The organism is Bacillus sp. 7705b, from assembly GCF_002289525.1.
Taxonomy (GTDB): Bacteria; Bacillota; Bacilli; order Bacillales; family Bacillaceae; genus Bacillus; species Bacillus halotolerans.
On record NZ_NSDH01000039.1, the window covers coordinates 1 to 57,671 of the forward strand.

54 protein-coding genes and 2 pseudogenes (1 of these 56 running past the window's edge) are annotated in these 57,671 nt (G+C 44.4%); 48 read left to right on the plus strand and 8 right to left on the minus strand.

Annotation, left to right across the window (positions count from 1 at the left end; all coding sequences use genetic code 11):
• Window positions 1-61: 61 nt before the first annotated feature.
• Entirely contained in the window at window positions 62-1,402 is a 1,341-nt protein-coding gene (brnQ, locus tag CJU60_RS15125) for a branched-chain amino acid transport system II carrier protein (RefSeq protein ID WP_095714206.1), read from the minus strand.
• Between the two features lie 192 nt (window positions 1,403-1,594).
• On the opposite strand from brnQ, the gene CJU60_RS15130 reads away from it, so the two are divergent.
• From CJU60_RS15130 to CJU60_RS15150, 5 genes are all read left to right on the plus strand, one after another.
• A complete protein-coding gene (locus tag CJU60_RS15130; protein ID WP_095714207.1) occupies window positions 1,595-2,740 on the plus strand; it encodes a cysteine desulfurase family protein in 1,146 nt (381 codons plus the stop codon).
• Between the two features lie 3 nt (window positions 2,741-2,743).
• The gene (gene thiI, locus CJU60_RS15135; RefSeq protein ID WP_024122498.1) at window positions 2,744-3,949 is read left to right on the plus strand and encodes a tRNA uracil 4-sulfurtransferase ThiI; all 1,206 of its coding nucleotides are present in this window, start codon (window positions 2,744-2,746) and stop codon (window positions 3,947-3,949) included.
• Window positions 3,950-4,041: 92 nt separating this feature from the next.
• Window positions 4,042-4,251 (plus strand): alpha type acid-soluble spore protein SspA, encoded by a 210-nt coding sequence (gene sspA / locus CJU60_RS15140; protein ID WP_014114778.1) that lies wholly within the window; start codon window positions 4,042-4,044, stop codon window positions 4,249-4,251.
• Between the two features lie 177 nt (window positions 4,252-4,428).
• The gene (gene mbcS, locus CJU60_RS15145) at window positions 4,429-6,018 is read left to right on the plus strand and encodes an acyl-CoA synthetase MbcS (RefSeq protein WP_095714208.1); all 1,590 of its coding nucleotides are present in this window, start codon (window positions 4,429-4,431) and stop codon (window positions 6,016-6,018) included.
• A gap of 19 nt (window positions 6,019-6,037) precedes the next feature.
• Complete coding sequence (locus CJU60_RS15150) at window positions 6,038-7,630, plus strand: amidohydrolase (protein ID WP_095714209.1); 1,593 nt, start codon at window positions 6,038-6,040, stop codon at window positions 7,628-7,630.
• A gap of 34 nt (window positions 7,631-7,664) precedes the next feature.
• On the opposite strand, the gene CJU60_RS15155 is transcribed toward CJU60_RS15150, so the two are convergent.
• A complete protein-coding gene (locus CJU60_RS15155; protein ID WP_024122495.1) occupies window positions 7,665-8,468 on the minus strand; it encodes an NAD kinase in 804 nt (267 codons plus the stop codon).
• Window positions 8,469-8,652: 184 nt separating this feature from the next.
• Between CJU60_RS15155 and sppA the strand changes: the two genes are divergently transcribed.
• The 13 genes from sppA (at window position 8,653) to CJU60_RS15220 (ending at window position 19,780) form a co-directional block, all read left to right on the plus strand.
• Window positions 8,653-9,660, plus strand: a complete 1,008-nt coding sequence (gene sppA, locus CJU60_RS15160; protein WP_095714210.1) for a signal peptide peptidase SppA — start codon at window positions 8,653-8,655, stop codon at window positions 9,658-9,660.
• A 12-nt stretch (window positions 9,661-9,672) separates the two neighbouring features.
• On the plus strand, window positions 9,673-10,167 hold the full coding sequence (locus tag CJU60_RS15165; protein WP_024122493.1) for an RDD family protein: 495 nt from the start codon (window positions 9,673-9,675) through the stop codon (window positions 10,165-10,167).
• 76 nt (window positions 10,168-10,243) lie between these two features.
• Window positions 10,244-10,924 carry a DUF2953 domain-containing protein gene (locus CJU60_RS15170; RefSeq protein WP_024122492.1) on the plus strand — a complete coding sequence of 227 codons (681 nt, stop codon included), beginning with the start codon at window positions 10,244-10,246 and terminating at the stop codon, window positions 10,922-10,924.
• Between the two features lie 13 nt (window positions 10,925-10,937).
• Window positions 10,938-11,393: a GerW family sporulation protein gene (ytfJ, locus tag CJU60_RS15175; protein WP_024122491.1), complete on the plus strand. Its 456-nt coding sequence runs from the start codon at window positions 10,938-10,940 to the stop codon at window positions 11,391-11,393.
• A 109-nt stretch (window positions 11,394-11,502) separates the two neighbouring features.
• A complete protein-coding gene (gene tpx, locus CJU60_RS15180) occupies window positions 11,503-12,006 on the plus strand; it encodes a thiol peroxidase (protein WP_095714211.1) in 504 nt (167 codons plus the stop codon).
• Between the two features lie 61 nt (window positions 12,007-12,067).
• A complete protein-coding gene (locus tag CJU60_RS15185) occupies window positions 12,068-13,054 on the plus strand; it encodes a class I SAM-dependent methyltransferase (protein WP_095714212.1) in 987 nt (328 codons plus the stop codon).
• 347 nt (window positions 13,055-13,401) lie between these two features.
• A complete protein-coding gene (locus CJU60_RS15190; RefSeq protein ID WP_024122488.1) occupies window positions 13,402-14,589 on the plus strand; it encodes an acetate kinase in 1,188 nt (395 codons plus the stop codon).
• 77 nt (window positions 14,590-14,666) lie between these two features.
• Window positions 14,667-15,179: a MogA/MoaB family molybdenum cofactor biosynthesis protein gene (locus CJU60_RS15195; RefSeq protein ID WP_095714213.1), complete on the plus strand. Its 513-nt coding sequence runs from the start codon at window positions 14,667-14,669 to the stop codon at window positions 15,177-15,179.
• Between the two features lie 168 nt (window positions 15,180-15,347).
• Window positions 15,348-16,559, plus strand: a complete 1,212-nt coding sequence (locus CJU60_RS15200) for an argininosuccinate synthase (protein ID WP_024122485.1) — start codon at window positions 15,348-15,350, stop codon at window positions 16,557-16,559.
• A complete protein-coding gene (gene argH, locus CJU60_RS15205; protein ID WP_095714214.1) occupies window positions 16,556-17,941 on the plus strand; it encodes an argininosuccinate lyase in 1,386 nt (461 codons plus the stop codon). The genes CJU60_RS15200 and argH overlap by 4 nt, the downstream gene beginning before the upstream one ends.
• A 64-nt stretch (window positions 17,942-18,005) precedes the next feature.
• Window positions 18,006-18,137: a hypothetical protein gene (locus CJU60_RS21900; RefSeq protein WP_010335290.1), complete on the plus strand. Its 132-nt coding sequence runs from the start codon at window positions 18,006-18,008 to the stop codon at window positions 18,135-18,137.
• A 128-nt stretch (window positions 18,138-18,265) separates the two neighbouring features.
• Complete coding sequence (locus CJU60_RS15215) at window positions 18,266-19,033, plus strand: SDR family oxidoreductase (RefSeq protein WP_024122483.1); 768 nt, start codon at window positions 18,266-18,268, stop codon at window positions 19,031-19,033.
• Window positions 19,034-19,096: 63 nt separating this feature from the next.
• Window positions 19,097-19,780, plus strand: a complete 684-nt coding sequence (locus CJU60_RS15220; protein WP_024122482.1) for a metal-dependent hydrolase — start codon at window positions 19,097-19,099, stop codon at window positions 19,778-19,780.
• A 76-nt stretch (window positions 19,781-19,856) separates the two neighbouring features.
• On the opposite strand, the gene CJU60_RS15225 is transcribed toward CJU60_RS15220, so the two are convergent.
• On the minus strand, window positions 19,857-20,777 hold the full coding sequence (locus CJU60_RS15225; protein WP_095714215.1) for a LysR family transcriptional regulator: 921 nt from the start codon (window positions 20,775-20,777) through the stop codon (window positions 19,857-19,859).
• Between the two features lie 155 nt (window positions 20,778-20,932).
• Between CJU60_RS15225 and CJU60_RS15230 the strand changes: the two genes are divergently transcribed.
• From CJU60_RS15230 to CJU60_RS15290, 13 genes and pseudogenes are all read left to right on the plus strand, one after another.
• Window positions 20,933-21,469, plus strand: coding sequence for a GNAT family N-acetyltransferase (locus tag CJU60_RS15230; protein WP_024122480.1), 537 nt, complete (start codon window positions 20,933-20,935; stop codon window positions 21,467-21,469).
• A 13-nt stretch (window positions 21,470-21,482) separates the two neighbouring features.
• Complete coding sequence (locus CJU60_RS15235) at window positions 21,483-22,295, plus strand: amino acid ABC transporter substrate-binding protein (protein ID WP_095714216.1); 813 nt, start codon at window positions 21,483-21,485, stop codon at window positions 22,293-22,295.
• Window positions 22,296-22,316: 21 nt separating this feature from the next.
• The gene (locus tag CJU60_RS15240) at window positions 22,317-23,126 is read left to right on the plus strand and encodes an amino acid ABC transporter substrate-binding protein (protein ID WP_024122478.1); all 810 of its coding nucleotides are present in this window, start codon (window positions 22,317-22,319) and stop codon (window positions 23,124-23,126) included.
• Window positions 23,127-23,147: 21 nt separating this feature from the next.
• On the plus strand, window positions 23,148-23,867 hold the full coding sequence (locus tag CJU60_RS15245; RefSeq protein WP_024122477.1) for an amino acid ABC transporter permease: 720 nt from the start codon (window positions 23,148-23,150) through the stop codon (window positions 23,865-23,867).
• A 30-nt stretch (window positions 23,868-23,897) separates the two neighbouring features.
• A complete protein-coding gene (locus CJU60_RS15250) occupies window positions 23,898-24,605 on the plus strand; it encodes an amino acid ABC transporter permease (RefSeq protein WP_095714217.1) in 708 nt (235 codons plus the stop codon).
• Entirely contained in the window at window positions 24,602-25,381 is a 780-nt protein-coding gene (locus tag CJU60_RS15255) for an amino acid ABC transporter ATP-binding protein (RefSeq protein WP_095714218.1), read from the plus strand. The genes CJU60_RS15250 and CJU60_RS15255 overlap by 4 nt, the downstream gene beginning before the upstream one ends.
• Window positions 25,378-26,383: pseudogene (locus tag CJU60_RS15260) on the plus strand (LLM class flavin-dependent oxidoreductase). Before CJU60_RS15255 ends, CJU60_RS15260 begins: the two are co-directional and overlap by 4 nt.
• A 12-nt stretch (window positions 26,384-26,395) precedes the next feature.
• On the plus strand, window positions 26,396-26,677 hold the full coding sequence (locus CJU60_RS15265) for a glutaredoxin family protein (RefSeq protein WP_095714219.1): 282 nt from the start codon (window positions 26,396-26,398) through the stop codon (window positions 26,675-26,677).
• Complete coding sequence (locus tag CJU60_RS15270) at window positions 26,674-28,002, plus strand: LLM class flavin-dependent oxidoreductase (RefSeq protein WP_095714220.1); 1,329 nt, start codon at window positions 26,674-26,676, stop codon at window positions 28,000-28,002. The genes CJU60_RS15265 and CJU60_RS15270 overlap by 4 nt, the downstream gene beginning before the upstream one ends.
• 28 nt (window positions 28,003-28,030) lie before the next feature.
• Window positions 28,031-28,732, plus strand: coding sequence for an RNA-binding riboflavin kinase RibR (gene ribR / locus CJU60_RS15275; RefSeq protein WP_095714221.1), 702 nt, complete (start codon window positions 28,031-28,033; stop codon window positions 28,730-28,732).
• A gap of 22 nt (window positions 28,733-28,754) precedes the next feature.
• Entirely contained in the window at window positions 28,755-29,972 is a 1,218-nt protein-coding gene (locus CJU60_RS15280; protein WP_095714222.1) for an amidohydrolase, read from the plus strand.
• 73 nt (window positions 29,973-30,045) lie between these two features.
• On the plus strand, window positions 30,046-30,948 hold the full coding sequence (locus CJU60_RS15285) for a sulfite exporter TauE/SafE family protein (protein ID WP_024122469.1): 903 nt from the start codon (window positions 30,046-30,048) through the stop codon (window positions 30,946-30,948).
• A gap of 207 nt (window positions 30,949-31,155) precedes the next feature.
• Complete coding sequence (locus tag CJU60_RS15290) at window positions 31,156-32,475, plus strand: CBS domain-containing protein (protein ID WP_024122468.1); 1,320 nt, start codon at window positions 31,156-31,158, stop codon at window positions 32,473-32,475.
• Between the two features lie 19 nt (window positions 32,476-32,494).
• Here the strand turns inward: CJU60_RS15290 and CJU60_RS15295 are convergent, their stop codons facing one another.
• Window positions 32,495-32,797 (minus strand): YtpI family protein, encoded by a 303-nt coding sequence (locus CJU60_RS15295; protein ID WP_095714223.1) that lies wholly within the window; start codon window positions 32,795-32,797, stop codon window positions 32,495-32,497.
• 130 nt (window positions 32,798-32,927) lie between these two features.
• On the opposite strand from CJU60_RS15295, the gene nrnA reads away from it, so the two are divergent.
• Window positions 32,928-33,869, plus strand: a complete 942-nt coding sequence (gene nrnA, locus CJU60_RS15300) for a bifunctional oligoribonuclease/PAP phosphatase NrnA (protein ID WP_024122466.1) — start codon at window positions 32,928-32,930, stop codon at window positions 33,867-33,869.
• A gap of 17 nt (window positions 33,870-33,886) precedes the next feature.
• On the opposite strand, the gene CJU60_RS15305 is transcribed toward nrnA, so the two are convergent.
• The 3 genes from CJU60_RS15305 to ytrH all read right to left on the minus strand — a co-directional run bounded on the left by CJU60_RS15305 (window position 33,887) and on the right by ytrH (window position 35,020).
• The gene (locus CJU60_RS15305; protein ID WP_010335284.1) at window positions 33,887-34,078 is read right to left on the minus strand and encodes a YtzJ family protein; all 192 of its coding nucleotides are present in this window, start codon (window positions 34,076-34,078) and stop codon (window positions 33,887-33,889) included.
• 100 nt (window positions 34,079-34,178) lie between these two features.
• Window positions 34,179-34,682 carry a sporulation membrane protein YtrI gene (ytrI, locus tag CJU60_RS15310; RefSeq protein WP_024122465.1) on the minus strand — a complete coding sequence of 168 codons (504 nt, stop codon included), beginning with the start codon at window positions 34,680-34,682 and terminating at the stop codon, window positions 34,179-34,181.
• The gene (gene ytrH / locus CJU60_RS15315; RefSeq protein WP_024122464.1) at window positions 34,679-35,020 is read right to left on the minus strand and encodes a sporulation membrane protein YtrH; all 342 of its coding nucleotides are present in this window, start codon (window positions 35,018-35,020) and stop codon (window positions 34,679-34,681) included. Before ytrH ends, ytrI begins: the two co-directional genes overlap by 4 nt.
• Window positions 35,021-35,160: 140 nt before the next feature.
• Between ytrH and dnaE the strand changes: the two genes are divergently transcribed.
• The 7 genes from dnaE to CJU60_RS15350 all read left to right on the plus strand — a co-directional run bounded on the left by dnaE (window position 35,161) and on the right by CJU60_RS15350 (window position 45,472).
• Window positions 35,161-38,508, plus strand: coding sequence for a DNA polymerase III subunit alpha (dnaE, locus tag CJU60_RS15320; RefSeq protein WP_095714224.1), 3,348 nt, complete (start codon window positions 35,161-35,163; stop codon window positions 38,506-38,508).
• A gap of 136 nt (window positions 38,509-38,644) precedes the next feature.
• Entirely contained in the window at window positions 38,645-39,877 is a 1,233-nt protein-coding gene (gene ystJ, locus CJU60_RS15325; protein WP_095714225.1) for an NADP-dependent malic enzyme, read from the plus strand.
• 334 nt (window positions 39,878-40,211) lie between these two features.
• Complete coding sequence (accD, locus tag CJU60_RS15330) at window positions 40,212-41,084, plus strand: acetyl-CoA carboxylase, carboxyltransferase subunit beta (RefSeq protein ID WP_044153863.1); 873 nt, start codon at window positions 40,212-40,214, stop codon at window positions 41,082-41,084.
• Window positions 41,069-42,046, plus strand: a complete 978-nt coding sequence (accA, locus tag CJU60_RS15335) for an acetyl-CoA carboxylase carboxyl transferase subunit alpha (RefSeq protein WP_095714226.1) — start codon at window positions 41,069-41,071, stop codon at window positions 42,044-42,046. Before accD ends, accA begins: the two co-directional genes overlap by 16 nt.
• A gap of 185 nt (window positions 42,047-42,231) precedes the next feature.
• Window positions 42,232-43,191: a 6-phosphofructokinase gene (pfkA, locus tag CJU60_RS15340; RefSeq protein WP_024122459.1), complete on the plus strand. Its 960-nt coding sequence runs from the start codon at window positions 42,232-42,234 to the stop codon at window positions 43,189-43,191.
• Window positions 43,192-43,234: 43 nt separating this feature from the next.
• The gene (gene pyk / locus CJU60_RS15345; protein WP_024122458.1) at window positions 43,235-44,992 is read left to right on the plus strand and encodes a pyruvate kinase; all 1,758 of its coding nucleotides are present in this window, start codon (window positions 43,235-43,237) and stop codon (window positions 44,990-44,992) included.
• A gap of 96 nt (window positions 44,993-45,088) precedes the next feature.
• Entirely contained in the window at window positions 45,089-45,472 is a 384-nt protein-coding gene (locus CJU60_RS15350) for an FxsA family protein (protein WP_024122457.1), read from the plus strand.
• 30 nt (window positions 45,473-45,502) lie between these two features.
• Here the strand turns inward: CJU60_RS15350 and ytvI are convergent, their stop codons facing one another.
• Window positions 45,503-46,618: a sporulation integral membrane protein YtvI gene (gene ytvI, locus CJU60_RS15355; RefSeq protein WP_095714227.1), complete on the minus strand. Its 1,116-nt coding sequence runs from the start codon at window positions 46,616-46,618 to the stop codon at window positions 45,503-45,505.
• A gap of 95 nt (window positions 46,619-46,713) precedes the next feature.
• Between ytvI and CJU60_RS15360 the strand changes: the two genes are divergently transcribed.
• The 9 genes and pseudogenes from CJU60_RS15360 to ytaF form a co-directional block, all read left to right on the plus strand.
• Window positions 46,714-47,178, plus strand: coding sequence for a DUF441 domain-containing protein (locus CJU60_RS15360; protein WP_010335274.1), 465 nt, complete (start codon window positions 46,714-46,716; stop codon window positions 47,176-47,178).
• A gap of 330 nt (window positions 47,179-47,508) precedes the next feature.
• Window positions 47,509-48,627 carry a citrate synthase gene (gene citZ, locus CJU60_RS15365; protein WP_010335272.1) on the plus strand — a complete coding sequence of 373 codons (1,119 nt, stop codon included), beginning with the start codon at window positions 47,509-47,511 and terminating at the stop codon, window positions 48,625-48,627.
• 160 nt (window positions 48,628-48,787) lie between these two features.
• Complete coding sequence (gene icd / locus CJU60_RS15370; RefSeq protein ID WP_024122455.1) at window positions 48,788-50,059, plus strand: NADP-dependent isocitrate dehydrogenase; 1,272 nt, start codon at window positions 48,788-48,790, stop codon at window positions 50,057-50,059.
• A 43-nt stretch (window positions 50,060-50,102) separates the two neighbouring features.
• The gene (gene mdh, locus CJU60_RS15375; RefSeq protein ID WP_010335270.1) at window positions 50,103-51,041 is read left to right on the plus strand and encodes a malate dehydrogenase; all 939 of its coding nucleotides are present in this window, start codon (window positions 50,103-50,105) and stop codon (window positions 51,039-51,041) included.
• 226 nt (window positions 51,042-51,267) lie between these two features.
• On the plus strand, window positions 51,268-51,990 hold the full coding sequence (gene phoP, locus CJU60_RS15380; RefSeq protein WP_010335269.1) for a two-component system response regulator PhoP: 723 nt from the start codon (window positions 51,268-51,270) through the stop codon (window positions 51,988-51,990).
• Window positions 51,983-53,722, plus strand: a complete 1,740-nt coding sequence (gene pnpS, locus CJU60_RS15385) for a two-component system histidine kinase PnpS (RefSeq protein WP_095714228.1) — start codon at window positions 51,983-51,985, stop codon at window positions 53,720-53,722. The genes phoP and pnpS overlap by 8 nt, the downstream gene beginning before the upstream one ends.
• Before the next feature lie 249 nt (window positions 53,723-53,971).
• Window positions 53,972-56,614, plus strand: coding sequence for a DNA polymerase I (gene polA, locus CJU60_RS15390; protein WP_095714229.1), 2,643 nt, complete (start codon window positions 53,972-53,974; stop codon window positions 56,612-56,614).
• Window positions 56,615-56,638: 24 nt separating this feature from the next.
• Complete coding sequence (mutM, locus tag CJU60_RS15395; RefSeq protein WP_095714230.1) at window positions 56,639-57,466, plus strand: DNA-formamidopyrimidine glycosylase; 828 nt, start codon at window positions 56,639-56,641, stop codon at window positions 57,464-57,466.
• Between the two features lie 153 nt (window positions 57,467-57,619).
• Window positions 57,620-57,671 (plus strand): annotated as a pseudogene (gene ytaF, locus CJU60_RS15400) (sporulation membrane protein YtaF) (its annotated part continues 599 nt past the right edge of the window); the annotation flags it as partial.

Below are 57,671 nucleotides of genomic sequence, written 5' to 3' on the forward strand. Positions count from 1 at the left end.
TTATGAGCGGGCTCTTTTTTATTAAAAAAACGCCTGCGCAGTAACGCAGGCGACCATAACATTAACTTATTTCTTTAAGCTGCTGTTTGGATGTACCGATGAAAAAGGTAAGAATATAGCCGATAATGGCGGCGATGATTCCAGGAATCACCCAGCCGATGCCAAGGCTGTATAGCGGCAGATTGTCATTTAAAAACGTATTTAAAGCTCCGAGCGAAAAGCCGGCTGCTTTTATTCCGTCTAAAATACTGAATAATCCTGTACCGATTAAGCATGCAATGTAAACTTCACGTCTTTCTTTAAAGAGCTTATCAATAAATGAAAGAACGATAATGACAATGGCAAGCGGATAAATAGCTGATAAAATAGGAACTGAAAAAGCGATAATTTGAGCAAGCCCGAAATTAGAAATCATCAAGCTGAATAAAGTGACGATGGTAACGACAACTTTATATGATAACGCAGGGATAAGCTTTGAAAAATATGTGCCGCAAGAAGTGACAAGCCCAACGCTTGTGGTTAAACATGCGACTGTAATAGCTGATCCAAGTACGATATTTCCTAATGAACCGAATAAATAATGGGACGATGCTGATAAAATTTTAGCTCCTTCACCAACAGGCCCGATTGCGTTTGTGCTTGTTGCACCTAGGTAGGCCAGAGAAACATAAATGAATGTCAGCCCTAATGCAGCAATTATTCCGGCTTTAATACAAGCTGCCGCAAGAGCTTTTGATTGTGTAACGCCTCTGCTTTTCACAGCATTTACAACGACAACACCAAATACGATTGAAGCAAGCGCGTCCATTGTTTTGTAGCCTTCCAAAAATCCTTTAAATACCGGTGTTCCTTTATATGCTTCCGTTACTGCACCTAAACCGCCCATTGGCGTGATAATCGCTTTGAGAACAATCACTAAAATAATTGTGAATTTAATTGGAGTGAGAATTTTTCCGATTCGATCCACGACTTTGGTTGGGTTTAGCGCTAAATAGTAAGTAATGCCGAAAAAGATGAGTGTAAAAATTAATAAAGACAGTCTTTCAGGAACGCCAGCCAGAAACGGAACTGCACCAATTTCATAAGAAACGGTTCCTGTTCTCGGGATGGCGAATAATGGTCCGATTGATAAATAAAGCACAACAGTAAATACTGTACCGAATGCAGGGTGAGCTTTATCAGCAAGTCCTTTAGCATCCTTGCCGGTTAATGCGATAGCGATAATTCCGAGAAGAGGCAGGCCAACCCCGGTCAGTAAAAATCCGCCGATGGCTTTCCAGACATTGTGTCCGGCTGCTTGTCCAAGTTCCGGCGGATAAATCATATTTCCTGCTCCAAAGAATAGCGCAAATAGCATGAAACCAATAATAATGGTATCTTTGACAGGCAGTGAGTGTTTCATGAAAATCCTCCTAATAATTATGTTAAAATATTCTGTCAATTAATTGTCAGATAATATGACGAAACGAACAAATCTTATTATATGGTAAAAAATTTAGAAGTCAATACTAGCTTTTTGTAATTTTCTATTAAATTTTGTTATGGTAACATAAATATCATACCTTGTACCGCTTTCATAAAGGAGTAAAAAAAGATGATATATTTAGATAATAGTTCAACGACCAAACCTTATCATGAAGTCTTGAACGTTTATGAACAGACTAGCAGCCGATATTTTGGCAATCCTTCATCTTTGCACCGATATGGAGCCGAAACGGAACAGCTGCTTCAGGCAGCCAAAAATCAAATAAAAAGAGCCTTGGGCCTAAAGAATTATGATATTGTATTTACGTCAGGTGCTACAGAAGCTAATAATGTGGCTTTAAAAGGAGCCGCTTTGTCAAAGATAAAAACAGGCAAACATATCATTGCCACTTCTATCGAACATCCGTCCGTTACTGAATCTTTGGAGCAGCTGACAGAGCTATTCGGGTTTGAAGTAACTTATCTTTCAGTAAATGAAGATGGATTTGTGTCCATTAAGGAACTGAAAGATGCGATTCGGCCGGATACCGTGCTTGTCAGCATGATGCATGTGAACAATGAAGTTGGCTCCGTGCAGCCGATTGAAGAGGCCGGAGAAGTGCTGAAGCAGTATCCGAACATTCTGTTTCACGTCGATTATGTGCAAGGCATCTTTAAAGTTCCCTTGGCGATCGAGAATGCCGGTATTGATCTTTGTTCCATATCCGGCCATAAATTCCACGGACTGAAGGGGACAGGTGCACTTTTAGTAAAGGAAGGAACGCGTCTTATCCCGCTGATAACAGGCGGCTCCCAGCAAAAAGGCATACGTGCAGGAACCGAGCATACAGCAGGTGCGGTTTCACTGGCCAAAGCCATCAATCTTGCGGCTGATGATTATCATCATCACCTTGAAAGAATGGCGGCCGCAAAGGAATTGTTTATGAAAAGGCTGAGTGATTCAGACGGTGTTGTTTTAAATACGCCTCAATTCAATAGCGCTCCGCATATCATTAATTTCTCTGTGCCGGGCATAAAAGCGGAGGTGCTTTTGCATATGCTGGAGGAAAAGGATATATTCGTCTCAACGACATCAGCCTGCTCGGCAAAGGAACATAAACCGAGCAAAGTCCTGTTACAGATGGGCAAGGGAGAGCAGATCGCCGGAAGCAGCATCAGAATCAGCTTAAACTACAGCCAGACAAGCGATGTGACAGAGCCATTTATGAACGCGCTTGTGCCTGGCATCAAAAAACTAAAAAAAATGATGAGGTAGAACATGAATTACGATCATATATTAATTCGTTTTGGGGAGATATCAACCAAAGGAAAAAACAGAAAAAGTTTTATTGAACGTTTAAAGCAAAACGTCAGGCTTGTCCTGAAAGACTATCCGACATTAAAATACTTTTCTAATCGGGATCGTATGACGATTACATTAAATGGAGTGGACCCTGAGGCTCTTTTTCCACATTTGAAACAGGTGTTTGGCATTCAAAGCTTCAGTCTGGCCATTAAGTGTGAGAGCCGCCTTGACGATATTAAGACAACTGCCCTGCAGGCGATCAAGGATCAATATCAGCCTGGTGATACGTTTAAAGTCGCGACAAAGAGAGCGTATAAACAGTTTGAATTAGATACGAATGAAATGAACGCTGAAATCGGCGGCCATATTTTGCGAAATACAGAAGGGCTGACAGTTGATGTCCGCAATCCAGACATACCGCTCAGAATTGAAATCAGGGAGGAAGCAACCTTTTTGACGATTCGCAATGAAAAAGGCGCCGGCGGACTTCCTGTCGGTTCAGCAGGGAAAGCGATGCTGATGCTCTCCGGCGGCTTTGACAGCCCGGTAGCCGGTTTTTACGCAATGAAAAGAGGACTCTCAGTAGAAGCTGTCCATTTCTTCAGCCCGCCATACACAAGCGAACGTGCGAAACAAAAAGTGATGGACTTAGCGAAGTGTCTGTCTCGCTTCGGAGGAAGCATGACGCTTCATATCGTCCCGTTTACAAAGACGCAAGAGCTGATCCAAAAACAAATTCCTGAAAACTATACGATGACGGCAACCCGCCGCTTAATGCTTCAAATTGCCGACAGAATCAGAGAAAAAAGAAACGGGCTCGCCATTATTACGGGGGAAAGCCTCGGACAGGTAGCGAGCCAGACGCTTGAAAGCATGTACGCGATTAATGCGGTTACGTCTACACCGATTCTGCGTCCGTTAATCGCTATGGATAAAACAGAAATCATCGAAATATCACGGGAAATCGGCACATACGAAACAAGCATCCAGCCATTTGAAGATTGCTGCACGATCTTTACGCCGCCAAGCCCGAAAACACGCCCGAAAAAAGAAAAAATCGAACACTTTGAGAGCTTTGTGGATTTTGAACCGCTGATTCAAGAGGCGGTTGATCACATTGAAACAATGACATTATATAGCGAACAAGAAGCTAACGACAAATTCGCAGAACTCTTTTAACTAAGAGCCGGCTCCTGTATACAATTACCAAAGATTTTCTGTATGAAGCCATGTGTTTTAACACATTCTATACTCACAAGGAGGTGAGACACATGGCTAACAATAACTCAGGTAACAGCAACAACCTTTTAGTACCGGGAGCTGCTCAAGCTATCGACCAAATGAAATTGGAAATCGCTTCTGAATTCGGTGTAAACCTTGGAGCAGAAACAACTTCTCGCGCTAACGGTTCTGTTGGAGGAGAGATCACAAAACGTCTTGTATCTTTTGCTCAACAAAACATGGGCGGAGGACAATTCTAATTTACAATTTCACATAATGGCTTAGGAGTGGGGTTTTTCCCCACTCTTTTTCGTTTTTTTATAAAAAAGGACCAGCGGCCTATAAAAACCGATGTTTATGGAGCTTGTTTTTAGGCATATCCTTACGGAAACGGCATGTATTTATGTATAATGGGTGGAGAAAGTGAGGAGTTGTTCGTGTTGAAACGAGAAGATTTAATTGCCCCAATGGAATACAATTTAGTTAATGAAATCGAAAAGTTCAGTGCAACTGGACAAAAAACCGCCCTATTATGGGAGGATGAATCGGGCAAACAAAAATCATGGTCGTATGAAAAGCTTATGGAAGAAACAAATAAAATCGGTGCGGCTCTTGCTGATCTTGGATTTAAAAAGGGAGATAAACTGATTGTAATGGTGCCGCGTGTGCTCGAAGCCTATGCCGTTTATCTGGCTATCCTGAAATCGGGAATGGTCGTTATTCCTTGTTCTGAAATGCTTCGTGCGAAAGATCTTGAATACCGGATTGAACATGCCGAAGTGAAAGGCGCCATTGTTTATTCTGCTTTTATTGGCGCTTTCCGTGATGTCAGTACTGCAGACCGCCTGATTAAACTGTCGATTGGTGAAAATGAAGCCGGATGGAAAAATCTATTAACGATTGATGCGGATGGAAGCCGTTTTCAAACTGCTGATACAACAAGAGAAGACATGGCGTTCTTGTCTTATACTTCCGGAACAACGGGACAGCCGAAAGGTGTTGTACATACACATGGATGGGCATTTGCTCATTTAAAAACATCTGCCGGTGCATGGCTTGATATTTCTGAACAGGATACCGTATGGGCGACTGCTGCGCCAGGCTGGCAAAAATGGGTGTGGAGTCCGCTATTGGCGGTACTCGGAAGCGGAGCAACAGGTTTTGTGTATCAAGGCAGATTCAAAGCTGAAAAATATTTAGAGCTTTTAAACCGCTACAAAATCAATGTTTTCTGCTGCACGCCGACGGAATACCGTTTAATGGCAAAGGTAGAAGGCTTAGATAGCTACGATCTTTCAGCCCTGCACAGCGCTGTTTCAGCCGGTGAGCCGCTCAACCGCGAAGTGATTGACGTGTTCCAAAAGCATTTCGGCGTCAAGGTCAGAGACGGATACGGCCAAACAGAAAGCACGCTTTTAGTCGGTGTCTTAAAGGATATGGACATTAAACCGGGAAGCATGGGAAAACCGACACCGGGAAATCAGGTGGAGATCATCAATGAAGCCGGTGAAATCTGCAAAACTGGTGAGGTTGGCGATATCGCTGTTCACCTCAGCACCCCGGCGCTCTTTAAAGAATATTTTAAAGATCCGGACAGAATGAAAACACAAATTCGCGGCGATTATTTCCTGACAGGAGACAGAGCAAGAAAAGATGAGGATGGTTACTTCTGGTTTGAAAGCCGGAATGACGATATCATTATCAGCTCCGGCTACACGATCGGGCCATTCGAAGTGGAAGATGCGCTCGTGAAGCACCCTGAAGTCAAAGAATGTGCTGTCGTCGCAAGCCCTGATGAAATAAGAGGCTCCATCGTTAAAGCATACGTTGTCCTGCAAGATCACAAAAAACGCAGTGATGAGCTTGTCAAAGTTCTGCAAAATCATGTGAAGACCATTACGGCTCCATACAAATATCCAAGAGAGATTGAATTTGTCGAAAGCCTGCCGAAAACGGCTTCTGCAAAAATCAGACGAGTGGAATTAAGAAAACGTGAAGAACAGCTCAAAGCCAATAAAAAAGCGTAAAGAAAGAGAGTGAACGTGAATGAAGGCGATATGGCACGGCGGTTTCATTTATACGATGCTCGAAGAAGGCCACCAAACGGAGGCTGTTTATGTTGAGGATGATGTCATAAAAGGCACCGGCAGCTATGAGAGTCTGAAGAAGAAATACAGTTCACCGGAAACAAAAGACATCAGTTTGAACGGAGCAGTCATGTTTCCAGGATTTGTGGACAGCCATTTGCATCTGATCGGGCACGGAGAAAAACAGCTCCAGCTTGATCTGTCTTCGTTTACATCTAAAGAAGCTGTGCTGCAGGCTGCGAAGGCAAGAGAAGAGAGCCTGTCTGAAGACGATTGGCTCATTGGAGAGGGCTGGAATGAAAATCAATTCCAGAAGCAGGCTTATTTGACGAAGCATGACCTTGATCCTTTATTCCCGAACAGGCCCGTCCTGCTCAAGCGGGTATGCAGGCATGCAATAGCGGTCAATTCTGCGGCGCTGCAAGCCGCGGGAATTTCAAAAGCCACTCCTGATCCCGATGGCGGAGTCATTGGCAGAGATGCAGACGGTGAGCCGACGGGGCTTCTGTTTGATAAGGCGCAGGATCTGGTCCTGCAAGCCGTTCCGCCTGTATCTCAGCACTATGTTGATCAGGCGCTTACAGCGGGCATTCAGGATTGCTGGACAAAAGGCCTGACAGGCGGCCATTCGGAAGATTTGTCTTATTACGGCGATGTGTCCGTTCCGATGAAAGCTTATGAGACGGCTGCGGCAAGCGGAAAGTATCCGTTTCGCTGTCATTTGCTCGTTCATCATGAAGCGGTTGATCGGTGGGAGCAAATGAAGAAGCCGTCTGGCCCGTACGTTGAATTCGGTGCGATGAAACTATTTTCTGATGGAGCGCTTGGCGGGAGAACAGCTTTGTTAAAAGAACCGTATCATGACGATCCTTCTACAAACGGTGTTCAAGTCCATGATGATGAAACACTCAGCCGCCTCGTTCAAAAAGCGAGAGAGAAAGGAATGGAGGTTGCCGTCCATGCCATTGGCGACCTTGCCTTTGAAAAAGTGCTGCAGGTTGTCGAGCAGCATCCGCCAAAAAGCGGCCGGCATGATCGTCTGATCCATGCTCAGGTGCTGAATGATGAACTGATTGAAAAAGCAGCACGCATGCCGATTGCTCTTGATCTTCAGCCTCATTTTGTCGCCAGTGATTTTCCGTGGGTGATTGACCGTCTTGGAGAAGACCGTATGAAAACAGCTTTTGCTTGGAAAACACTGATCTCTAAAGGCATTTTATGTGCAGGGGGTTCTGATGCTCCGATTGAGCCTGTTGAGCCGCTTCTCGGCATTCAGTCTGCGGTGCTCCGGACAAGCAGCCGCGAACAGAACGGTCCGAGCTATAACGAAAGCGAGTGTTTAACAGTATATGAAGCTATCAGGCTTTATACAGCAGGAAGTGCTGAGATCATTTACAAAGAGCAGACACGGGGGAAAATAGCCGAAGGGTATGACGCGGATTTTACCGTTCTCAGTGAAGATCCGTTTACAATTGACCCGAAACAGCTTCATCTTTTAAAGATAGAAAAAACCGTTATCAACGGTCAGATTGTATATGAGAATCAACAGTAAAAAGGACAGGCGAATAGCCTGTCCTTTTCTTTTTCTATAAAAATGTCCGTTTTACTTTCTCCCAAAATGAATTGTCCTTTAGTTTCACGGTTTTTATTTTTTTATCAGACAGCTTGATTTCAATCGTTTTCACGTTTCTTGTGCTGAGTGCTTCATTGTCCAAACCGATAATCGGGTGTTCATTTCCGGCTTGCACCACACGAAGCGTCAGCTTTCGTTCAGAGCTGAGGACAAACGGAGAGCCTAGCGTGCGGTAGGTATTATTGTTAAGCGAAGCAAGCTCCGTCACCTGCATGCAGGGAAGCAGCGGATCAACGACAGCTCCGGCCACAGACTTATTATAAGCTGTGCTGCCTGTAGGCGTGGAAATAATCATCCCGTCTCCTCTGAACGTTTCGAAGTGCAGATCGTCAATCAGCACATCCATCACAAAGGTTTTAATTATGCTCGAACGAATGGAAACTTCGTTTAAACAATGAAAAGGACTGGTCTGATCCACTGTCACTTCAATCAGCGGATATTTTCTGACCTCAATTTGTTCAAACGTCATCGCATCCACCATTTTTTCATGCTCATCACTATTAAAATCACAGTATAAATGAGCTTTCCCCTTTTTGGTGATGCCGACGTATAAGCAGTCGTCACGGAAATTCGTCTTTCTGACCGCCTGCAAAAATGTACCGTCTCCGCCTACACTGGCAATAATATTGGCGTCAGAAGGCTGATTGACAACAGTAAATCCGTTCTCTTCAGCCAATTGTGTTAAGGAGCTGACTTGTTTGTTTGTTTCCTGGTCCTGTTTGTGAAAAAAATAAACATTACGGCGATGATCGGTCATATCCCATTTCCCCTTTGCTGTCATATTTAAGTTTTTCTGCCATCCAGTATTTGTGATAAAATACCTTTGGTCATAAGTGTACCACGTTTGCCGGCAGCCCGTTAAGCCGGAGCTTTCTCATCAATGAAACATTTTTTCATTTGAATCGTATAATGAGAGAGTTTGGGAAAAAGGAGGAGAAAAAATGAATGCAAAAAGATGGATCGCATTAGTGATCGCCCTTGGGATTTTTGGCGTGTCCATCATCGTCAGTATCTCAATGAGTTTCTTTGAAAGTGTCAAGGGTGCCCAAACAGACCTTACGTCACTGACAGATGAATCCCAGGAAGTGACACTTGAAAACGGAAGCCTTTCCAGCAAAATCGCCGTTTTGGAGGTCAGCGGCACCATTCAGGATAATGGTGATTCAAGCAGTCTGCTCGGTTCAGACGGGTATAACCACCGAACATTCTTAAAAAATCTTGAGCAGGCAAAAGAGGATGATGCGGTTAAAGGGATCGTACTCAAGGTAAACTCTCCGGGAGGCGGAGTGTATGAAAGTGCCGAAATACATAAAAAACTGGAAGAAGTAAAAAAAGAATCAAAAAAACCAATCTATGTGTCAATGGGATCGATGGCAGCTTCCGGAGGTTATTATATCTCAACAGCTGCCGATAAAATTTTTGCGACACCGGAAACCCTGACAGGATCTCTTGGGGTTATCATGGAGAGCGTGAATTACTCAAAGCTGGCTGATAAGCTCGGCATCTCTTTTGAGACCATTAAAAGCGGGGCTCACAAGGACATTATGTCTCCTTCCCGTGAGATGACAAAAGAAGAAAAAAATATCATGCAATCTATGGTTGATAACTCCTATGAAGGCTTTGTCGATGTCATTTCGGAAGGCCGCGGCATATCGAAAGCGGAAGTAAAGAAAATCGCGGACGGACGCGTGTATGACGGGCGGCAGGCGAAAAAACTGAATCTTGTGGATGAACTTGGATTTTATGATGATACAATTGCGGCCATGAAAAAGGATCATAAAAACTTGAAAAACGCTTCTGTCGTCTCTTACGAGGAAAGCTTCGGATTAGGCTCTCTGTTTACTATGGGAGCGAACAAAATGTTTAAAAGTGAAATTGATTTTCTGAATATGAGAGAAGTTCTTTCACAATCCGGTTCGCCGAGAATGATGTATCTCTATGCGAAGTAGGAGGGATCAATAATGGATGCGACATATGAAGAGTTAGAGCGCAGCGACATCGCAGGCCCGGATCAAGCGGAACAGCTCACACACGCATATGCGGGCTTTTGGGTCCGTTTTTGGGCTTTCCTGCTTGATTGGCTCGTTGTGTGGGGGTTAAACCATTTAATCGTTTCTCCCATCTTTACTTTACTGGATCTGCCGAAAACATCCGGCATGTTCACCATCTCAGCGTACAGCATCACAACGCTTTTCGTTTATCTGGCATACTTTGCGCTGATGACCAAATACTTCAGACAAACGCTCGGAAAAATGGTGTTCGGCCTCAAAGTAATTTCTGTCAAGCAGGGCCATAAGCTGACATGGAGCACCGTGATTTTCCGTGAAGTGATCGGGCGGTATATTGATAAGATTTCGATTTTATATATCGTCATCGCTTTTTCTCCTAAAAAACAGGGGATTCATGATTACATTGCTGATACAACTGTGGTGCACGAAAAATTATATCGTAAATAACAGATAAACCCGGACCCCGTCCGGGTTTATTTTTTGCTGAATGGGCGATAATGCTTTCTAGAGGAAGTGAAAGAATATGGTATATGTGCTGTCAGCCATTCTTATTCTTATAGGTATCGTGCTGCTTCTCAGAATGAAAATTCATGTTGCCGCGGAGTATCTTCATGCTGAGGATAATGACAAAATAACTTTGAAAATTACAACGCTGTTTGGCCTGGTTCGGATTAAAAAAACAATTCCGGCGATTAAGGTGAACAAAGATGACGGAACAGTCGATATCAGACAGAACACAAAATCGAAAGTGAAAAAAAGCAGCAGCAAGAAAAAAATTACGTTTGATGATGTGCAGCAAAGCATCAATAAAATTGAAATGCTTCTGCATCATGTCACTAAGTTAAGGAAAATCAGCGCCTCTTTTATAGCGCATTTGCATATCACAAAACTCGAATGGATCACAGTTGTCGGGGTTCATGACGCAGCAGTGACAGGTGTGTTAACGGGTGCCGTATGGGGAGTCAAAGGCGGTATCGCAGCTATGCTTCATGACCATTTAGACTTTGTGAACAAGCCTGTTTATGAAGTGATTCCATCGTTTCAAGTCCCTGTTTCCAAGACCCATTTTCAGTGTATATTCTTTTTTCGCTTTGGACATGCTATGCTTGCAGCTTTCAAATTCGTCAAATACGGACGGGAGCTTTCTGTATTAAAGAAAAATCCGTCGGCTCGAATGACTTCAAAGAATGATTCATCAGTTTAAGGAGGAAGCGTATATGGCAGACCATCCCATCCAAGGTTTAATGAAAACCGCAATGGAAAACTTGAAGGAAATGATTGATGTTAACACAATCATCGGGGATCCGGTTGAAACACCGGATGGAAGCGTGATTTTAACCGTTTCTAAAGTCGGATTCGGATTCGCCGCAGGCGGCAGCGAGTTTGGCGGCAAGCCGGCTGAGAAAAAATCGGAAGACGATGAAACAAGAGAACAAAAACTGCCCTTCGGAGGCGGAAGCGGAGGCGGTGTGTCCATTACGCCGATCGCGTTTTTAATTGTCGGTTCGACTGGCATCAGAATGCTTCATTTAGATGAAAATACACATTTGATTGAGAAAATTCTAGACGCAGCCCCTCAAACACTGGAACGCATACAGCAAATGTTTAAGAAAAATAACAAGAATCAAAACCAAGGCCAAAATCAAAACCAAATGAACAATATGAATTATTAAAGAAGGGTTAACTGCGGCGGCCGCAGTTAACTTTTTTTTGGCATAAACTTTGCAGTTTGCAAGAAACTTTACTATGATAGAGACATACATACGAAAGGGAGGAATTATAATGGCTGAAATTACATTCAAAGGCGGTCCTGTTACGCTTGTCGGACAAGAAGTGAAAGTAGGGGATCAAGCTCCTGATTTCACAGTGCTGACAAACAGCCTTGAAGAAAAATCGTTAGCTGACATGAAAGGAAAAGTAACGATTATTTCTGTTATCCCTTCAATTGACACAGGCGTTTGCGATGCACAAACCCGCCGCTTTAATGAAGAGGCTGCAAAGCTTGGAGATGTCAACATTTACACAATCAGTGCGGACCTTCCATTTGCACAGGCGCGCTGGTGCGGAGCAAACGGAATTGACAAAGTAGAAACTCTGTCAGACCACAAAGACATGTCATTTGGCGAAGCGTTCGGTGTATACATAAAAGAACTTCGTCTGCTTGCGCGTTCCGTATTTGTGCTTGATGAGAACGGAAAAGTCGTTTACGCTGAATATGTAAGCGAAGCAACGAACCACCCGAATTATGAAGAGCCGATTGAGGCTGCCAAGGAATTATTGAAGTAAGCAGGTGAAAAAAGCTCCAGGCTGCCGCCGGAGCTTTTTTCATGGCAAGGAGGAACACATTATGCAAAACGATCATGTAGGTGCGGTATACGGGCTGCTGGATGATGCCGCGATCATCATAAAAAATGAATTGCAGATTTCATATATAGAAGCGCTTGCCGAAGCGGGAGAAATGTATTTTCTTGAAAAAACGGATCAGCTGAAGCTGCCGAATGAGAAGGCTGAAAAGCTTCAAGCATTGCTTGAAAAAGCCGAATTTGACACATATGAGCACGAGTGGGTGCGCAAAGCATTCCAGCTTGCCGTCCTAAAGGGATTAAAGGATATATCCCATCCAAACAGACAAATGACGCCGGACACAATCGGGCTTTTTATCAGTTATCTGGTAAATAAGTTTATGGCGGGAAAAAAGGAGTTAACGCTTCTTGATCCGGCTGTCGGAACGGGAAATCTTCTGTTCACCGTGTTAAACCAACTGTCTGAAAATACGGCGAAAAGCTATGGCATAGAGATAGATGACGTGCTCTTGAAAATCGCCTATGACCAGGCGAACCTTCTGAAAAAAGAGCTGGAACTGTTCCACCAGGACAGCCTCGAGCCGCTGTTTATCGATCCGGTTGACACAGTGATATGCGATCTGCCGGTTGGCTATTATCCGAATGACGAAGGGGCAAATGCCTTTGAACTGAAAGCGGATGAAGGCCATTCCTTCGCCCATCATTTGTTTATTGAGCAAAGCGTCAAGCATACGAAACCGGGCGGATACCTGTTCTTTATGATTCCGAATCATTTGTTTGAAAGCTCTCAAAGCGACAAGCTGAAGCAGTTTTTCAAGGACAAGGTTCATATCAATGCACTATTGCAGCTGCCGAAATCAATTTTTAAAGACGAAGCCCATGCCAAAAGTATCCTTGTGCTTCAGAAAACAGATGAAGAGACGAAAGCGCCGAACCAAATTCTGCTTGCGAATCTGCCTTCTTTCTCCAACCAGAAGGCGATGCTCGACATGATGGCGCAAATAGATGCGTGGTTTACTAAGGAAAAATAGAAAATGAAAAAACAGTTTGAGCGTCCGTCATATGAGGAAGCTTAAGCTGTTTTTTTGTATGAACATCTGGGGGCAGATAAACGAATTGAATAGGGTTTCAAAACACAAAATACGAAAGGAGAAACTGCAGAATGTAAGCGTTAATCAATGTTAAGCGCAAAGGTAATGTGTCTGAAAATAACGACTTCTTATTGTAAGCGTTATCAATACACAAGTTGACTTGAAAAGCCGACATGACAATGTTTAAATGGAAAAGTCAGATATTTTTCGGGAGAAAATGATGATTCACCCGGGAAAAAAGTACGAAAAACGAAGATGTTGATACAGAGTAAAAAGGAGCGTCAATCATGTCCAAAATTATTGCAATTAACGCAGGAAGCTCGTCTTTGAAATTTCAGCTTTTCGAAATGCCTTCAGAAACCGTTTTAACGAAGGGCTTAGTTGAACGAATCGGTATCGCCGACAGTGTGTTCACGATTTCTGTAAACGGCGAAAAAAATACAGAAGTAACTGATATACCTGATCATGCGGTAGCGGTTAAAATGCTGCTTAATAAGCTGACAGAATTCGGCATTATCAAAGATTTAAATGAAATTGACGGAATTGGACACCGCGTGGTACACGGCGGAGAAAAATTCAGCGATTCCGTTTTATTAACGGACGAAACAATTCAGGAGATTGAAGATATTTCTGAATTGGCGCCGCTGCACAACCCGGCAAATATCGTCGGAATTAAAGCCTTCAAAGAAGTGCTTCCAAATGTCCCTGCGGTTGCTGTTTTTGATACGGCATTCCATCAGACAATGCCTGAGCAGTCTTACCTGTACAGCCTGCCATACGAATACTATGAAAAATTCGGTATCCGTAAATACGGCTTCCACGGCACTTCTCATAAATATGTGACTGAGCGTGCGGCAGAGCTTCTCGGCCGTCCGTTAAAAGATTTACGCCTGATTTCCTGCCACCTTGGCAATGGCGCAAGTATTGCAGCTGTTGAAGGCGGAAAATCAATTGATACATCTATGGGCTTCACGCCGCTTGCCGGTGTTGCAATGGGTACACGCTCTGGAAACATCGACCCTGCCCTTATCCCATACATTATGGAGAAAACAGGCCAGACAGCTGACGAAGTACTGAATACATTAAACAAAAAAAGCGGACTGCTTGGCATCTCCGGTTTCTCAAGCGATCTTCGTGACATCGTTGAAGCAACGAAACAAGGAAATGAGCGCGCGGAAACTGCGCTTGAAGTCTTTGCGAGCCGCATCCACAAATACATCGGTTCTTACGCTGCCAGAATGAGCGGTGTGGATGCGATTATCTTTACTGCCGGTATCGGTGAAAACAGCGTAGAAGTCAGAGAACGCGTTCTTCGCGGCCTGGAATTTATGGGCGTATACTGGGATCCTGCGCTTAATAACGTACGCGGTGAGGAAGCGTTCATCAGCTACCCTCATTCTCCAGTAAAAGTTATGATCATTCCGACTGATGAGGAAGTCATGATTGCACGAGACGTTGTTCGTTTAGCTAAATAATGCAAAAAGCACATTCACTTGAATGTGCTTTTTTGTTGAAGCATGATAAAGGTAGAAAAAAACAAAGAGGTGAGCCAATGAGCGTTCAAGAGCATAAACAAGAAGCACCCGATATTGTCCGGTGCAAAGTGATTACTGTCAGTGATACGAGAACGGAAGAAACGGATAAAAGCGGCAGGCTGATGATCTCATTTTTAGAAGAAGCAGGCCATCAGATCGCTGCATATGAAATTGTAAAAGACGAAAAGGATGCCCTGCAGCGGTCTGTCTTAGCGGGATGCATGGATGATCAGACGGACGCGGTCCTCTTAAACGGCGGGACGGGTATTGCAAAGAGGGACGTCACCATTGAAGCCATTTCGCCGTTGTTTTCTAAAGAGCTGCCCGGCTTTGGAGAAATATTCAGGATGCTCAGTTATACAGAAGACATCGGCTCCAGTGCGATCATGTCGAGAGCCACAGCCGGCGTTATCCAACATACAGCCGTTTTTTCAACGCCAGGCTCCAGCGGTGCGGTAAAGCTGGCGATGAATAAGCTGATTATTCCGGAGATCGCCCATGTGGTCAGAGAAATCAGAAAAGACAAGTAAATGAATAAATACTACGAAACTTCACCTGGAAAAATGGGTGAAGTTTTTTTAATAAAAGGCTTGAAAAAAAGGAACTTACTTGTTAAAGTGTATACATACAAAATGTATTTTTATTAAATATAATTTATTTTTATACAAAAGAAACAGGGTTGAGAGGAGATTTTTATCATGGCAGAACAGAAAAAAGTCGTATTAGCATACTCAGGGGGTCTCGATACTTCCGTCGCGATAAAATGGCTTCAAGAGCAAGGGTATAATGTCATCGCCTGCTGTCTGGATGTCGGCGAAGGCAAGGACCTGGCGTTTGTTCAGCAAAAAGCGCTTGAAGTCGGCGCAACAAATTCTTACGTGATCGATGCAAAAGAAGAATTCGCCCAGGATTACGCGCTGTTATCTTTGCAGGCTCACACGATGTATGAAGGGAAATATCCGCTCGTGTCCGCATTGTCTCGACCGCTTATTGCAAAAAAATTAGTCGAGATCGCAGAAAAAGAAGAGGCGCAGGCAATTGCGCACGGATGCACAGGGAAAGGAAATGACCAGGTGCGTTTTGAGGTATCAATTAAATCATTGAATCCTGACCTTGAAGTCATCGCTCCGGTTCGGGAATGGCAATGGTCTCGTGAAGAAGAAATTGAATATGCGGCAAGCCGCGGCATTCCGATTCCGATTAATCTTGACAGCCCATATTCCATTGATCAAAACCTTTGGGGACGCGCAAATGAGTGCGGCATTTTAGAAGATCCGTGGGCTGCTCCGCCAGAAGGAGCATACGACCTTACAGCGCCGCTGGAAAAAACACCGGATACACCGGAAGTGATAGAAATCGCATTTGAACAAGGCGTGCCTGTATCCATCGACGGCGTCTCTTACTCACTTTCTGAATTAATTTTAAAACTGAACGAAATTGCAGGCGCGCATGGTGTCGGACGTATCGACCACGTGGAAAACCGCCTTGTCGGCATTAAATCCCGTGAAGTATACGAATGTCCGGGTGCGATGACGCTTATCAAAGCACACAAAGAACTGGAAGATTTGACATTAGTGAAAGAGGTCGCGCACTTTAAACCGGCCATCGAACAAAAGCTGTCAGAAATCATTTACAACGGCTTATGGTTCTCACCTTTAAAAGACGCGCTGCACGCTTTCTTAAAAGAAACGCAAAAACACGTTACAGGCATCGTTCGCGTGAAGCTGTTTAAAGGCCATGCGATTGTAGAGGGGCGTAAATCAGAATACTCTCTATATGATGAAAAACTTGCAACATATACAAAAGACGATGCGTTTGATCACCATGCGGCAATCGGATTTATCGAGCTTTGGGGACTTCCGACAAAAGTGAACAGCATCGTGAAAAAGAAGGAGCAGATTAAAGCATGAAGAAGCTTTGGGGAGGCCGATTCCAAAAAACACCGGAAAAATGGGTCGACGAATTCGGCGCGTCCATATCATTTGACCAACATTTAGTGACCGAAGACATTACAGGGTCTCTCGCACATGCTGCCATGCTGAAAAAATGCGGTATCCTGACAGAAGAAGAAGAGCTGAAAATCCGTGAGGGACTGAATGCCCTTTTGCAAAAAGCAGAAGACGGGGCATTAGAGTTCTCAGTTGATTATGAAGATATTCATTTGAACATTGAGAAAATGCTGATTGACGAAATCGGCCCTGTCGGCGGCAAGCTGCATACCGGAAGAAGCCGGAATGACCAGGTGGCAACTGACATGCATTTATACCTGAAAAACCATGTCGCTCACATTATCGAGCTGCTAGAGGCATTCCAAGGCGCGCTTATTGATAAGGCAGAAGCAAATATTGAAACCATTCTGCCGGGCTACACTCATCTTCAGCGCGCCCAGCCGATTTCATTCGCTCACCATCTGCTTGCGTATTTCTGGATGCTGGAGCGCGACAAGGAACGTTTTCAGGATTCAATGAAGCGGATCAACAAATCTCCGCTCGGATGCGGAGCGCTCGCGGGTACCACCTTCCCGATCGATCGTGAGTATTCAGCAGAGCTGCTCGGCTTTGATTCCATTTATGAAAACAGCCTCGACGGCGTCAGCGACAGAGATTTCATTTTGGAATTTTTAAGCAACAGCAGCATGCTGATGATGCACCTTTCCCGTTTCTCTGAAGAAATCATTCTGTGGTGCTCGCAGGAGTTTAAATTCATTGAGCTAGACGATACGTACGCAACGGGAAGCAGCATGATGCCGCAGAAGAAAAACCCGGATATGGCAGAGCTGATCCGCGGCAAAACAGGGCGCGTGTACGGTGACATGATGGGGCTTTTTACGATCATGAAAGGCCTTCCGCTCGCTTATAACAAAGACCTGCAGGAAGACAAAGAAGGCATGTTTGACACGGTGAAAACGGTTGAAGGCAGCCTGCAAATCTTCACAGGCATGATTCAAACAATGACTGTGAACAAAGACGTCATGAAGCAAGCGACAAAACAAGACTTTTCAAATGCGACGGAACTGGCTGATTATTTAGCGAAGAAAGGAATGCCATTCAGAGAAGCGCACGAAGTGGTCGGAAAGCTTGTGTACACATGCATCGAAAAAGGAATCTATTTAAGCGACATGCCGTTTGACGATTTTCAGAAGGCGAGCGATCTCTTCGAAGAGGATATTTACACTGTTTTGGATCCTTATCATGCGGTCGAAAAAAGAATGAGCGCAGGAGGCACGGGCTTCAAACAGGTAGAGGAGGCGCTCGTAAAGGCGAAAGCTTGCGTGGCTGCCGGAGTTTGTTAAAATTTCCTTCATAAAATCCCGTCATTATAGCCAACCTACCTCTATAATGATGGGAGGCAGAAGGATGAAAAAAGAACCGGAACGCTATATTTATGATGAACAAGAAAGCCAGGAGACAACAAGGCTCATTTCCGAAGCATATCAAAGCGGTTATGTGGATATCCCTGATCAAGAGCCTTCATCTTCTGCGGAATAAGCTGTCTATTATAGGCAGCTTTTTTTGTATGGCAAAGTGTAAAAAGTGATATTGCCGGCCTTTTATAGTAAAGTAGAAGAAGAAACACTTTATTGAAAAGCGGCGACGTTGCTTTGGGAGGTATTCATGTGCGACATGCTTTAATTACTGCCGGTTCGAAGGGATTAGGCCGCAAAGTGACTGAAACATTGCTTGCAAAGGGGTATTCAGTAACAGTGAATTACAGGCAGGATGAAGAGGCAGTAAACCGCCTGAAGGAAGCCTGTCCTGATTACCTTGACCGGCTGCAATTTGTAAAAGGTGATGTCACCAAAAAAGAAGATTTGCTGCGCATCGCAGACGCTGCCTTGGACCGCTTCGGGAGAATCGACTTTTTGATTAACAACGCGGGGCCATACATATTTGAACGAAAAAAGTTAGCTGATTATACCGATGACGAATGGTACGGTATGCTGGAAGGGAATTTAAGCGCCGTCTTTCACTTATTTAAAGCAGTTATTCCGGTCATGAGAAAACAGCAATTCGGGCGTATCATCACGTACGGATTTCAAGGCGCGGCACACGCACCCGGCTGGCTTCACCGCTCCGCTTTCGGCGCCGCAAAAGTGGGATTGGCTTCTTTAACAAAAACAATCGCGATAGAAGAAGCTGAATCGGGCATAACCGCTAATATGGTTTGCCCGGGCGACATTGTCGGCGACATGAAGGAAGCGTCAATAAAGGAAGCCAGACAGCGTATCGGCAAAGAAAAAACGCCGATAGGAAGATCCGGCACCGGAGAAGATATCGCCAGAATCATTGCCTTTTTGTGCGAAGAGAACTCAGACCTGGTGACAGGAACTGTAATTGAAGCAACCGGGGGCCTCAATGTGATTAACAAGAATCAATCCACATAAGTTTTTCAGCATCTTAAAAAGGGAAAATGAAAACATCAAAAACAAAGTGACGAGGTGAAGGAAATGAAAGTAACGTATCACGGACATTCTGTAGTTGCAGTAGAAACGAATGACCACCATATTTTATTTGACCCGTTTTTGACAGGAAATTCGTTAACCGACTTGAAGCCGGAGGATGCAAAAGCGGACGCTATCTTATTGACTCACGGCCACAATGACCACGTGGGCGACACTGAGCAAATCGCAAAGCAAAATAACGCGCTGGTTGTGGCACCGAATGAGCTTGCTGTATATTTGGGATGGAAAGGGTTAAATGTTCACCCTATGCACATCGGCGGCTCCCATCAGTTTGATTTTGGGAAAGTGAAGCTTACACAGGCCTTTCATGGATCTGCCATCACTGACGAAGAAAATAAAACGATCACCTACACAGGCATGCCATCCGGTATTCTGCTGACTGTTGAAGGCAAAACGATCTTCCACGCCGGCGATACGGCTCTTTTCTCTGACATGAAGCTGATCGGGGAGCTGAACCATATTGATCTTGCCTTCCTGCCGATCGGCGACAACTTTACGATGGGGCCTGAAGACGCCAAACTAGCTGCAGAATGGCTGCGGGCAAAACAAGTTGTACCGGTTCATTACAATACATTCCCGGTCATCGAGCAAGACCCGGAAGCATTTGCAGACAGCCTGCCGGGCGGAGTCGGAAAAGTCATGGCCGTCGGTGAATCGATTGAGCTTTAAACGCTGAAAGCATCTCCTGAAAATCAGGAGATGCTTTTTATTTTTCGTGCGGAATGACCGTTGTCATTTCTGCCATTTATAATTCGGAACTGACCGCAGTTTTCAGCTCTTGGCTGCGCTGATGGAAGCAGTTGTTAATTCGATCAATTAAGTCCTTTGTCGCGCTGTCAAAATGTTTTTCTTTTCTGTTTGTTAAAAGCCCTATAGGCGGTGATATGTCTAGATTGATAATGGGGATGACTTTTGTGCCTTTCAGCGGTTTAGAATGTGCCGTACTGGTGAAGATTGAAATACCAATGTTTTCTCGCACGTAATATTCATGTGCCATGCTGCTTGTGAGCTCCATTTTCTTGTAATGATTACTAAATGCCTTATGCAAGTGCTGTTCAATTTGAATACGAATGGGGCAATTGGCAGGCGTAAATATAAAACATTCGCCTTCTAAATCAGATAAATGAACAGCTTTTTTCTCAGCGAGCCGATGACGATCAGATACAATTAAATTTAAAGTGTCATAAAAAAACGGGTGGTAATAATTTTCAAGAATCAGTTCCGGTTCGCCGCAGACTGCAAAGTCAATAGTGCCGTCTAAGAGCTTTTGGCTGCAGGTATTGGCGTCATCTACGTTTACATTAACCGTTATCTTTGGATAATCATTTAAGAAATCCCTCAGAATATCAGGAAATATGAAGCTTGCAGTCGGCTCTGAAATGCCTACATTGATAATGCCGGCATCCCCTTCCTTTAAGTCGGAAAGAGTGTGCGTAAGCGCCTCGTATTGAGTTAAAAGATCCCCTGTTTTTTCGAAAAAGAGTCTTCCGGCTTTTGTCAGCTGCAGGTGTTTTCCCCGTTCAAACAATTGCACGCCTAAATCCTGCTCTAATTGCTTCATGCGCATCGATATTGTCGGCTGTGAATAGTTTAATATTTCCGCAGCCTTATAGAAGCTTCCGAATGTAACAATCGTATGAAACGTTTTAATTGAGCGAAACTCCAATGTGCTTCTCCCCCTGTCTTTTCATCATTACATTTTCTGAACTCAAGGATTATTTTTTTTGATTAGTCAAACATGAAAGTATGCTTTATAGTATAAACAATAAAAGCTTAGTAAACAAATAGGAATTGTATATTTTGTGGAGGAGAGTGCTCAAAATGAGTGAGGATATTTTTCGATTGGCAACTGTTGAAGATGCACCGGAGTTTTTAAAACTGGTTAACAGCGCCTTTCAGCCAATTCGGCAGCTGGATATTGATTGGCCTTCCACAAGAGCTGACATACATATGGTGTCAGAAAATATCAAAAATCATTCAGCAGTTGTGCTGGAGCGGGACGGGAAGCTCATCTCAACAATTACCATCCGGTTTCCATGGGAGAATGAAGCGCCCCCTTCAAAATATCCATTTGTATGGTGGTTTGCAACGCTGCCGGAATATAAAGGGAAAGGCGTCGGCAGTAAGCTGCTGACGTATGTTGAGGAAAAAGTGCTGCGGGATATGCTGAAGGCACCGGCGCTGACGCTTGGCACCTCGGCGCGCAAGCATCCGTGGCTCGTCGATATGTACAGAAGGAGAGGGTATGAAGTGTATTTTGAGCAGGAGAAAGATGGGGATATAGGTGTCATGATGCATAAGGTTCTGATTCCGGAACGATTTGAGCCGTCGCTTTTAGGCACCCCCAGCTGGGCATAATGAGAGGCAGCCTATGAATAAGCGAATGAGAATAGCTTTTCTGCTGTCGGTGTTTGGATTACTGGCTGGATGCGGACAGGAAACAAACGGGAAAACGGATAGTCAGGCTCAAACGATTATTGTCGGCACTGGGACAGATTTTCCGAATATTGCATTTTTAAATGAAAAAGGCGATTTGACCGGGTACGACATTGAAGTGATGAAAGCCATCGATAAACAATTGCCTCAATATACCTTCGAATTTAAGACGATGGATTTCTCAAATCTTCTGACGAGTCTTGGAAATAAAAAAATTGATGTGATCGCCCACAATATGGCCAAAAACAAAGAGCGCGAAAAACGTTTTTTGTATCATAAAGTGCCGTATAACTATTCGCCGATGTATATCACCGTGAGAGAGGATAATAACAAGATTCATACATTAAAAGATTTACACGGAAAAACAGTCATTGTCGGTGCCACATCAAATGGAGCGGATTATATCACGTCGTACAACAAAGCTCACGGCAATCCGATTCATCTGAAATACGCCGGGCAGGGAAGCAATGACACGGCCAATCAAATTGAAACCGGCCGTGCCGACGCAACCATATCCACACCGTTTGCGGTCGACTTTCAAAATAAAACGCACGCTTTCCGTCAAAAGACAGTCGGTGATGTGTTATTGGATACTGAGGTATATTTCATGTTCAATAAAGGCAGTCAAACCTTAGCTGATGATACGGATCAAGCCATTAAAAAGCTGGAGAAAAACGGAACGTTAAAAAGGCTGAGTCAAAAATGGCTCGGCGCAGATTACTCAAAATCAAGTTTTAAAAATAAATGAAGCTGAAAATGAGGCGATAAGATGAGGACAAAAGCAGCTGTCATGACAATATTGTTTGCCGTTACAACAGTCCTTTCGGCTTGCGGCGGCAGCCAAACAACGGGGGCTGGAGAAAAGAAGGTGCAGACGATTACGGTCGGAACCGGGACTCAATTTCCGAATATTTGCTTTATTAATGATGATGGCGATTTGACCGGTTATGATGTCGAGCTGGTTAAAGAGATTGATAAGCGTCTGCCGAATTATAAATTCACTTTCAAAACGATGGAATTTTCCAACCTGCTTGTCAGTCTCGGCCAGCATAAAGTCGATATCGTGGCACATCAAATGGAGAAAAGCGAAGAGCGTGAAAAAAAGTTTCTCTTTAACGAGGTCGCCTACAATCATTTCCCTTTAAAAATAACCGTCCTTCAAGATAACGATACCATTCACGGGATTGAAGATTTAAAAGGGAAACGGGTCATTACAAGCGCAACCTCAAACGGCGCGCTTGTGTTGAAAAAATGGAATGAGAAACATGGCGACCCATTCGAGATTGCCTATGCGGGCCAAGGTTCAAACGATGCCGCGAACCAGCTGCAGTCAGGCCGTGCCGACGCGACAATCTCAACGCCTTTTGCAGTGGATTTTCAAAACAAAACGAGCGCGATAAAAGAAAAAACGGTCGGTGATGCGCTCTCCAATGCCAAAGTGTATTTTATGTTTAACAAAAATGAACAAACATTACGTAAAAACATTGACAAAGCATTACAGGAAATCATTGATGACGGAACACTGAAAGAGCTCAGTTTAAAATGGCTGGGCGACGATTATTCCAAGGAACAGTATTGAGTATAAAGAGAGGGAGCCGTGATGGAAAAAGCGTTTGATATCAGCATGATTGCAGATTTTGTACCGACCTTAATCGGCTATCTGCCGGTTACATTATACATTTTAACGCTGTCATTGCTATTCGGGTTTGTATTGGGGCTCTTTTTAGCGCTGCCCCGCATCTATAACTTTCCTATTGTAAATCAATTTGCAAGAGTGTATATCTCGTTTTTCAGAGGTACACCCGTTATGGTGCAGCTTTTTATCGTGTTTTATGGCATACCGGCGCTGACGGGGGTGATAGGGATTGATACATCAAAAATGGATCCGTTTTATGCCGCTGTTGCAACATACGCGTTAAGCAATGCCGCAGCAGCAGCTGAAATCATTCGAGCAGGGGCGGGCAGTGTTGATAAAGGCCAAACGGAAGCGGCGTACAGTATTGGTCTCAGCGGAAGGCAGGCTTTCAGGCGCATCGTTCTGCCCCAGGCCTTTGTGCAGGCTTTTCCGAATATGGGAAACATGGTGATCAGCTCTTTAAAAGATACGTCTCTTGCTTTTTCAATAGGTGTGATGGATATGTCGGGAAGGGGCCAAACACTGATTACCTCAAGCAATCATTCTCTTGAAGTGTACATTGCGCTATCTGTTGTTTATTATGCCGTAGCAGTTTTATTCGAAAGGTTCTTTACATTGGCCGAAAAACGAATCAAGAAGGATCAAAAACGACTTGTTACCGTTTTTGACATGAACATACATTGAAATATGTACGGGGACTAGGAGGGGAGAAGATTGCAATTTGACTTTCCATTTATTGCTTCCGCCATGAAAGAAATGATAAAAACCATTCCGCTGACATTGATGATGGCTGTTTTGCCGATCATCCTCGGATTTCTTGCGGCACTTGGAAATATAATGGTCAGAATTTTTAGAATAAAGGGATTGGCGGCTTGTTCAAGGCTTTATGTGTCATTTTTTCGGAGTACACCTGCCATTCTCCATATTATGCTGATTTATTTAGGCGTGCCGGCGATTGTGGATCGTGTCAGCAGCTTTTTTCATCTCGGCTGGTCCGCCAATGAGATTCCGGTCGCCGTGTTTGTGGTCATGGCTTTGTCTTTAACTGCTGGTGCTTATTTAACAGAAATTATCCGGTCGGGCATCTTGGCAATGGATACCGGACAGGTCGAAGCGGCCTATTCAATCGGCCTGACGCACGGTCAAACCTTTCGTCGAGTGATATTGCCGCAGGCGCTGATGGTTTCAATCCCTAACTTCACAAATTTAGGCATCGGGTTTTTGCATACGACCTCTATTGCAGCTATAGTGGCTGTTCCTGAAATAACAGGGACAGCGACTATCGTTGCTTCTGATAATTATGCATTTTTGGAAGCCTTTATCGGAGCGGCGATTATCTATTGGGTGCTGACTCTTATGATGGAAACCGTAAATGGAATATTTGAGAGGAAGGCATCCAGATTTCAAGGAGGCACTTTATGATTGAGATTAAAAATATTCATAAGCGTTTTGGCATGCACCAGGTATTAAGAGGAATAAATCTGACTGTGCACAAAGGAGAAGTTGTGACAATTATCGGTCCAAGCGGGTCAGGGAAAACCACCTTTTTACGCTGCCTTAATTTATTAGAAAGGCCGGACGAAGGGATCATCTCTTTACATGACAAAGTGATTAATTGCAGTTTTCCGACAAAAAAAGACACTCGCTGGCTCAGAAAACAGACAGCAATGGTATTTCAGCAATATCATTTGTTTACTCACAAAACGGTGATTGAAAATATCATGGAGGGTTTGACGGTAGCCCGGAAAATGAGAAAACAAGACGCGTATGCCATAGCAGAGAACGAGCTGATAAAGGTTGGGCTTCAAGACAAATTGAACGCTTATCCGAGTCAATTATCGGGAGGGCAAAAACAAAGAGTTGGAATAGCGAGGGCGCTTGCCATTAATCCTGATGTGCTGCTGTTCGATGAGCCGACAGCTGCGCTTGACCCAGAGCTGGTCGGCGAAGTTCTTGAGGTCATGCTCGATATTGTGAGGACCGGAGCCACTATGATCATTGTTACACATGAAATGGAGTTTGCGAAAAGAGTTTCAGATCAAGTTGTTTTTATGGATGAGGGCGTCATTGTTGAACAAGGAACTCCGGATGAAGTCTTCCGCCATACGAAAAAAGAAAGAACAAAGCGGTTTCTCCGCCGTGTTTCGCCGGAGTATTTATATGAAATAAAAGAACACATAAAGGAGCCGGTGATATGATCCGCTTAAGTATATTAGACCAAAGTCTGGCAGGTGAAGGAGAAACCGCAGCCGATACATTACAGCATACGGTGAAGTTGGCGCAGATGGCTGAAGAGTATGGATATTACCGTTTTTGGGTCGCTGAACATCACAACAATAGTGATATTGTCGGCTCCGCTCCTGAAGTTCTTTTAGGGTATCTTGCCGCAAGCACAAAGACCATACGTTTAGCATCCGGCGGCGTGATGCTGCAGCATTATAGCCCTCTACAAAGTGGCGGAGCAGTTTCATCTATTGTCTGCATTAGCTCCCGGACGCATTGACCTTGGAGTAGGCAAAGCGCCCGGCGGTTTTCAGCTGTCGACAGACGCTCTGCAATATGAATATGTAAAACCGGCGCGCAAGTTTGAAGAAAAGCTGGAGGATCTCACTCATTTCATTCGGGATGATTTTCCAGATGCCCACTGTTTTGCGCAACTGCGGCCGGCACCGCAGGCTGAACACAGGCCGGGACTTTTTCTGCTGGGGGGAAGCACAGAGAGCGCAATTTTAGCTGCAAAACTGGGAATATCTTTTGTCTTTGCTTACTTTATTAACGGTGAAGAGAAAGTGCTAAAAGAAGCCCGCCGAGCCTTTGACACGCATCTGCCAGCAGGCTCTGAAGCGGAATTTCACCTTGCTCCCGCTGTTTTTGCGGCGCGTACAAAGGAAGAGGCACAAAAACATATTGAGTCGCGTGAATCGATAAAAGTGATTTTGCAAGATGGGAGGAGAGTGAATGTCGGTACCCGCGAACAAGCCGAAGCCTATCTTGAGAACGTCAGCCAGCCCTATGACATCATCGTCCAAAAAACCGGGGTGATTGCCGGAACGAAGGAAGAAGCGGCGGACGAATTAAAACGTTTATCAGACACATACAGAATTAACGATTTTGTCATTTTTTCACCGATCAAAAATGCAGACGAAAAACGGCTGTCTTATCAGCTGCTGAGTGATGCAGTTCTAGCCGCAAAACAATAAGGGGGATAAAACATGAGCGATTTTGTCAACGTTGTGGTTTGGAGTAAGAAAGGCTGTGCATATTGCGAAGAAGTCAAAAATTATTTACATGAAAAAGCAATAGCATTTCAAAATATCGATGTTTCGGAGAAGGAAGAGCTGAGAGACATTTTACAGGTGAAATACGGAGTACGCCACGTTCCTGTGGTAGAAGTTGGCGGCGGTAATCGTTATGAAGGGATTACTGAAATTGGTATTAAAAATCTTGAGCTTGCACTTGCCAATTACGCTCAGATAAAGGAGGAAAAAAGGTGACGCGAAGAAATGATATACAGTTTGGAGCCATTATTCATGGGGTTGGGGGAACAACTGACGGCTGGCGTCACCCTGAAGTCGATCCTTCCGCAAGTACAAACGTGGAATTTTACAAGCAAAAGGCTCAAACAGCTGAAAAAGGCTTGTTCAGTTTCATTTTCATTGCAGACGGCTTATTTATTTCTGAAAAATCAATTCCCCATTTTTTAAATCGATTTGAACCCATCACCATATTATCGGCGCTTGCGTCCGTCACAAAAAACATTGGTTTAGTAGGTACGTTCTCTACTTCTTTTACTGAGCCATTTACGATTTCAAGGCAGTTAATGTCGCTGGACCACATCAGCGGGGGGAGGGCTGGCTGGAATCTGGTTACTTCTCCGCAGGAAGGAGCTGCACGCAATCATAGCAGAACCAGACTGCCAGAACACACCGAGCGTTACGTTATTGCACAAGAGCATTTGGATGTTGTGCGTGGTTTGTGGAATTCCTGGGAGAAGGACGCATTTATACACAATAAAGAAACAGGGCAGTTTTTTGATCCGGCAAAGCTTCATCGTCTGAATCACAAAGGAGAATATTTTCAAGTAGAGGGGCCTTTAAATATCGGGCGCTCAAATCAGGGAGAGCCTGTCGTGTTTCAAGCGGGTTCTTCAGAAACAGGCCGTCAATTTGCGGCCAAAAATGCAGATGCGATTTTTACCCATTCCAATTCATTAGGCGAGACAATCGCATTTTATGCGGATATTAAAAAGCGGGCTGCCGCTCAAGGGCGCGACCCTTCCAGCGTGCTAATTTTTCCGGGAATCAGCCCGATTGTGGCAGATACGGAAGAAGAAGCAGAGAAGAAATACCGGGAATTTGCAGAATTGATTCCGATTGAGAATGCAGTTACTTATTTGGGGAGATTTTTTGATGATTACGATCTGAGTGTGTTCCCGCTTGATGAACCGTTTCCCGATATTGGCGAAGTTGGAAAGAATGCTTTTCAAAGCACAACAGATCGAATTAAGAGAGAAGCGAAAGCCAGAAACATGACACTACGGGAAGTGGCGCGGGAAATGGCTTTTCCAAGGACTCCATTCATCGGTACACCAGAGCAGGTCGCCTCCTTGCTTGAGACTTGGTTCAAAGCCGAAGCTGCTGACGGTTTTATCATCGGGTCGGATATCCCGGGAACACTTGATGCCTTTGTAGAAAAAGTGATTCCGATTCTTCAAGAAAGAGGGCTGTACCGCAGAGACTATAACGGCGGGACATTGCGGGGAAATCTTGGGCTTGATACTTCGGTTCATCATCCTTTTGTACATTCATCAAATCATTAATAGGAGAAGCGGGAGGAGGATGACTTTTTTGGCAATCATTGCAGGTACGGTTGTGAAAGGAAAACAGTTGGGCAGAAAATTAGGATTTCCCACAGCAAATATAGAAACCGAAATAAACGGGCTTCCTAACGGCGTTTACGGGGTTCTGGCGGCGATCAACCAGCAATTTTATTTAGGGGTTATGAATATCGGAGTGAAACCAACGATTGGTCCTAATCTGAAAAAAACCATTGAGATTTTTTTGATTCACTTTGATAGGGAGATCTACGGAGAACATACGGAATGCAGCATTCTCTTTAAAATAAGAGATGAAAGAAGGTTTTATTCTTTGGAGTCACTAAAAGAGCAAATCAAAAAGGATATTTCATACGCTTCCAAACGCTTTGAACGTATGGGAATTGCATCTCAAAATAAAGAAAGCCTGCTCTCACACCCTGAGTTAAATCTTCCGGACCTCAGCTTTTACAAGAAGTGTAACAGTTTATACGGGATCAACCGCGGTGTATACAATGTGATTGACAATTGGTTTTTTGAGTATGGTATTACACAAGTTGCATATCGGCGTATATATATTTTATCTTTTTTAAGCTTTTTGCAGGCAGAGAATGAGAACCCTCCCAGTAAGTGTGTAAAATTTGGGCCGGGCGGTCTTGCATTTAAATTGAGCCGTTTTATTACTGCTTATATTGAAGAGACTGGAGATCTTGTGATGTTAAAGGCAGATAGGTAAAGAGCTGAAAGGAGGAGAAAACATGCCTTTAGATTATTGGAGCAATATAGAAGGGGCATACCCATATCAGACAGCAAAAACAATTGAAGATGATAGCGAGCATAATCCATTGAATCTCTTATCGCTTGAAAAAGAGCTCATCGCAATACGCCGGCATCTGCACCAATACCCCGAGCTGTCAAAAGAAGAATTTGAAACAACCGATTTTATTGCAAAATGCCTTGGAGAAAAGGGCATACCAATTCGTCCTACATCATTAAAAACAGGTGTATTCGCAGATATAGCAGGGGAGTCAGAAGGTCCGGCCATTGCTTTGAGGGCTGATATTGACGCGCTGCCAATCGAAGAAAAAACAGGGTTGCCCTATGCATCTAAAAAGAAAGGAATCATGCACGCGTGCGGCCATGATTTTCACACGGCAGCGCTTCTTGGTGCGGCCTTTTTGCTAAAGGAAAATCAAGATAGCCTGAAAGGAAAGGTTCGTTTGTTATTCCAGCCGGCTGAGGAATCAGGCGCAGGCGCTGCAAAAGTGATAGCGGATGGCCAATTGGATGGCATTGAAGCAGTTATCGGTCTTCACAACAAACCCGATATACCGGTTGGCGCTGTAGGGTTAAAAACAGGCCCTCTTATGGCTGCTGTTGACCGATTTAAAGTAGCGATACAAGGAAAAGGCGCTCATGCAGCATTGCCGCATAATGGTTTTGATCCTATTGTCGGCGCCTCTCAGCTTATCGTCGCCCTGCAAACGATTGTAAGCAGAAATGTAAATCCGCTAAAAAGCGCGATTGTAACTGTAGCGAAAATCGAAGGCGGCAGCACATGGAACGTCATCCCCGATACAGCGGTGATCGAAGGCACTGTTCGAACATTTGATTCAGAGGTTCGGGAACAAGTGAAGCAGCGTTTTCTGTCTGTTGCAGAGCAGATTTCTTCTGCTTTTTCTTTGAAGGCGAATGTGAAGTGGATTTCCGGACCGCCGCCGCTTTGTAATGATACAGCAATAACTGAAATCGTAAAAGCTGCTGCTCATAAAGCACAGCTTCAGGTCATTTCACCCGACCCATCCACTGCCGGGGAGGATTTTGCTTACTATTTGGAGCATATTCCCGGATCCTTTGCTTTTTTTGGAACCGGCGGTGATCATGATTGGCATCACCCGGCATTTACAATTGATGAAACTGCCATTATAAAAGCCTCTTATTTTTTATATGAAAGCGCTAGAAGATTATTAGGATAATGAACGCAGGAATGAAGAGTCAGAGATGGTTTGCTTTGAGAAAATATTTGATTGATACAGACGAGGTGTGCTGATGAAGAAATTAATTGTTTTTGCATTTATAGGCTTGTTATCGCAGTTAATAGACGGTTCGTTAGGTATGGCTTATGGTGTTACCTCAACTTCGCTGTTATTAGCTTTCAGCATAACGCCTGCTGTTGCTTCGGCTTCTGTCCATTTAGCGGAAGTCGTCACGACTGCCGCATCAGGAGTGTCACATATTAAATTTGGAAATGTTGACAAACAAACTGTTTATCAGCTTGTCATTCCCGGTTCAATAGGGGCTTTTTTAGGCGCTGCATTTCTCAGCCATTTACCCGGAGATGTGGCGAAACCCTATATTTCTTTGTTTCTGCTCCTGCTGGGCGGATATGTATTGATAAGATTTTTATTTCAATACAAGCCTGCACTTGAGAAAAAACATGTGCCGTTAAGCAGAAAACAATCCATTCCCTTAGGAGTGATCGCCGGTTTTGCAGATGCCACAGGAGGAGGTGGCTGGGGCCCCGTCACCACTCCGATTTTATTATCCCGAAAAGGCCTGAGTCCGAGGAAAGTAGTAGGAACTGTAGATACTAGTGAGTTTGCCATCGCAGTATCTGCAACTGTCGGTTTTCTTGTTTCATTGGGATGGGAGGATGTCAATTGGTTATGGGTGTGTTCGTTAATGGCTGGCGGAATTATCGCGGCCCCTATCGCAGCATGGCTCGTACAGAAATTTCACCCGCAATTGATGGGTGTGCTTGTAGGAGGATTTATTATATTAGTAAATGCGAGAACATTGATAAATGAATGGATTGAAAACACAGCTGTTTATCCATTTATCTATACGGCGATAGGAGCAATATGGCTGTTTGCTGTTTTATTTGTTTTATCTAAAATAGGGAATAAAAAGATTGTAAAAGCAGCAGTTGACATCAATATAAAAGAAAAATAAAGACATTGTTTTTATAGATGTGAAAGGAATCACGAAGGCCAGGCGCTTGCGGGAAGTCTGAATGATGGATTCGTTCTTCAGCACCCAACAGAACACTGCGCTGTAAGAAGCCGGGCAGGCTTCCTTTTTATTTTCCTGCCTCATTGCGAATCAATCATCCGAGCCCTTATAATAAAAGCAGAAGACTGTCCCTTAGAGGTGAAAGGTTTGGCAACTAAGCATGAACAAATTTTAACATATATTGATTCGCTGCCTGTCGGTGAAAAAATTTCTGTGCGGAGAATCGCAAAGGAAATGAAAGTAAGTGAAGGCACGGCGTACAGAGCGATCAAGGAAGCAGAGAATAAAGGCTTTGTCAGTACGATTGAACGTGTCGGAACAATCAGAATTGAACAAAAGAAAAAAGAAAATATCGAAAAGCTTACATATGCAGAGGTTGTAAACGTCATAGACGGACAAGTGCTCGGAGGCCGGGCCGGACTCCATAAGACATTAAATAAATTTGTCATAGGCGCAATGGAGCTGGATGCGATGATGCGGTACACGGCAGCCGGAAATCTTTTGATTGTCGGAAATCGAATCAATGCACACAGACAGGCGCTTGAGGCAGGCGCCGCTGTACTTGTAACGGGCGGATTTAACACAGATGACAGCATCGTGCAGCTGGCAGACGAGCTTGAGCTGCCGATTTTATCCACGAGCTATGACACCTTTACAGTCGCCGCTATGATTAACCGGGCGATTTATGACCAGCTGATCAAAAAAGAAATCGTTCTGGTGGAGGACATTTTAACGCCCGCTGACCGTACGATATATCTTTCACCTAAGGATAAACTTGAAAAATGGTATGAGAAAAATTTTGAAACGGGCCATGGGCGTTTCCCGGTTGTCGACGAACAAATGAAAATCCACGGGATCTTGACTTCGAAAGATATCGCAGGTCACGACCGGAATGCACCCATTGAAAAAGTCATGACAAAAAATCCGGTTACGGTTATTGGAAAAACGTCTGTCGCCTCAGCGGCGCAAATGATGGTATGGGAAGGGATCGAAGTGCTTCCCGTCACTGACGGACACCAAAAACTGATTGGCATGATCAGCCGCCAAGACGTGCTGAAAGCTCTTCAAATGATTCAAAAGCAGCCTCAAATCGGGGAAAAGCTTGATGATATCGTCTCAAGAGGATTTAAAGATGAGGATGAGGATAAACAGGATCAGACGGTTTATCAGTATGAAGTAACGCCGCAAATGACAAATCAGCTGGGGACGATTTCTTATGGCGTGTTTACGACCATTTTGACGCAAGCAGCCAATCGGTTTTTGCGCTCGAAAAAACGCGGCGAACTAGTGATAGAAAGCATCACCATTTTCTTTTTGAAGCCTGTGCAGATGGAGTCGGTCATCGAAGTCAAGCCGCGCATTTTAGAGGCTGGAAGAAAGTTCGGAAAAATGGAAGTTGAAGTGCACAGCCAAGGCCATATCGTGTCTAAAGCAATGCTGATGGTTCAGCTGATGGAAAGAAGCTAAGGGACGTCTCAGGCGCCCCTTACGCGTGATCTCTTTCAGCTTCTTTGGCGTGAAGGGGATTGTAATGGCTGTAGGCTTTATAACCTGCCCATGCGCTTCCGGCTCCGATGACGATAAAGATGCCGCCGATTACTAACGTTAATACTGAATGGAATAATATCATTTGATTGAGTCCGTAAAACAGCACCATCGATCCTAATGCCATGCTAGATTTTGCTGAAAAGATTTCTTTTTCCAAAGATTGCTTTGCCCGTACGCCTTTTACTTTATAGTACACATAAAAGCAGGCTGAAAGCCCAATCAAAAAAACAAGAACCAGCATAAATGAAATCCTCCATCGTAAAAGTTTACAAACCCATTCTATACAAAAACGGGCTTGGTTTTGACGTTATTTTTCTTTTCCGTCGGCAGAGAATGTGATTTAATGAAAAAAAACAATAAAGGAGTATCAAATGAAAACTGAATTGATCAGAACCATATCATTATATGACACGATTATCTTACATAGACATGTGCGCCCTGACCCGGATGCCTACGGATCTCAGTGCGGACTTACGGAAATCCTGCGTGAAACGTATCCTGAAAAAAATATTTTTGCGGTCGGCACGCCAGAACCGTCCCTCTCTTTCTTATATACCCTCGATGAGGTGGACGATGAAACATATAAAGGCGCCCTTGTGATCGTCTGCGATACGGCAAATCAGGAAAGAATCGACGATCAGCGTTATTTATCAGGCGCCAAACTAATGAAAATCGACCACCATCCGAACGAAGATCCTTACGGCGATCTTCTGTGGGTCGATACGAATGCAAGCTCAGTAAGTGAAATGATTTACGAGCTGTATTTAGAAGGAAAAGAGCACGGCTGGAAGCTGAATACAAAAGCCGCAAAGCTGATCTATGCCGGCATTGTCAGTGATACCGGACGCTTCTTATTTCCCAATACAACGGAAAAAACATTAAAATATGCAGGCGAGCTTATTAAGTATCCGTTCTCTTCTTCAGAGCTGTTTAATCAATTGTATGAAACAAAACTGAATGTGGTGAAGCTTAACGGCTATATCTTTCAAAATGTGTCTTTGTCTGAAAATGGCGCTGCTTCTGTTTTCATCAAAAAGGATACTCTTGAAAGGTTCGGCACAACGGCTTCTGAAGCGTCGCAGCTTGTCGGGACGCTTGGAAATATCTCAGGTATTCGCGCATGGGTGTTTTTCATAGAAGAAGACGATCAAATCAGAGTCAGATTCCGTTCAAAGGGGCCTGTTATTAACGGACTCGCCCGGAAATATAACGGCGGAGGGCATCCTCTGGCTTCAGGCGCCTCCATTTACAGCTGGGATAAAGCGGAACAGATTTTAGCTGATCTGGAGACGTTATGTAAAGAACACAAGTAGAGGGGAGACCCTCTCTCTTAGTGTTCATCTGTGACGGGGATGAACCAGCAGCCGAACTCAGTAAGGTCCTCGTAGACTTGGAGATTGTGAGATTGAAGTTCTTTTTTGATGAGGGAAGCGAGTGAGTTTGTTTCGGCATATGCAGAAAAACCTTGTCTGAGTCGGGCTGCTTGATCTTTTGCTAACTGACGGTCACTGTAAACCTCCATTTCCCTTCCTCCTCCTTTCGCTATTAAGCCTCATTTATAGTTTATAAAAAAGAATGGGAAAAAGCGACAGGAGTTTGAAAAATTTAAAAAAATTCCATATTTACGTCGCGAATGATATTTCGATTTCTACCGAAAGCCTTGTGTAAATAATTAATTCCTTGACGGCTGCCTCATATTTTTTTTCATTGATCGTATAGACTTTATTTTCAATTGTCCGTTTTAAAAGCTCCTTCGTTTTATAGACGCTTTCTATATCCTTTGTAATGACCTCTGAAATATCATCCTTTACATGCTCCTCGAATTTTGTTTTATCAGGCTGCGAGATTTTATATTTTTCTCCATTCAGCAATTTGACATCGACGCTTTGAATAAGCAGTTTTCTTTTATTGTCTTCATTTAGTTTGTGGAGGTCTTCCTGATAGATGGAAATTTGGTCGTTCAAGTCTTTGACGTGCTCTTTTTGTTTTTCGATGAGGGAAACCTGCTCCTCCTGGAATGTTCCGTATGTAAACAGGAAAAAAAACCAGCTGATCACGGCTCCGCACATCATACCTGCAAAAAAACGCTGCCATCCCGGTTTCTTGTAATGCTGCGGCACTCTCATGAAGAAATATGCTCCTGCGTCAGCCATGAAATAATAAGCCAGCCGCTTTGCGCACCGCCCATGGCCGAGATAATGAGAAGAATCTGCTTGAATAAATCTCTCGTATTGCCTTCAAGGATACCCCGTTCAAAGCTGTATACCGCATCGAATGTACCGCCGATAGCGGCGACCAGCGCCCATATTTTTAATCTGTTCGCAAGCTTTGTAATAACCGTAAGCGGGGCTTCGCCTGCCAAATATGCTCCAAGGCCTCCGATGAGTGCGCCTCCGATCAGCACCCCTAATGCTATAAAATAACTGTTGATAAAATTTACCATAAAACCAGCTTCCTGATCCATCTTGATCACCTCACCTTTTATATCATATTGAGCATTCGGGACAAGTATGATGACGACTCGAAAAAGAACGTTTGTTTCTTTTGAAAACCCGACTTATAATGAAGAAAGAAATGGATCGTAATGGAGAAAGAGGTGATAGCATGTCTTTTGTTCACCTGCAAGTGCATAGCGGGTACAGCCTGCTAAACAGCGCCGCGGCTGTGGAAGAGCTCGTCAGTGAAGCTGACAGGCTCGGATATGCGTCTTTGGCGCTGACAGATGATCATGTCATGTACGGAGCTATACAATTTTATAAAGCATGCAAGGCGAGGGGGATCAACCCGATTATCGGCTTGACGGCTTCTGTTTTCACAGATGATGACGAGCTCGAAGCCTACCCTCTCGTCCTGCTGGCAAAATCAAATACAGGCTATCAAAACCTGCTGAAAATCAGCAGCGTCCTGCAATCGAAATCAAAAAACGGCCTGAAGCCAAAATGGCTTAACAGCTATCGCGAAGCCATTATTGCGATCACCCCCGGCGAGAAGGGCTATATTGAAATGCTGCTTGAAGGAGGGCTGTTTGACCAGGCCGCTCAAGCCGCACTTCATTTTCAGTCTATATTCGGAAAAGGCGCTTTTTATTTATCCTTTCAGCCGTTTAAAGAAAATAAATTCTTATCTGAGCAAATCCTCCGGCTGTCTGAAGAAACGGGAATTCCGGTCACGGCGACAGGCGATGTTCATTATATAAGGAAAGAAGATCAGGCTGCCTATCGCTGTTTGAAAGCGATAAAGTCAGGTGAAAAACTCACTGAGGCATCAAACGAAGAGATGCCGGATCTCGACTTGAAATCCATTGATGAAATGCGTGTTATATACCAAGAGCATCCTGAGGCATTGCAAGCATCTGTTGAGATTGCAGAACAATGCCGGGTTGACGTCAGCCTCGGTCAGACCCGCCTGCCGTCATTTCCGACTCCAGACGGTACATCCGCGGATGATTATTTGACGGATGTTTGTATGACAGGGCTTCGCAGCCGCTTCGATACACCAGATGAACAGTATATTCGACGTCTTCAATATGAACTTGATGTCATCAAGCGGATGAAGTTCAGCGATTATTTTCTGATCGTATGGGATTTTATGAAGCACGCCCATGAAAAAGGGATTGTGACAGGACCGGGAAGGGGTTCTGCGGCGGGATCGCTCGTGGCTTATGTCCTCTATATCACGGACGTTGATCCGATCAAGCATCACCTGCTGTTTGAAAGGTTTTTAAACCCGGAACGAATCAGTATGCCGGATATTGATATCGACTTTCCGGATACGAGAAGGGACGAGGTCATTCAATACGTTCAGCAGAAATACGGCGCAATGCACGTCGCCCAGATTATTACCTTCGGGACGCTGGCGGCAAAAGCGGCGCTTCGGGACGTCGGAAGGGTATTCGGTGTAAGCCCGAAGGAAGCGGATCAGCTTGCGAAGCTCATTCCTTCAAGGCCGGGCATGACCTTGGATGATGCGAGAAAGCAATCGCCGGAGCTGAATAAGCGACTCAGTGAGTCAAGTCTGCTTCAGCAAGTGTTTACGATTGCCAGAAAAATAGAAGGTCTTCCGAGACATACGTCAACCCACGCGGCCGGCGTTGTCTTAAGTGAGGAACCGTTAACTGATGTTGTCCCGCTTCAGGAAGGACATGAAGGGATCTATTTAACGCAATACGCGATGGATCACCTCGAAGATCTGGGCCTTTTGAAAATGGATTTCTTGGGCTTGCGCAACCTGACACTCATCGAGTCCATCACTTCAATGATTGAAAAAGAAAAAAATATTAAAATAGATCTTTCGAGTATTTCTTATCAAGACGAAAAAACATTCTCCCTGCTGTCAAAAGGGGATACGACAGGGATTTTCCAGCTTGAATCCTCAGGAATGAGAAGCGTTTTGAAAAGGCTTAAGCCTTCAGGATTAGAAGATATTGTCGCGGTAAACGCACTGTACCGGCCCGGCCCGATGGAAAATATTCCGTTATTTATCGACCGTAAACACGGGCGCGTGCCGGTTCATTATCCTCATGAAGATTTAAGAGGGATATTGGAAGATACGTATGGCGTCATCGTTTATCAGGAGCAAATTATGGTGATTGCTTCGCGTATGGCAGGATTTTCTTTAGGCGAGGCGGACCTGCTCAGACGTGCAGTCAGCAAAAAAAAGAAAGACATTCTTGACCGAGAGCGAAGCCATTTTGTTGAAGGGTGCTTAAAAAAGGAGTATTCTGTAGACACTGCAAATGAAGTCTACGATTTAATCGTCAAATTCGCAAACTATGGCTTCAACAGAAGCCATGCGGTGGCATACAGCATGATCGGCTGCCAGCTTGCGTATTTGAAGGCTCATTATCCTTTATATTTTATGTGCGGATTGCTTACAAGCGTCATTGGCAATGAGGATAAAATAGCTCAATATCTTTACGAAGCGAAGGGGAGCGGGATTCGTATCCTTCCTCCGTCAGTGAACAAAAGCAGCTATCCGTTTACAGTTGAAGACGGAGCTGTCAGGTACAGCCTCCGTGCGATAAAAAGTGTAGGCGTCTCAGCAGTCAAAGATATATATAAAGCAAGAAAAGAGAAACCATTTGAAGATCTTTTCGATTTCTGCTTTCGCGTGCCGTCAAAAAGCGTAAATCGCAAAACGCTTGAAGCACTCATATTTTCTGGCGCAATGGACGAATTCGATCAAAACCGGGCTACGCTGCTCGCATCGATTGACGTTGCGTTAGAGCATGCCGAGCTATTCGCCGCGGACGATGACCAAATGGGATTGTTTTTAGAAGAATCGTTTTCCATTAAACCGAAGTACGTGGAAACCGAGGAGCTTCCGCTTGTGGATATTCTTGCATTTGAAAAAGAAACGCTCGGTATTTATTTTTCAAATCATCCGCTCTCTGCCTTTCGAAACCAGCTGACAGCGCGAGGAGCGGTACCCATTCAGCAAGCTCAGCAGGCTGTTAAAAAGCAGGTTTCACTCGGTGTCCTGCTGTCGAAAATCAAAACGATTCGGACAAAAACAGGTCAAAACATGGCGTTTTTAACGTTAAGTGATGAGACCGGCGAAATGGAAGCCGTTGTGTTCCCTGAACAATTCAGACAGCTTTCCCCGGTTTTAAGAGAGGGCGCTCTATTGTTCTCAGCAGGGAAATGTGAAATCAGGCAGGAAAAAGTCCAGTTTATTATGTCCAGAGCGGAATTGCTGGAAAATATGAATGCTGAAAAAGCGCCATCGGTTTATATGAAGATAGAAAGCAGTCAGCACAGTCAGGAGATCCTGACAAAGATCAAGCGCATTTTGCTGGAGCATAAGGGGGAAACCGGCGTTTATCTCTATTATGAAAGGCAAAAACAGACGATAAAGCTTCCTGAGGCGTTCCATATCGATGCGGATCACCAGGTGTTATACCGCTTAAAAGAGCTGTTAGGTCAAAAAAACGTCGTTTTAAAACAGTGGTAACCATTCGCTTTTTGTTATACAATTGGAGCAATTATGTTACTCTGTTTAAATATTCTGATAGATCAACTCCGCAGAATGCAGCAATCAATGCAGCAGCATACGAATCAAAAAATTCCATTAAGGAGTGTTTAGGAGAATGTCATTAAGAGAAGAAGCATTACATCTGCATAAAGTGAACCAGGGGAAGCTCGAATCCAAATCTAAAGTAGAGGTTAAAAATGCGAAAGATTTAAGCCTTGCTTATTCCCCGGGTGTAGCAGAACCATGTAAGGATATTCATGAAGACATTAATAAAGTATATGATTATACAATGAAGGGGAACATGGTAGCAGTTGTGACAGACGGTACAGCTGTGCTCGGCCTTGGAAATATCGGCCCTGAAGCCGCACTTCCTGTTATGGAAGGTAAAGCCGTTCTTTTCAAAAGCTTTGCCGGCGTAGACGCGTTCCCAATTGCTTTGGGCACAAATGATGTTGATAAAATCATTGAAACCGTTAAATTGCTTGAACCGACATTTGGCGGTGTCAACCTTGAAGATATCGCGGCGCCAAACTGCTTCATCATTGAAGAGCGTCTGAAAAAAGAAACGAACATCCCGGTTTTCCATGACGATCAGCACGGCACAGCGATTGTCACAGTAGCTGGTCTTGTAAACGCGCTGAAATTGTCTGGAAAATCCATGTCTTCCATTAAAGTTGTGGCTAACGGCGCCGGTGCTGCAGGTATTGCGATCATTAAGCTTCTTTACCATTTCGGCGTGCGCGACATCGTGATGTGCGATTCAAAAGGAGCCATTTATGAAGGGCGTCCGAACGGTATGAACGATGTTAAAAACGAAGTGGCGAAATTCACAAACCAAGACCGTAAAGACGGCTCTTTGGAAGATGTGATCGCTGGTGCTGACGTATTTATCGGTGTGTCTGTCGAAGGTGCGCTAACAAAAGAAATGGTACAAAGTATGGCGAAAGATCCGATCATTTTCGCAATGGCAAACCCGAATCCGGAAATTATGCCGGAAGATGCGCGTGAAGCTGGAGCAAGCGTTATCGGAACAGGCCGTTCAGATTTCCCGAACCAAGTAAACAATGTGCTTGCCTTCCCGGGAATTTTCCGTGGAGCGCTTGACGTGCGCGCTACTCACATTAACGAAGAAATGAAGATTGCAGCGGTTGAAGCCATTGCTTCACTAGTATCAGACGATGAGCTTAGCCCAGAGTACGTCATCCCTGCACCGTTTGATAAACGTGTTGCGCCTGCTGTGGCTAAGGCTGTGGCGAAAGCGGCGATGGAAACAGGTGTGGCAAGAATTACTGTAGATCCTGAAGAAGTTGCAGAAAAAACCAGAAAACTTACGATTATTGGCGAATAATTTTAATTCATTCCAAAAATGGCAGCGCGTTGGCGGAGACCGGCGCGCTGTTCTCAAGTTAAACTTGCGGCTGAAATTTTTTTGGGGTCAGGACTTAAAAAAATTTCAGCCGAGTTTAACATGATTTTTGAATACGTTACCAACCTTACTGGTTCAACGATTTATTAGGTTTATCATGAGTCTGTCCGCACGCGTCTGCGGATAAAAAGTTGTCGAATTGAGGATGACAGCGTTTGACAAAAAAAGTACAATAGTTTCGGTAAAGTTATTAGCAAGTCTATCTGTCTGGATGGCATGCGGTGAAGAGAACCCTTCACAAAAGGGAGGTAATCATTTGTTAAAGGATATATTCACTAAAAAGAAAAAGTATGCTTCCGTACCGTCAGATCAAGCGAAGCACGATGTTCCGGAAGGCATTATGACAAAATGTCCTAAGTGTAAAAAAATCATGCTCACTAAAGAGTTGGATAAAAATATGCGGGTATGCATGAACTGCGATTATCATTTCCCAATGAATGCAAAACAGCGTATCGAAAGCTTGATGGATGAACAGTCCTTTGAGGAATTCAATCAGGGGATGTTATCGGAAAACCCGCTCGGTTTCCCGGGATATCTGGAAAAGCTTGAAAAAGATCGCGAGAAAACATCCTTAAACGAGGCTGTTGTCACAGGCAAGGGTACCATCGGGGGATTTCCTGCTGTTGTCGCGGTAATGGATTCTTCATTCCGTATGGGCAGCATGGGCTCTGTCGTCGGCGAGAAAATCACGCTTGCGATTGAAAAAGCAAAAGCGGATAAAGTTCCGTTTATTATTTTTACTGCTTCCGGCGGTGCAAGGATGCAGGAAGGCATATTAAGCCTTATGCAAATGGCAAAGACAAGCTCTGCCTTAAAATTATTCAGTGAGGAACAGGGTCTCATTATCTCAGTCATGACGCATCCGACTACCGGCGGGGTATCGGCAAGCTTTGCTTCTCTTGGCGATTATAATTTTGCGGAGCCTGGCGCGCTGATCGGTTTTGCCGGAAGAAGGATTATCGAACAGACAATAGGCGAAAAACTGCCGGAGGATTTCCAAACGGCGGAATTCTTATTAAAACATGGACAGCTTGATGCGGTTATTCACCGCGACGACATGAAAAAAACGTTAGAGAATCTGCTGGATATGCATCAAACAGGAGGTGACATTGAGTGGCTGCAAGATTAGAATTTGAAAAACCGGTGATTGAACTGCAAACCAAAATCGCCGAATTGAAAAAATTCACCCAGGATTCGGAAATGGATCTGAGTGCAGAAATCGAACGGCTTGAAGACCGTCTAGCTAAGCTTCAGGATGATATTTATAAAAATCTGAAGCCTTGGGACCGGGTTCAAATCGCACGTCTGCCGGACCGTCCGACAACACTTGATTATATTCATTACCTGTTTACAGACTTTTTTGAATGTCACGGAGACAGAGCGTACGGAGACGATGAAGCCATTGTCGGCGGTATTGCCAAGTTCCACGGCCTGCCTGTGACAGTTATCGGACATCAGCGCGGAAAAGACACGAAGGAAAACCTGGTCCGCAACTTTGGAATGCCTCATCCTGAGGGCTATCGTAAAGCGCTTCGTCTGATGAAACAGGCTGATAAATTTAACAGACCGATTATCTGTTTTATTGACACGAAGGGGGCATACCCTGGACGAGCAGCTGAAGAAAGAGGACAAAGCGAAGCAATCGCCAAAAACCTGTTTGAAATGGCCGGCCTTAGAGTGCCTGTTGTTTGTATCGTCATCGGCGAAGGCGGAAGCGGCGGAGCTCTAGGTTTAGGTGTGGGCAACCACTTGCATATGCTGGAAAACTCTACTTATTCTGTTATTTCTCCGGAAGGTGCTGCGGCACTCTTATGGAAGGACTCCAGTCTTGCCAAAAAAGCGGCGGAAACAATGAAAATCACTGCGCCTGACTTAGAAGAATTAGGTATTATAGATCATATGATAAAAGAAGTAAAAGGCGGAGCGCACCACGATATTAAGCTGCAGGCAAGCTACATGGATGAAACCCTTAAACAATCGTTAAAGACTTTGCTGAAGCTGAATGAAGAAGAATTAATTCAGCAGCGCTATGAAAAATACAAAGCAATTGGGAAAGTATCGATTGAAGATCAATATATCGGGGTAAACTAAATAAACGTGAAGCCTTTGGCTCACGTTTATTTTTTGTGACATTCCTTAAATTTTATTTAAAAACAATTTATTTAATTGTATAATAGGTAAGGTTTCATAGGGAGGATGGAGATCCCTTTTCATTGTTTTTAGGGCAATGATCATGTTATGTTTTAATCATATATGTTTGCTGAGGTGAATGGAGAATGAAACGTATAGGGGTATTGACGAGCGGCGGGGATTCCCCGGGAATGAATGCAGCAGTTCGCGCAGTTGTCAGAAAAGCGATTTATCATGACGTTGAAGTTTACGGCATTTATAACGGATACTCAGGATTGATCAGCGGAAAGATTGAAAAGCTAGAGCTCGGTTCTGTAGGTGATATTATTCATCGCGGAGGAACAAAGCTATATACAGCAAGATGTCCTGAATTCAAAACGGTTGAAGGCCGTGAAAAAGGGATCGAAAACTTGAAGAAGCTGGGTATCGAAGGGCTTGTCGTTATCGGCGGAGACGGCTCATACATGGGTGCGAAGAAATTAACGGAGCACGGGTTTCCATGTGTAGGTGTACCGGGTACAATTGATAATGACATTCCGGGTACTGATTTTACAATCGGTTTCGACACAGCTTTAAATACAGTAATTGACGCAATTGATAAGATTCGTGATACAGCGACTTCTCATGAACGTACATATGTGATCGAAGTGATGGGCCGCCACGCCGGCGATATTGCATTATGGGCCGGACTTGCAGGCGGTGCGGAATCAATCTTGATCCCTGAGGCTGATTACGACATGCACGAAATCATTGCCCGGCTAAAACGCGGTCATGAGCGCGGGAAGAAACACAGTATTATTATCGTTGCCGAAGGAGTAGGCAGCGGTGTTGAATTCGGGAAACGCATTGAAGAAGAAACAAATCTTGAAACTAGGGTATCTGTATTAGGCCATATCCAGCGCGGCGGTTCCCCAAGTGCTGCTGACCGTGTTCTGGCAAGCCGACTTGGCGCGTATGCGGTTGAACTGCTGCTTGAAGGAAAAGGCGGACGCTGTGTAGGTATACAAAACAATAAGCTTGTAGACCATGATATTATAGAAATACTGGATCAAAAACACACAGTTGAGCAAAACATGTATCAGCTTTCAAAAGAACTGTCTATTTAAGAATGCAGCAGAAGGCTGAAGATTTCAGAAGGAAGTGAACGAATTGAGAAAAACAAAAATTGTTTGTACCATCGGTCCGGCAAGTGAAAGTATTGAAATGCTTACGAAATTAATGGAGTCAGGAATGAATGTGGCTCGTTTAAATTTTTCTCACGGAGATTTTGAGGAGCACGGAGCACGTATTAAAAATATCCGCGAAGCGAGCAAAAAGCTCGGCAAAAACGTCGGAATCCTGCTTGATACAAAAGGCCCTGAAATCCGTACACATACTATGGAAAACGGTGCTATTGAGCTTGAAACAGGCAAAGAGCTTATCGTTTCAATGGACGAGGTAGTTGGAACAACTGATAAGATTTCAGTAACATATGAAGGTTTAGTAGAGGACGTTGAAAAAGGCTCAACGATTCTTTTAGATGACGGGCTTATCGGTCTTGAAGTACTTGAAGTGAATGCCGCTAAACGCGAAATCAAAACAAAAGTACTAAACAACGGAACACTGAAAAACAAAAAAGGCGTTAACGTGCCGGGTGTCAGTGTCAACCTTCCTGGTATTACTGAGAAAGACGCGAGAGATATCGTTTTCGGTATTGAGCAAGGGGTAGATTTCATCGCTGCGTCTTTTGTACGCCGTTCTACTGACGTGCTTGAAATCCGTGAACTTCTTGAGGAGCATAATGCTCAGGATATTCAAATTATCCCTAAAATTGAAAACCAAGAAGGCGTAGACAACATTGATTCTATTCTCGAAGTGTCTGACGGCTTAATGGTTGCGCGCGGAGACTTAGGTGTGGAAATCCCGGCTGAAGAAGTGCCGCTCGTGCAAAAAGACCTGATTAAAAAATGCAACGCACTGGGCAAACCGGTTATTACAGCGACACAAATGCTTGACAGCATGCAGCGCAACCCGCGTCCGACTCGTGCGGAAGCGAGTGACGTCGCAAACGCAATTTTCGACGGCACAGATGCGATCATGCTTTCTGGTGAAACAGCTGCCGGAAACTACCCGGTTGAAGCGGTTCAAACGATGCACAACATCGCATCCCGTTCTGAAGAGGCGCTGAATTACAAAGAGATTCTTTCAAAGCGCAGAGACCAGGTAGGCATGACGATTACTGATGCAATCGGCCAATCTGTTGCACATACAGCCATTAACTTGAATGCTACTGCGATTGTGACGCCGACTGAAAGCGGCCATACAGCGCGTATGATTGCAAAATACCGCCCGCAGGCACCGATTGTCGCTGTGACTGTAAATGATTCTGTTTCCAGAAAACTCGCTCTTGTATCCGGCGTTTTCGCAGAAAGCGGTCAAAATGCAAGCTCAACTGATGAGATGCTGGAAGACGCTGTGCAAAAATCATTACACAGCGGAATTGTAAAAAATGGTGACCTGATCGTCATTACAGCAGGCACTGTCGGTGAGTCAGGAACAACGAATTTGATGAAAGTTCATACTGTCGGCAATATCATTGCTAAAGGCCAAGGTATCGGCCGCAAATCAGCTTACGGTCCGGTTGTCATTGCGCAAAACGCGAAAGAAGCCGAACAAAAAATGACTGACGGCGCGGTTTTGGTTACTACTAGCACTGACCGTGACATGATCGCGTCTCTTGAAAAAGCGTCTGCTCTTATTACAGAAGAGGGCGGCTTGACAAGCCATGCTGCAGTAGTCGGATTAAGCCTCGGCATTCCGGTTATTGTTGGTTTGGAAAATGCGACATCCATTTTGACAGAAGGCCAGGATATTACGGTTGACGCTTCTAGAGGGGCAGTCTACCAAGGCCGTGCAAGTGTACTTTAATCACATCTGAAAATGGGAAGGGAGCGTATTCCCTTCCTTTTCTCTATTTGTCACTATTTTTGAACGAAGGCGTTTTACACATGTGGGGGGCTGGAGATGAGGTTTTTATTTTTGCTTTTTATTGTGTTTCCGGCAATTGAAATCGGCATATTTCTATTTTCGGGCAAGCTGATCGGCATTCTTCCGACGGTCCTTTTGATGATTCTGACCGGAATCATTGGGGCAGCAGCTGCCAAAAAACAAGGAACTGAAGTTTACTTCAAGGTTCAGCGTGACCTTCAATACGGAAAGATGCCTGGTGAAGCGATTGCTGACGGCCTGTGCATCTTTATTGGCGGCCTTTTGCTGATGCTGCCAGGCTTTTTATCAGACCTGGCCGGCGCATGCCTGCTTATCCCGTTCACCCGCAGCTGGTGTAAGCCGATCCTGTTCAAATGGCTGAGAGGTATGTCGAAGAACAAGCGGATCATTATAAAATAAAAACGGCAGCCTGCATTATGGGCTGCTGTTTTATTTTTGCTGGACAGTGATGTAGGACCATATTTCCTTTAAGGCACCTGTTGTAATAAAAGCCTGGATGACGACGAGAACGGCAGGACCGGCAATCAGTCCTAAAAAGCCGAACAATTTAAAGCCGGCAAAGAGGGCAATGAGTGTTGCCAGCGGATCGATTCCGATTGATTTACTTAATATTTTCGGCTCTGTCAGCTGCCGCTGAACGAGTACGACAAGGTACAGCACACCAATTCCAATTGCTTGAGGAAGCTGGCCTGTAATCGATAAATACAAAATCCACGGCACGAAGACGGATCCTGCTCCTAAATAAGGGAGAAGGTCGACTAGCCCGATTAAAAAAGCAATCGTTGCTGCATGCTCAACCTTTAAGAGAGAAAGACCGATGAATACAATGACCATCGTAAGGAATACAAGAACAGCCTGCGCTTTAATGAAACCGGTCATTGCTTTTTTTAACTCGCTGCTGATCGCCTTTCCGTTTGCTGTTATTCGATCCGGCAGCACTGAAACGAGCATCGCTTTCAGCTTGTGCCAATCCTTTGTCATGAAAAATGTAGCAAGAAGTGAAAATATCAAAACAGCCGCGGTATTCGGAAGCAGCGCGAAAAACTTCGGGATCATTTCAAGAATGTGAGACAGCAGCAGTCCTGCGTTTTTGGCAGCGGAATCTCCAAGTGTCTGAATGTGAGTGACGATGGAAGCCTGCTGGTTGGTCTCCAATTCATGAAATAAAACGGTCAGTTCGTGATAGAGCGGCTGGATATGAGTGGTAAACAGTTTTTCACAATAAGAGATAAATGTGCTGATATGCGGGGGAAGGGTTTTTGCAAGATATGCAGTCCCTGTTACGATTTCTGCTATCACAATGGTCAGCACACCGAACGCCGCGAGCAGAAAAAAGGCAAGCACGCCGATGACATTTAAAGTTCGCGGGAATCCGGTCACCTTGTCCAAGTAGTCTACAACAGGGTGAATCGCTGTTGAAAGAATAAGGGCAATGAGGAACGGATATGTTAACGGAAACGAATAATAAACAGCGGCTGCTGATCCGGCTGTAAGCGACATGACAAAGAGGGTTCGGAAAAAAATAGTGATATAGGATTGATTCACAAAAACGCTCCTCCTCTCGTCAGCATGTCCTATTGTTATGTTTATTCACGGTACGGCTGTATATGAATACATTCATCTTAAAGGAGGGATGACGCGTGTTTACACAAGCGAATTTATTTTTAATATTACTCTTGGCTATTGCACTTATCGCAAAAAATCAATCGCTGCTTTTTGCTGTATCCGTCCTTTTGATCATTAAAATCGTGGGACTTGACCAAAAATTTTTCCCGACTATCCAGTCAAAAGGCATCAACTGGGGCGTGACCGTCATCACAATTGCTGTTCTTGTTCCAATCGCCACAGGAGAGATTGGATTTAAACAGCTTGGTGAGGCAATGCGTTCTTCTTACGCATGGATTGCATTGGGGGCGGGAATTGCCGTTGCGCTGATTGCCAAAAATGGCCTGACCCTGTTGGAAAACGATCCTCACATCACCACTGCTCTTGTCATCGGTACCATTCTCGCTGTCGCGCTTTTCGGCGGAGTCGCAGTGGGTCCGCTGATCGGAGCGGGGATTGCTTATATTGCGATGCAGCTCGTAAAACTGTTCACTTCATGAAAAAAGCGGCTTGCTGCCGCTTTTTTTTAATGCCAAAAAACCGCAAATAAAGGCGTTTTTTCGGGAAAATCATAGAATGAAAAAAAAAATTATAGGTAAACATTTAACAAATGTCTGATTATTGTTTATAATAGGAATAGGCACAAACTTAAAAAAGCTTATAAGAATTTGTTATGTTCTTTCATAAGCAAAGGGTTTCAGCACCAGCAGGCAGTAAAATGTAAGCATTTTCTTTTGGGGGGAGAAATACTTACAACATGCTTTTTAAGTTAGCCTCATGTTTTTACAACACTCTTAAAGGGGAAATTTATTGAAAAGGAGATGTTATATATGACAGCGACACGCGGTCTTGAAGGGGTTGTAGCAACAACATCATCTGTTAGTTCGATTATTGATGATACCCTTACATATGTGGGGTATGATATCGATGATTTGACAGAGAATGCGAGCTTTGAAGAAATCATTTACTTGCTTTGGCACTTAAGGCTGCCAAACAAAAAAGAGCTTGATGAGTTAAAACAGCAGTTAGCAAAAGAAGCTGCCGTTCCGCAAGAAATTATTGAGCACTTCAAATCTTATTCCCTCGAAAATGTTCATCCCATGGCTGCTCTTCGGACAGCGATTTCTTTACTAGGCCTGCTTGACAGCGAGGCTGATACCATGAACCCGGAAGCCAACTACAGAAAGGCGATCCGCCTTCAGGCAAAGGTGCCTGGTCTGGTTGCAGCGTTTTCCAGAATCCGCAAAGGTCTTGAACCCGTTGAGCCAAGAGAAGACTACGGCATTGCCGAGAATTTTCTCTACACATTAAACGGTGAAGAGCCTTCGCCAATTGAGGTTGAGGCTTTCAACAAAGCGCTGATTTTACATGCTGACCATGAGCTGAACGCGTCAACGTTCACAGCAAGGGTCTGCGTCGCAACACTTTCTGATATCTATTCAGGCATTACTGCCGCAATCGGCGCACTGAAGGGCCCGCTTCACGGCGGTGCAAACGAAGGCGTCATGAAAATGCTGACAGAGATCGGCGAAGTGGAGAATGTCGAGCCTTTCGTTCGCGCCAAGATGGAAAAGAAAGAAAAAATAATGGGATTCGGCCATCGCGTTTATAAGCATGGCGATCCGCGCGCTAAACATTTAAAAGAAATGAGCAAACGTCTGACCAACCTGACCGGCGAAAGCAAATGGTATGACATGTCGATTCGCATCGAAGAAATCGTGACATCAGAAAAAAAGCTTCCGCCTAACGTTGATTTCTATTCCGCTTCTGTTTATCACAGCCTCGGAATAGACCATGACCTGTTCACACCGATTTTTGCTGTAAGCAGAATGTCCGGCTGGCTCGCTCATATCCTTGAGCAGTATGACAATAACCGCCTGATCCGCCCGCGTGCAGATTACACAGGCCCTGACAAACAAACTTTTGTTCCGATTGAAGAAAGAGCCTAAAGAACCATGGGAGGCTGGCTTATGTTAATGAAGTTAGCCTCTTGTTCAGAACATCAAAGATGGTTTACACTTTAGAATGTTAAGAAAAATCATTTTGTTTTCTATATAAGAAAAATAAAATGTTTTCTAAATATGAATTACATACTGGGAGGTTTTTATTGTGGCACAAGGTGAAAAAATTACAGTCTCTAACGGAGTATTAAACGTACCAAACAACCCGATTATCCCTTTTATTGAAGGAGACGGAACCGGTCCTGATATTTGGAATGCGGCTTCAAAAGTTTTGGAAGCCGCAGTAGAAAAAGCATATAAAGGTGAAAAGAAAATTACGTGGAAAGAAGTTTATGCCGGAGAAAAGGCTTATAATAAAACAGGTGAGTGGCTTCCTGCTGAAACATTAGATGTCATCCGCGAATATTTCATCGCGATTAAAGGCCCGTTAACGACACCTGTCGGCGGCGGTATCCGTTCTTTGAACGTAGCGCTCAGACAAGAGCTTGACCTTTTCGTTTGCTTGAGACCGGTAAGATATTTTACTGGAGTGCCGTCACCGGTAAAACGCCCTGAGGATACTGACATGGTCATCTTCCGTGAAAATACAGAAGATATTTACGCAGGCATCGAGTACGCAAAAGGCTCTGAAGAAGTGCAAAAGCTTATCAGCTTCCTGCAAAATGAATTGAATGTCAACAAAATCCGTTTCCCTGAAACATCAGGTATCGGCATTAAGCCTGTTTCTGAAGAAGGAACAAGCCGTCTGGTCAGAGCGGCAATTGAATATGCGATTGAGCACGGCCGGAAGTCTGTAACGCTTGTACACAAAGGAAACATCATGAAGTTCACGGAAGGCGCCTTCAAAAACTGGGGCTATGAGCTTGCAGAGAGAGAATACGGCGAAAAAGTCTTCACATGGGCTGAATATGACCGCATTGCTGAAAAAGACGGAAAAGACGCCGCTAATAAAGCGCAAAGCGAAGCAGAAGCAGCAGGCAAAATCATTATCAAAGACAGCATTGCTGATATTTTCCTTCAGCAGATTCTGACACGTCCAAGCGAATTTGATGTTGTTGCAACAATGAACCTTAACGGAGACTATATTTCTGACGCTCTTGCGGCGCAAGTAGGCGGAATCGGTATTGCTCCTGGGGCGAACATCAACTACGAAACAGGACATGCGATTTTCGAGGCGACACACGGAACGGCTCCTAAATACGCCGGACTTGATAAAGTAAACCCATCTTCAGTTATTCTTTCAGGTGTGCTGCTGCTTGAGCATTTAGGATGGAATGAAGCGGCTGATTTAATCATTAAATCTATGGAAAAAACAATCGCTTCTAAAGTCGTAACTTACGATTTTGCCAGATTAATGGACGGCGCGACTGAAGTTAAATGTTCAGAGTTCGGAGAAGAACTGATTAAAAACATGGACTAAGCAAGGAAACAGCCTAAAATTAGCCATAAAGGAGAAGAGAGACATGGGAAATACTCGTAAAAAAGTTTCTGTTATCGGAGCAGGTTTTACCGGAGCGACAACAGCTTTCTTAACCGCTCAAAAAGAGCTGGCGGACGTTGTTCTCGTTGATATCCCGCAATTGGAGAACCCGACGAAAGGAAAAGCCCTTGATATGCTGGAAGCCAGCCCGGTTCAAGGCTTTGACGCGAAAATTACGGGTACATCTAATTATGAGGATACGGCTGGTTCTGACATTGTTGTCATTACAGCCGGTATTGCAAGAAAACCTGGTATGAGCAGGGATGATCTAGTCTCTACAAACGAAAAAATTATGAGAAGCGTTACACGAGAAATCGTGAAATATTCTCCTGACTCTATCATTGTGGTTTTGACAAACCCTGTTGATGCAATGACATACGCAGTATATAAAGAGTCTGGCTTCCCGAAAGAGCGCGTAATCGGCCAATCAGGTGTGCTTGATACGGCAAGATTCAGAACGTTTGTGGCGGAGGAATTAAACTTGTCAGTGAAAGATGTGACCGGTTTTGTTCTCGGTGGACACGGTGACGATATGGTGCCGCTTGTACGTTATTCTTATGCTGGCGGTATCCCGCTTGAAACCCTCATTCCAAAAGACCGGATTGACGCCATTGTGGAGCGCACAAGAAAAGGCGGCGGCGAGATCGTGAATCTTTTAGGAAACGGAAGCGCGTATTATGCGCCTGCGGCTTCTCTGACAGAAATGATCGAAGCGATCTTAAAAGATCAGCGACGCGTCCTTCCGACAATTGCTTATCTTGAAGGGGAATACGGCTATGAAGGCATTTACCTTGGTGTTCCGACAATTGTCGGCGGAAACGGACTTGAACAAATCATTGAGCTTGAATTGACAGAGTACGAAAAAGAACAGCTGAATAAATCAGTTGAATCTGTCAAAAATGTGATGAAAGTATTATCCTAAAATAAAAAGAGAAAGGCTGGTTTAATCGAAGCCTTTCTCTTTTTATTAAGAAATGAAAGCGCTTCCTTGTATTCCTCAGCTGCCTCTTGTATTTTTCTTTTAAAATGATGTAAAAGGCGAATTGTCGGAATGTCCGGCTTTCGATAAAATAAAATCATGAAACATGGTAAGATGACATAAAATAGAGAAATAGGATGTCGGGGAATTAAGATACTGGAGGCACAGCATGAACAAGAAAATTTTAGTTGTGGATGATGAAGAATCTATCGTTACACTTTTGCAGTACAATTTGGAGCGGTCAGGCTATGAGGTTATTACTGCTTCGGATGGAGAAGAAGCACTCAAAAGAGCGGAAACAGAAAATCCTGATTTGATTGTGCTTGATGTGATGCTTCCAAAGCTGGATGGAATTGAAGTATGCAAGCAGCTGAGACAGCAAAAACTCATGTTTCCTATTTTAATGCTGACAGCGAAGGATGAAGAATTTGACAAAGTATTAGGGCTTGAGCTTGGTGCTGATGATTATATGACCAAGCCTTTCAGCCCTCGAGAAGTCAATGCAAGAGTAAAAGCTATTTTAAGGCGTTCTGAAATGGCTGCACCCTCTAATGACATGAAAAACGAGGAAACCGAAGGACAAATTGTTATCGGCGATTTGAAGATCCTGCCCGATCATTATGAAGCTTATTTTAAAGAAAATCAGCTTGAGCTGACACCGAAAGAATTTGAGCTGCTTTTGTATTTAGGCAGACATAAAGGCAGAGTGCTGACGAGAGATTTGCTTTTGAGCGCTGTCTGGAACTACGATTTTGCCGGAGATACGAGAATTGTTGATGTGCATATCAGCCATCTCCGAGACAAAATTGAAACGAATACAAAAAAACCGATCTATATTAAAACCATTAGGGGATTGGGGTATAAATTGGAGGAGCCAAAAATGAATGATTAAATATCGTGTGCGCCTTTTTTCTGTGCTCGTTGTCTGTATGATTGTGGTGTTTAGTGTACTCGGGCTGTTTTTACAGCAGCTCTTTGAATCTTCTGATCAAAAAAAATCGGAGGAACACATTGAAAAGGAAGCCAAATACATGGCTTCGCTGCTTGATGCCGGCAATCTGAATGACCAGGCAAATGAGAAAGTCATTAAAGATGCAGGCAGTGCGCTTGATGTTGAAGCCTCCGTAATCGATACAGAAGGAAAGGTGCTGTACGGGTCTGGCGGCAGCGCGGCGGATTCTTCGCAGGTGCAGGCGCTTGTCTCCGGTCATGAGGGAGTTCTCGCGAAAGAGGAGAATATGCTTTATTATGGGCTTTCGCTTAGGAGCAAAGGCGAAAAAACGGGGTATGTGCTGCTTACTTCCCGTGAAGAAAGCTCAGGTCTGAATGGCGAGATGTGGGGCATGCTGACAGCCAGTCTTTGTACCGCTTTTATAATTATTGTTTTCTTTTATTCTAATATGACCTCTCGCTACAAAAGATCTATTGAAGCAGCCACAAACATGGCAACAGAGCTGTCCAAGGGGAATTACGATGCCCGTACATACGGCGGTTATATCAGGCGTTCCGACAAGCTTGGCCGTGCCATGAACAGCCTTGCCGTTGATCTGATGGAAATGACGAGGACGCAGGAAATGCAGCGCGACCGTCTGTTGACTGTGATTGAAAACATCGGCTCCGGGCTGATTATGATTGATGGAAGAGGTTTTATCAATCTCGTCAACAGGTCTTACGCGAAGCAGTTTCATGTCAATCCGAATCAGATGCTGCGCTGTCTTTATCATGATGCATTTGAACATGAAGAAGTGATCCAGCTTGTCGAAGACATTTTTATGACTGAGACGAAGAAATGCAAGCTATTAAGACTTCCGATCAAAATTGAAAGGCGTTATTTTGAAGTGGACGGCGTTCCTATTATGGGGCCGGATGATGAATGGAAAGGGATCGTGCTCGTTTTTCATGACATGACGGAAACGAAAAAATTAGAGCAGATGAGAAAAGATTTTGTGGCCAACGTTTCTCATGAGCTGAAAACACCGATTACATCGATCAAAGGATTTACGGAAACGCTATTAGACGGGGCGATGGAGGATAAAGAGGCGCTTTCAGAATTTCTCTCGATTATTTTAAAGGAAAGCAAAAGGCTTCAATCATTGGTGCAGGATTTGCTAGATCTTTCTAAGATTGAGCAACAAAACTTTACGCTCAGCATCGAAACGTTCGATGCAGCGAAAATGCTGGCTGATATTGAGACGCTGCTTAAGCATAAAGCGACGGAGAAAGGTATCTCTTTACAGCTGAACGTTCCGAAAGACCCTCTCTATGTAGCGGGCGACCCGTACCGGCTAAAACAGGTGTTTTTGAATCTCGTAAACAATGCATTAACCTATACACCGGAGAAGGGATCGGTAGCTATCAATGTCAAGCCGGGTGAAACAGAGATTCAGATTGAAGTTTCCGATACCGGGATCGGAATCCAGAAAGAAGAAATTCCCCGCATCTTTGAACGGTTTTACCGCGTTGATAAAGATAGAAGCAGAAACTCGGGAGGGACCGGTCTCGGTCTTGCGATTGTAAAGCATTTAATAGAGGCTCATGAAGGGAAAATCGATGTGACTAGTGAGCCGGGCCGCGGTACTGTGTTTACTGTGACGCTGAAGCGGGCTGCTGAAAAGCCTGTCTAATGTTTACAAAGCTTTAACAATATCTTCATGCACTGTTAAACCTATGCTGGTAGGATGTAGTAGAACCCCTTCATCCAAGGAGCCAATTTTGACGGCGGGAACCTTTTTGTGTTCCCGTCCTTTTTTGTGTGTTCTCATCGGTTCGCGTATTTTCCTTTCAAATTGAACTTTGTTAAAATAAGAGAAGCTATAGACTATTATTATGAGATGAATGGAAGCAGGAGCTGTTGCTTCTTAGGAGGATATTGAATGACGGAACGAAAAAAATTAGTGCTTGTAGACGGAAACAGTCTGGCTTACCGGGCGTTTTTCGCATTGCCGCTGTTAAGCAATGATAAAGGAATTCATACAAATGCGGTTTACGGTTTTGCGATGATTTTGATGAAAATGCTTGAGGATGAAAAGCCAACGCATATGCTGGTTGCGTTTGATGCCGGGAAAACGACGTTTCGTCACGGCACATTTAAAGAGTATAAAGGCGGAAGACAGAAAACCCCGCCTGAGCTTTCAGAACAAATGCCGTTTATCCGCGAGCTGCTTGATGCCTATCAAATCAGCCGCTACGAACTGGAACAATACGAAGCTGACGACATTATCGGCACACTCGCGAAATCGGCTGAAAAGGAAGGCTTTGAGGTAAAGGTTTTCTCGGGAGATAAGGATTTAACACAGCTGGCAACAGATCAGACGACGGTTGCCATTACGAGAAAAGGAATTACCGATGTTGAGTTTTACACACCAGAGCACGTCCAGGAGAAATACGGACTCACGCCTGACCAAATTATTGATATGAAGGGTTTAATGGGGGATTCCTCTGACAACATCCCGGGTGTGCCGGGTGTCGGGGAGAAAACCGCGATTAAGCTGTTAAAGCAATTCCATTCTGTTGAAAAGCTGCTCGAATCAATTGATGAGGTAAGCGGAAAAAAACTCAAGGAAAAGCTTGAAGAATTTAAGGATCAGGCCTTGATGAGCAAGGAATTGGCGACGATTATGACTGATGCGCCGATTGAGGTATCCGTTTCCGGCCTGGAATATCAAGGCTTTAATCGTGAACAGGTCATTGCCATCTTTAAGGACCTTGGGTTCAATACGCTTCTTGAACGGCTCGGGGAAGATGGTGTAGAGGCGGAGCAGGATCAGTCCTTAGAAGAAATTGATGTTAAAACAGTCACCGACGTGACTAGCGATATATTGGTTTCTCCATCTTCATTTGTCGTTGAACAGATTGGCGATAATTATCATGAAGTGCCGATTCTCGGATTTTCGATAGTGAACGAAACGGGAGCCTACTTCATTCCAAAAGACGTTGCTGTCGAGTCTGATGTGTTTAAAGAATGGGTGGAAAATGACGATCAGAAAAAATGGGTCTTTGACAGCAAGCGGGCTGTCGTGGCTTTGCGCTGGCAGGGCATTGAGCTGAAAGGTGCGGAGTTTGATACGGTTCTTGCCGCTTATATCATTAATCCGGGCAATTCGTATGACGACGTTGCCAGTGTGGCTAAGGATTACGGCTTACATATCGTTTCAAGCGATGAATCAGTTTACGGCAAGGGAGCAAAACGCGCCGTGCCGGCAGAAGGCGAACTGTCTGAGCATCTCGTCAGAAAGGCTTTAGCCATTCAAAGCCTCCGGGAAAAGCTCGTTCAGGAGCTGGAGAACAACGATCAGCTTGAGCTGTTTGAGGAGCTGGAAATGCCGCTGGCGCTTATTCTCGGAGAAATGGAATCAACAGGCGTTAAGGTTGATGTTGACCGCTTAAAACGAATGGGAGAAGAACTGAGCGCCAAGCTGAAGGAATATGAAGAAAAAATTCATGAGATTGCGGGCGAACCGTTTAATATCAATTCTCCTAAACAGCTCGGTGTCATATTGTTTGAAAAGATCGGCCTGCCAGTTGTGAAGAAAACGAAAACAGGCTATTCAACATCTGCTGATGTGCTTGAAAAGCTGGCTGACAAACATGATATTGTCGACTATATTTTGCAGTACAGACAAATCGGCAAGCTGCAATCGACATACATCGAAGGGCTTTTAAAGGTGACAAAAAAAGATACACACAAGGTGCATACACGCTTTAACCAAGCCTTAACGCAAACAGGGCGCCTCAGCTCGACTGATCCAAACCTGCAAAACATTCCGATCAGGCTTGAGGAAGGGCGCAAGATCCGCCAGGCCTTTGTTCCGTCTGAAAAAGACTGGCTCATTTTTGCGGCTGATTACTCGCAAATCGAACTGCGGGTGCTTGCCCACATTTCAAAGGATGAAAATTTGATCGAAGCCTTTACAAACGATATGGATATTCACACAAAAACAGCAATGGATGTGTTCCATGTCGCTGAGGATGAAGTGACATCGGCGATGAGACGCCAGGCGAAAGCGGTCAACTTCGGGATCGTATACGGCATCAGTGATTACGGGCTTTCACAGAATCTCGGCATTACGAGGAAAGAAGCCGGGGCATTCATCGACCGATATTTGGAAAGCTTCAAGGGTGTCAAAGCGTATATGGAGGACTCGGTGCAGGACGCGAAGCAAAAAGGCTACGTAACCACGCTGCTGCATCGCCGCCGCTATATCCCTGAACTGACGAGCCGAAACTTTAATATCCGCAGCTTTGCGGAGCGGACGGCAATGAATACACCAATTCAAGGAAGTGCCGCGGATATTATTAAAAAAGCCATGATTGATATGGCAGCCAAGCTGAAAGAAAAGCAGCTGAAGGCAAGATTGCTGCTTCAAGTGCACGATGAACTGATTTTTGAAGCGCCGAAGGAAGAAATTGAAATACTTGAAAAGCTTGTTCCAGAAGTGATGGAGCATGCGCTTGCATTAGATGTGCCGTTAAAGGTGGACTTTGCTTCAGGCCCATCCTGGTACGATGCGAAATAAACAGAGATAAAGGAAGTGATGGATGTGCCGGAATTACCAGAGGTTGAAACCGTCCGGCGCACTCTGACCGGGCTTGTTAGAGGAAAAACAATCAAATCGGTAGAGATCAGATGGCCGAATATCATCAAACGGCCTGCCGAACCGGAGGAATTTGCGCGAAACTTAGCAGGAGAAACCATCCAGTCCATCGGAAGACGGGGAAAGTTTTTACTGTTTAACTTGGATCATTATGTCATGGTCTCCCACCTTCGTATGGAAGGAAAGTACGGGCTTCATCAAGAGGAGGAGCCGGACGATAAACACGTGCATGTCATTTTTACGATGACGGACGGAACCCAGCTGCGTTACAGGGATGTTCGGAAATTCGGAACCATGCATTTATTTAAACCGGGAGAGGAAGCGGGGGAGCTGCCGCTTTCTCAGCTCGGACCCGAACCGGATGCAGAAGAATTTACGAGTTCGTATTTGAAAGCGCGGCTGGAGAAAACAAACCGAGCTGTCAAAACCGCCCTTCTAGATCAGAAAACGGTCGTCGGACTCGGAAACATTTATGTGGACGAGGCTCTGTTCAGAGCGGGCGTTCATCCCGAGACAAAAGCAAATCAGCTGTCAGATCAAAAAATCAAAAAACTTCATGCTGAAATTAAAAATACCCTTCAGGAAGCGATTGATGCCGGCGGAAGCACTGTCCGGTCGTATATCAATTCCCAAGGAGAAATCGGAATGTTTCAGCTGCAGCATTTTGTGTACGGAAAAAAAGATGAGCCCTGCAAAAATTGCGGAACAATGATTACAAAAATTGTCGTCGGAGGCAGAGGCACGCATTTTTGCGCCAAGTGCCAGAAAAAATAGAATAATGCTTCATCGTCCAAGCTGTCGGTGCATATATCAGTAGCTCTGTTATAGAGGAAGTGCCGTTTTTCGGAAACACGGATTTATCACTTTTCCATATACATGATTGTGATGAATCTCCGGGCATTTAACATCTGATACAAGAGCACCAACAGAAAGGAAGAAACGAATATGCAAATGGTTTCTATACTGCTGCTGGCGTTAG

Coding starts and splice junctions, on each gene's coding strand:
- brnQ (WP_095714206.1), bottom strand. CDS start 1,402: ATGAAACACTCACTGCCTGTCAAAGATACCATTATTATTGGTTTCATG.
- CJU60_RS15130 (WP_095714207.1), top strand. CDS start 1,595: ATGATATATTTAGATAATAGTTCAACGACCAAACCTTATCATGAAGTC.
- thiI (WP_024122498.1), top strand. CDS start 2,744: ATGAATTACGATCATATATTAATTCGTTTTGGGGAGATATCAACCAAA.
- sspA (WP_014114778.1), top strand. CDS start 4,042: ATGGCTAACAATAACTCAGGTAACAGCAACAACCTTTTAGTACCGGGA.
- CJU60_RS15150 (WP_095714209.1), top strand. CDS start 6,038: ATGAAGGCGATATGGCACGGCGGTTTCATTTATACGATGCTCGAAGAA.
- CJU60_RS15155 (WP_024122495.1), bottom strand. CDS start 8,468: ATGACCGATCATCGCCGTAATGTTTATTTTTTTCACAAACAGGACCAG.
- sppA (WP_095714210.1), top strand. CDS start 8,653: ATGAATGCAAAAAGATGGATCGCATTAGTGATCGCCCTTGGGATTTTT.
- CJU60_RS15165 (WP_024122493.1), top strand. CDS start 9,673: ATGGATGCGACATATGAAGAGTTAGAGCGCAGCGACATCGCAGGCCCG.
- CJU60_RS15170 (WP_024122492.1), top strand. CDS start 10,244: ATGGTATATGTGCTGTCAGCCATTCTTATTCTTATAGGTATCGTGCTG.
- ytfJ (WP_024122491.1), top strand. CDS start 10,938: ATGGCAGACCATCCCATCCAAGGTTTAATGAAAACCGCAATGGAAAAC.
- tpx (WP_095714211.1), top strand. CDS start 11,503: ATGGCTGAAATTACATTCAAAGGCGGTCCTGTTACGCTTGTCGGACAA.
- CJU60_RS15185 (WP_095714212.1), top strand. CDS start 12,068: ATGCAAAACGATCATGTAGGTGCGGTATACGGGCTGCTGGATGATGCC.
- CJU60_RS15190 (WP_024122488.1), top strand. CDS start 13,402: ATGTCCAAAATTATTGCAATTAACGCAGGAAGCTCGTCTTTGAAATTT.
- CJU60_RS15195 (WP_095714213.1), top strand. CDS start 14,667: ATGAGCGTTCAAGAGCATAAACAAGAAGCACCCGATATTGTCCGGTGC.
- CJU60_RS15200 (WP_024122485.1), top strand. CDS start 15,348: ATGGCAGAACAGAAAAAAGTCGTATTAGCATACTCAGGGGGTCTCGAT.
- argH (WP_095714214.1), top strand. CDS start 16,556: ATGAAGAAGCTTTGGGGAGGCCGATTCCAAAAAACACCGGAAAAATGG.
- CJU60_RS21900 (WP_010335290.1), top strand. CDS start 18,006: ATGAAAAAAGAACCGGAACGCTATATTTATGATGAACAAGAAAGCCAG.
- CJU60_RS15220 (WP_024122482.1), top strand. CDS start 19,097: ATGAAAGTAACGTATCACGGACATTCTGTAGTTGCAGTAGAAACGAAT.
- CJU60_RS15230 (WP_024122480.1), top strand. CDS start 20,933: ATGAGTGAGGATATTTTTCGATTGGCAACTGTTGAAGATGCACCGGAG.
- CJU60_RS15235 (WP_095714216.1), top strand. CDS start 21,483: ATGAATAAGCGAATGAGAATAGCTTTTCTGCTGTCGGTGTTTGGATTA.
- CJU60_RS15240 (WP_024122478.1), top strand. CDS start 22,317: ATGAGGACAAAAGCAGCTGTCATGACAATATTGTTTGCCGTTACAACA.
- CJU60_RS15245 (WP_024122477.1), top strand. CDS start 23,148: ATGGAAAAAGCGTTTGATATCAGCATGATTGCAGATTTTGTACCGACC.
- CJU60_RS15255 (WP_095714218.1), top strand. CDS start 24,602: ATGATTGAGATTAAAAATATTCATAAGCGTTTTGGCATGCACCAGGTA.
- CJU60_RS15265 (WP_095714219.1), top strand. CDS start 26,396: ATGAGCGATTTTGTCAACGTTGTGGTTTGGAGTAAGAAAGGCTGTGCA.
- CJU60_RS15280 (WP_095714222.1), top strand. CDS start 28,755: ATGCCTTTAGATTATTGGAGCAATATAGAAGGGGCATACCCATATCAG.
- CJU60_RS15285 (WP_024122469.1), top strand. CDS start 30,046: ATGAAGAAATTAATTGTTTTTGCATTTATAGGCTTGTTATCGCAGTTA.
- CJU60_RS15295 (WP_095714223.1), bottom strand. CDS start 32,797: ATGCTGGTTCTTGTTTTTTTGATTGGGCTTTCAGCCTGCTTTTATGTG.
- nrnA (WP_024122466.1), top strand. CDS start 32,928: ATGAAAACTGAATTGATCAGAACCATATCATTATATGACACGATTATC.
- CJU60_RS15305 (WP_010335284.1), bottom strand. CDS start 34,078: ATGGAGGTTTACAGTGACCGTCAGTTAGCAAAAGATCAAGCAGCCCGA.
- ytrI (WP_024122465.1), bottom strand. CDS start 34,682: ATGAGAGTGCCGCAGCATTACAAGAAACCGGGATGGCAGCGTTTTTTT.
- ytrH (WP_024122464.1), bottom strand. CDS start 35,020: ATGGATCAGGAAGCTGGTTTTATGGTAAATTTTATCAACAGTTATTTT.
- dnaE (WP_095714224.1), top strand. CDS start 35,161: ATGTCTTTTGTTCACCTGCAAGTGCATAGCGGGTACAGCCTGCTAAAC.
- ystJ (WP_095714225.1), top strand. CDS start 38,645: ATGTCATTAAGAGAAGAAGCATTACATCTGCATAAAGTGAACCAGGGG.
- pfkA (WP_024122459.1), top strand. CDS start 42,232: ATGAAACGTATAGGGGTATTGACGAGCGGCGGGGATTCCCCGGGAATG.
- CJU60_RS15350 (WP_024122457.1), top strand. CDS start 45,089: ATGAGGTTTTTATTTTTGCTTTTTATTGTGTTTCCGGCAATTGAAATC.
- citZ (WP_010335272.1), top strand. CDS start 47,509: ATGACAGCGACACGCGGTCTTGAAGGGGTTGTAGCAACAACATCATCT.
- mdh (WP_010335270.1), top strand. CDS start 50,103: ATGGGAAATACTCGTAAAAAAGTTTCTGTTATCGGAGCAGGTTTTACC.
- phoP (WP_010335269.1), top strand. CDS start 51,268: ATGAACAAGAAAATTTTAGTTGTGGATGATGAAGAATCTATCGTTACA.
- pnpS (WP_095714228.1), top strand. CDS start 51,983: ATGATTAAATATCGTGTGCGCCTTTTTTCTGTGCTCGTTGTCTGTATG.
- polA (WP_095714229.1), top strand. CDS start 53,972: ATGACGGAACGAAAAAAATTAGTGCTTGTAGACGGAAACAGTCTGGCT.